Source organism: Chthonomonas sp., assembly GCA_016788115.1.
Classification (GTDB): domain Bacteria; phylum Armatimonadota; class Fimbriimonadia; order Fimbriimonadales; family Fimbriimonadaceae; genus UBA2391.
In genome coordinates this window covers 1-44,093 of sequence record JAEURR010000004.1, presented here as the reverse complement: position 1 = coordinate 44,093, position 44,093 = coordinate 1, and the positions used below count along the sequence as shown (strand labels likewise).

The 44,093-nt window shown below is 59.2% G+C and carries 38 protein-coding genes; 14 read left to right on the top strand and 24 right to left on the bottom strand.

Annotation, left to right across the window (positions count from 1 at the left end; translation table 11 throughout):
* Positions 1-1,075 (top strand): RHS repeat-associated core domain-containing protein (locus JNM85_02620; protein MBL8086949.1); only part of this gene is annotated, 1,075 nt, incomplete at its 5' end.
* A 474-nt stretch (positions 1,076-1,549) separates the two neighbouring features.
* Positions 1,550-1,882 carry a hypothetical protein gene (locus JNM85_02615; GenBank protein MBL8086948.1) on the top strand — a complete coding sequence of 111 codons (333 nt, stop codon included), beginning with the start codon at positions 1,550-1,552 and terminating at the stop codon, positions 1,880-1,882.
* A gap of 134 nt (positions 1,883-2,016) precedes the next feature.
* On the opposite strand, the gene JNM85_02610 is transcribed toward JNM85_02615, so the two are convergent.
* The gene (locus JNM85_02610; GenBank protein ID MBL8086947.1) at positions 2,017-2,346 is read right to left on the bottom strand and encodes a hypothetical protein; all 330 of its coding nucleotides are present in this window, start codon (positions 2,344-2,346) and stop codon (positions 2,017-2,019) included.
* Positions 2,347-2,540: 194 nt separating this feature from the next.
* On the opposite strand from JNM85_02610, the gene JNM85_02605 reads away from it, so the two are divergent.
* Positions 2,541-4,046 carry a NapC/NirT family cytochrome c gene (locus JNM85_02605; GenBank protein MBL8086946.1) on the top strand — a complete coding sequence of 502 codons (1,506 nt, stop codon included), beginning with the start codon at positions 2,541-2,543 and terminating at the stop codon, positions 4,044-4,046.
* Between the two features lie 74 nt (positions 4,047-4,120).
* Here JNM85_02605 and JNM85_02600 read toward each other — a convergent pair whose 3' ends face one another.
* The gene (locus tag JNM85_02600) at positions 4,121-5,935 is read right to left on the bottom strand and encodes a cytochrome b/b6 domain-containing protein (GenBank protein MBL8086945.1); all 1,815 of its coding nucleotides are present in this window, start codon (positions 5,933-5,935) and stop codon (positions 4,121-4,123) included.
* 140 nt (positions 5,936-6,075) lie between these two features.
* Between JNM85_02600 and JNM85_02595 the strand changes: the two genes are divergently transcribed.
* Genes JNM85_02595 through ccsA (JNM85_02585) form a run of 3 tightly spaced genes read left to right on the top strand, consistent with a single transcriptional unit; the run spans position 6,076 to position 8,043 of the window.
* Positions 6,076-6,654 carry an ABC transporter ATP-binding protein gene (locus JNM85_02595; protein ID MBL8086944.1) on the top strand — a complete coding sequence of 193 codons (579 nt, stop codon included), beginning with the start codon at positions 6,076-6,078 and terminating at the stop codon, positions 6,652-6,654.
* Positions 6,632-7,309, top strand: coding sequence for a heme exporter protein CcmB (locus JNM85_02590; GenBank protein MBL8086943.1), 678 nt, complete (start codon positions 6,632-6,634; stop codon positions 7,307-7,309). The genes JNM85_02595 and JNM85_02590 overlap by 23 nt, the downstream gene beginning before the upstream one ends.
* Positions 7,306-8,043, top strand: a complete 738-nt coding sequence (ccsA, locus tag JNM85_02585) for a cytochrome c biogenesis protein CcsA (GenBank protein ID MBL8086942.1) — start codon at positions 7,306-7,308, stop codon at positions 8,041-8,043. The genes JNM85_02590 and ccsA (JNM85_02585) overlap by 4 nt, the downstream gene beginning before the upstream one ends.
* A gap of 91 nt (positions 8,044-8,134) precedes the next feature.
* Here ccsA (JNM85_02585) and JNM85_02580 read toward each other — a convergent pair whose 3' ends face one another.
* From JNM85_02580 to JNM85_02555, 6 genes are read right to left on the bottom strand one after another with little or no spacing between them, the layout of a single operon-like run.
* On the bottom strand, positions 8,135-8,506 hold the full coding sequence (locus JNM85_02580; GenBank protein ID MBL8086941.1) for a cytochrome c maturation protein CcmE: 372 nt from the start codon (positions 8,504-8,506) through the stop codon (positions 8,135-8,137).
* 57 nt (positions 8,507-8,563) lie between these two features.
* Complete coding sequence (locus JNM85_02575) at positions 8,564-8,887, bottom strand: hypothetical protein (protein MBL8086940.1); 324 nt, start codon at positions 8,885-8,887, stop codon at positions 8,564-8,566.
* Entirely contained in the window at positions 8,884-11,295 is a 2,412-nt protein-coding gene (gene ccsA, locus JNM85_02570; GenBank protein ID MBL8086939.1) for a cytochrome c biogenesis protein CcsA, read from the bottom strand. The genes JNM85_02575 and ccsA (JNM85_02570) overlap by 4 nt, the downstream gene beginning before the upstream one ends.
* 52 nt (positions 11,296-11,347) lie before the next feature.
* Positions 11,348-12,784: a cytochrome c3 family protein gene (locus JNM85_02565; protein ID MBL8086938.1), complete on the bottom strand. Its 1,437-nt coding sequence runs from the start codon at positions 12,782-12,784 to the stop codon at positions 11,348-11,350.
* Between the two features lie 47 nt (positions 12,785-12,831).
* A complete protein-coding gene (locus tag JNM85_02560; protein MBL8086937.1) occupies positions 12,832-14,463 on the bottom strand; it encodes a hypothetical protein in 1,632 nt (543 codons plus the stop codon).
* Positions 14,464-14,476: 13 nt separating this feature from the next.
* Entirely contained in the window at positions 14,477-15,355 is an 879-nt protein-coding gene (locus JNM85_02555) for a hypothetical protein (protein MBL8086936.1), read from the bottom strand.
* Between the two features lie 592 nt (positions 15,356-15,947).
* On the opposite strand from JNM85_02555, the gene JNM85_02550 reads away from it, so the two are divergent.
* Entirely contained in the window at positions 15,948-16,958 is a 1,011-nt protein-coding gene (locus tag JNM85_02550; protein ID MBL8086935.1) for a hypothetical protein, read from the top strand.
* Between the two features lie 77 nt (positions 16,959-17,035).
* Positions 17,036-17,632 carry a hypothetical protein gene (locus JNM85_02545; protein ID MBL8086934.1) on the top strand — a complete coding sequence of 199 codons (597 nt, stop codon included), beginning with the start codon at positions 17,036-17,038 and terminating at the stop codon, positions 17,630-17,632.
* On the opposite strand, the gene JNM85_02540 is transcribed toward JNM85_02545, so the two are convergent.
* From JNM85_02540 to fumC, 13 genes are all read right to left on the bottom strand, one after another.
* Positions 17,610-18,776 carry an alpha/beta hydrolase gene (locus JNM85_02540; protein MBL8086933.1) on the bottom strand — a complete coding sequence of 389 codons (1,167 nt, stop codon included), beginning with the start codon at positions 18,774-18,776 and terminating at the stop codon, positions 17,610-17,612. The genes JNM85_02545 and JNM85_02540 overlap by 23 nt on opposite strands.
* Entirely contained in the window at positions 18,766-19,839 is a 1,074-nt protein-coding gene (gene meaB / locus JNM85_02535; protein ID MBL8086932.1) for a methylmalonyl Co-A mutase-associated GTPase MeaB, read from the bottom strand. The genes JNM85_02540 and meaB overlap by 11 nt, the downstream gene beginning before the upstream one ends.
* On the bottom strand, positions 19,836-21,965 hold the full coding sequence (scpA, locus tag JNM85_02530; GenBank protein ID MBL8086931.1) for a methylmalonyl-CoA mutase: 2,130 nt from the start codon (positions 21,963-21,965) through the stop codon (positions 19,836-19,838). The genes meaB and scpA overlap by 4 nt, the downstream gene beginning before the upstream one ends.
* Positions 21,962-23,836: a hypothetical protein gene (locus JNM85_02525; GenBank protein MBL8086930.1), complete on the bottom strand. Its 1,875-nt coding sequence runs from the start codon at positions 23,834-23,836 to the stop codon at positions 21,962-21,964. Before JNM85_02525 ends, scpA begins: the two co-directional genes overlap by 4 nt.
* Before the next feature lie 8 nt (positions 23,837-23,844).
* Positions 23,845-24,315 (bottom strand): VOC family protein, encoded by a 471-nt coding sequence (locus tag JNM85_02520; protein MBL8086929.1) that lies wholly within the window; start codon positions 24,313-24,315, stop codon positions 23,845-23,847.
* Positions 24,316-24,324: 9 nt separating this feature from the next.
* Positions 24,325-24,714: an acetyl-CoA carboxylase biotin carboxyl carrier protein subunit gene (locus tag JNM85_02515; GenBank protein MBL8086928.1), complete on the bottom strand. Its 390-nt coding sequence runs from the start codon at positions 24,712-24,714 to the stop codon at positions 24,325-24,327.
* 9 nt (positions 24,715-24,723) lie between these two features.
* Positions 24,724-26,283: a methylmalonyl-CoA carboxyltransferase gene (locus tag JNM85_02510; protein ID MBL8086927.1), complete on the bottom strand. Its 1,560-nt coding sequence runs from the start codon at positions 26,281-26,283 to the stop codon at positions 24,724-24,726.
* The gene (locus tag JNM85_02505) at positions 26,280-27,605 is read right to left on the bottom strand and encodes an acetyl-CoA hydrolase/transferase family protein (protein MBL8086926.1); all 1,326 of its coding nucleotides are present in this window, start codon (positions 27,603-27,605) and stop codon (positions 26,280-26,282) included. Before JNM85_02505 ends, JNM85_02510 begins: the two co-directional genes overlap by 4 nt.
* A 23-nt stretch (positions 27,606-27,628) precedes the next feature.
* On the bottom strand, positions 27,629-27,949 hold the full coding sequence (locus JNM85_02500) for a hypothetical protein (protein MBL8086925.1): 321 nt from the start codon (positions 27,947-27,949) through the stop codon (positions 27,629-27,631).
* Positions 27,950-27,974: 25 nt separating this feature from the next.
* Positions 27,975-28,256, bottom strand: coding sequence for a hypothetical protein (locus JNM85_02495; protein MBL8086924.1), 282 nt, complete (start codon positions 28,254-28,256; stop codon positions 27,975-27,977).
* Positions 28,253-29,743, bottom strand: a complete 1,491-nt coding sequence (locus JNM85_02490) for a methylmalonyl-CoA carboxytransferase subunit 5S (GenBank protein ID MBL8086923.1) — start codon at positions 29,741-29,743, stop codon at positions 28,253-28,255. Before JNM85_02490 ends, JNM85_02495 begins: the two co-directional genes overlap by 4 nt.
* A 114-nt stretch (positions 29,744-29,857) precedes the next feature.
* A complete protein-coding gene (locus JNM85_02485; GenBank protein MBL8086922.1) occupies positions 29,858-30,958 on the bottom strand; it encodes a Nif3-like dinuclear metal center hexameric protein in 1,101 nt (366 codons plus the stop codon).
* Positions 30,959-30,976: 18 nt separating this feature from the next.
* Complete coding sequence (gene fumC, locus JNM85_02480) at positions 30,977-32,374, bottom strand: class II fumarate hydratase (GenBank protein ID MBL8086921.1); 1,398 nt, start codon at positions 32,372-32,374, stop codon at positions 30,977-30,979.
* Positions 32,375-32,534: 160 nt separating this feature from the next.
* On the opposite strand from fumC, the gene JNM85_02475 reads away from it, so the two are divergent.
* The 3 genes from JNM85_02475 to dnaK all read left to right on the top strand — a co-directional run bounded on the left by JNM85_02475 (position 32,535) and on the right by dnaK (position 39,068).
* Positions 32,535-36,011 carry a hypothetical protein gene (locus JNM85_02475; GenBank protein ID MBL8086920.1) on the top strand — a complete coding sequence of 1,159 codons (3,477 nt, stop codon included), beginning with the start codon at positions 32,535-32,537 and terminating at the stop codon, positions 36,009-36,011.
* 23 nt (positions 36,012-36,034) lie between these two features.
* On the top strand, positions 36,035-37,054 hold the full coding sequence (locus JNM85_02470; GenBank protein MBL8086919.1) for a glycosyltransferase family 9 protein: 1,020 nt from the start codon (positions 36,035-36,037) through the stop codon (positions 37,052-37,054).
* 109 nt (positions 37,055-37,163) lie between these two features.
* On the top strand, positions 37,164-39,068 hold the full coding sequence (dnaK, locus tag JNM85_02465; protein ID MBL8086918.1) for a molecular chaperone DnaK: 1,905 nt from the start codon (positions 37,164-37,166) through the stop codon (positions 39,066-39,068).
* Between the two features lie 53 nt (positions 39,069-39,121).
* On the opposite strand, the gene JNM85_02460 is transcribed toward dnaK, so the two are convergent.
* The 3 genes from JNM85_02460 to hppD form a co-directional block, all read right to left on the bottom strand.
* The gene (locus JNM85_02460; protein ID MBL8086917.1) at positions 39,122-39,262 is read right to left on the bottom strand and encodes a hypothetical protein; all 141 of its coding nucleotides are present in this window, start codon (positions 39,260-39,262) and stop codon (positions 39,122-39,124) included.
* 53 nt (positions 39,263-39,315) lie between these two features.
* A complete protein-coding gene (locus JNM85_02455) occupies positions 39,316-39,789 on the bottom strand; it encodes a DinB family protein (protein MBL8086916.1) in 474 nt (157 codons plus the stop codon).
* A 91-nt stretch (positions 39,790-39,880) separates the two neighbouring features.
* Positions 39,881-40,969: a 4-hydroxyphenylpyruvate dioxygenase gene (hppD, locus tag JNM85_02450; GenBank protein ID MBL8086915.1), complete on the bottom strand. Its 1,089-nt coding sequence runs from the start codon at positions 40,967-40,969 to the stop codon at positions 39,881-39,883.
* Positions 40,970-41,095: 126 nt separating this feature from the next.
* Between hppD and JNM85_02445 the strand changes: the two genes are divergently transcribed.
* The 3 genes from JNM85_02445 (at position 41,096) to JNM85_02435 (ending at position 43,975) form a co-directional block, all read left to right on the top strand.
* Positions 41,096-41,554 carry a VOC family protein gene (locus JNM85_02445; GenBank protein MBL8086914.1) on the top strand — a complete coding sequence of 153 codons (459 nt, stop codon included), beginning with the start codon at positions 41,096-41,098 and terminating at the stop codon, positions 41,552-41,554.
* A gap of 283 nt (positions 41,555-41,837) precedes the next feature.
* Complete coding sequence (locus JNM85_02440) at positions 41,838-42,848, top strand: PEP-CTERM sorting domain-containing protein (GenBank protein MBL8086913.1); 1,011 nt, start codon at positions 41,838-41,840, stop codon at positions 42,846-42,848.
* A gap of 128 nt (positions 42,849-42,976) precedes the next feature.
* Positions 42,977-43,975, top strand: coding sequence for a PEP-CTERM sorting domain-containing protein (locus JNM85_02435; protein ID MBL8086912.1), 999 nt, complete (start codon positions 42,977-42,979; stop codon positions 43,973-43,975).
* The last annotated feature ends 118 nt before the right edge of the window (positions 43,976-44,093 follow it).

Sequence of the window (44,093 nt, the reverse complement as noted above, 5' to 3'; positions counted from 1 at the left end):
CCCGACGACCTATTCGAGCGGTAGCGCCAGTTACGATGAGGAGAACCGTCTTACGGCGTTCCCAGCAGGGGCTCAGGTCTGGGGTGCGGGTTACCGGGCCGATGGATTGCGCGCCTGGACGCGCAAGACCGCGACGGGTGCCAAGACGTTTTGTTACTACGATCAAGGCAACGCGGTTCTGGAGACCAAGGCTGATGGGACGATGGTGGGGATGAATATCTTTGCGCCGGATGGCTTGGTGACTCGCTGGAGCAAGCTTTCGGGCACGATCCCGGTCGTTGGGGATTACCAGTTCGACTGGCAAGGCAACGCGGTTCATTGTCTGTTCTCGGGGGCACGGTACGCCGATGAACCGCTGATCCATTCGGCGTATAACGCTTGGGGCCAGCGAAACTTTGTGTACTCTAATGGTGCAAGCTCTGCTGCAGATCTGCTGAGGTTCGGTTACAATGCTCGTTGGGGGTACAAGCTCGATACTGAAACAGGGTTGTACTACTGCCAACACCGATACTACGACCCCGCGAACGGTAGGTGGGTTACCAGGGATCCGATTGGATTCAGGGGAGGTTTCAATCACTACGGCTATTGTTCTAATGATTCTGTTCAAGGAGTAGACCCCCAAGGACTCTGGAACTTCGATCGTTGGTTGTTAACTGGAGACGGGGACGCAAGCGACGAGGTCTATGAAGCTGCTCTAAACGCGGTAAACGACGGCCTGGAAACCGCCGGTCATGCACTACGGAACGGTTCAAAGTTCGGAATTGGTGATGACGGGTCGCATGACGATGAACCGGGCTATACGGAAGCAAAGCATCTTACCGAAGTGGCTATGGTGTGTCTGATAGCTGCGGGCGCAATGAAAGGCGGAGGGGTGAATGGAGAGTTTCAAGGTCCGTACAAGAACACTGGGGGTGGCGGGCTGAAGGTAACTCGGAATGGTGACCCCTGGTTTCGCGTTGAGGTTCACCCTTGGAGAGGGCAACCCTGGTACAAATGGCCACACTGGCATAGGGACTTCCCACCAGGACCACGTCCTCCCGGGGGAGGAGCTGACAGACATCTTCCATGGGAATGATCGACGCACAAATAGAATGGCCCGTGCTGGTGTACGTGAAGCCGCATCTCTCAGAGGTACGTTATGAGTGCCCGAATGTCCTTGAGCTCGTCCGTTACGTTGAGTACTGCAATACGCCAAAATGGACGTCTGACTACTGGTACTTGACGGATCGCAATGGCAAGGAGTTGTTCGCTGTGATAGAGGAGCTTGTTGTAAAGGAACTAACGTATGCAACAGATCTTGAGTGACGTCGGAAACGATGCCCGGCAATACCGAAGCGAAGCATCTTACCGAAGTTGCGATGGGTTGCCTCGTAGCAGCAGGCATTATGAAATCTGGTGGTATCAACCGGTCATTTCAAGGACCGTACAAGAATACCGGGGGAGGAGGCTTGCAGTTTACTTGCAACGGTGAAACGTGGTTTCGTTTCGACATTCAGCCGTGGCTGCAAAAGGGTTCAAGTAACGGCCACCGTCGAGTTCCGGCACCGCCGTGGAAGTTGCCACATCTTCATCTCACGAACAATCCAGGACATTGGCCATGGCAATAGTCCCTCCAGAGCAAGCAATTCACTGGCCTTTGATGGGTGTCGATATCAAGTCAAAGGTTATAGAGACCTACGAGTCGGAGCGCATCCTCTGTATGACCCGTGAGGACGTGGAACTGGATGACGAGACCGAGCCACTCTTCGATGCGAGAGGCATTCGGATCAGAATCAAGTGCACACCCTGGGACGGCATCACGCAGGTCATCGAGGACCATGAGTTCCCCGATTTCGAGAGCTTTCACACTGTCGTAGGAGCAGTCTTCCCGCCAGAGAACTGAGCGGGATCCGCTCGTATTCGAAATCGAACACCGAACTACACGGGAACTGTTATTAATAGATGCACGATCTGCGGATGAGCAGAGCGTAAGGGTCGCAGTTGCGTGTCTATATAGCTCCCTAGGGCACCCGGTTGTCACTCGTCCGTGCCGACGGTCAAAACGTTCGTGTCCCAACCGTACGACACCGGTCGCCACGTGGAGATGGTGAGAAGTTCGCGCGGTTGGCCCGGCGTTGCCTCGGGAGCCTGCACTTGGTGCACGGACTCGACGATCCAACTCACAGTCTCGCCGTCGGCGTTCGAGTACGCCGTGACCACGTCGCCCACCTGCGCGGGTTCGGTCGGATCACCCATCAGCAAGCTCGTATGCCGATGATCGCCCTCCCCGGGGCTCCCAACAATGCATCGCTCGGTGACGAGCCAGAAGGTCGAAACTGGATCTTGAAACTTTACAAAAGCTGACATTATGGACTCTCGTTAGTGATTAACCACGCTCTCGAGAAAGTGCGACCTAGATTACACCCCATATTTCGCTGGTTCACTGAGAAAGTGACCCGGTTTTCGCTAGATCCAGGTTCAGTGTGGCCATAATTCGACTAAGGACTCTGCGCGGCCAGGTTATGGGTATCGACTAGACAGATCGCGTGGACTACAACACGATGAAACGTCGACTACCTGCAATTTTCTATAATGCGACCACCCTGTTCGGGATGACCTTCGCCACGGTGATGTTCATCCTCGCGGTGATTCTCATCTGCTTCGACCTATTCGGCGGCTTTGCCAACTCGTACAGCGGCCTGGTGACCTACATCGCCCTGCCGGGCATGATGTTCTTTGGGCTGTTCATTGCCGCCATCGGCCTTTGGCGCGCACGCCGGAGACAGAAGCGCGGGGAACTCCCCGCTGAGTTGCCCGTCATCGACCTGAACCAGCCGCGGCACCGATTCATCGCGACTTCGGTGGCGTTGGGCGGATTGGTGCTCACCGCGCTCTCAGGGTTCGGGAGTTACAAGGGTTACGAGTACACCGAGTCGGTCCAGTTCTGCGGAACCACGTGCCACAGCGTCATGGAGCCTGAGTACACGGCGTACCAAGGCTCGCCTCACGCTCGTGTCACGTGCGCGGGCTGCCACATCGGGGAAGGTGTGGACTGGTACGTGAAATCCAAGCTCTCCGGCTCATACCAGGTCTACTCCACGATCTTCAACAAGTACGAGCGGCCGATCAAAACCCCCATCGCCAACCTTCGCCCCGCGAAGGAGACTTGCGAGCAGTGCCACTGGCCCAAGCACTTCTTCACGCAAAAGGTGCGGACCCACGACTACTTCCTTTCCGATGAGGAGAACACCGAGCACACTACGAGCATGCTCGTGAAGATCGGCGGCGGGGAAGGGGCGCAGGCGCAGGGAATTCATGCCCACATGTACTTGGACAGCACCATCTCGTACATCGCCACGGATCGCGAGCGGCAAATCATTCCCTACGTGGAGATGAAGGACAAGAGCGGCGCAGTGACAATCTATCGCGACGCGACCGCCAAATTGACCGAAGCACAGGTGAAGAGTGGTCAGCGCCGCGTCGTGGACTGCATTGATTGCCACAACCGGCCGACCCACATCTTCCACCCGGCCAGCCAGTCAGTTGATACTGCCCTCTCGACGGGGTTGATAGACAAGACCGTTCCTGAGATCAAGGCCAAGGCAGTCGAGGTCCTCGACGCCAAGTATGCGACTAAGCCCGAAGCTCTAACCAAGATCGCGACGGAACTCCGGGCGTACTACAAGGAAACGTACGCCGACTTCATGGCCACCGGCGCATCGAAGCTCGAGGCGGCCATTGTCTCGATCCAAGCGATCTACAAGCAGAACTACTTCCCGGAGATGCGCACGGACTGGCGGTCGCATAACGACAACCTGGATCACCTGCGTGGAAACGGGTGCTTCCGTTGCCACAACGGTAAGTTGACCAGTGACAAAGGGAAGGTCATCAGCAAGGACTGCAACACGTGCCACACCTTCGTCTCGCAGGGCAAGCCAGGACAGACCAAGACGAATTTCGCGGGCATGGAGTTCGAACACCCGGTGGATATCGGCGACGAATGGAAGAACACGCCGTGCAAGGAGTGCCACGGCCACGAAGAAGAGGAAGAAGAGCCGGCCAAGTAGCCGGCGGCAAAAAGAGACGGGGCCCGCTTCGATTAGGAAGCGGGCCCCGTCTTTTGGCTTACTTAGGATTCGAGTCACTCCTCGGGAGGCTCAGGAGCTGTGTCGCTGGGGCTCTCCGTATCTGGCGTCTCTGCTCCATTCTGCAGTACCGACCGGATCTCCAACGGGTGCTTGTGGTGCATGTCGTCGTGCGAGAGCAGGCCGATGTTCCACGGCTGACTCAGCGCGAAGTGGTTGGGGTTAAAGTAGCTATTGTAAAGGTGCCAGGTCAGGATGGCGATGAATGCCAGGACCGCTTCGTACGAATGCGCGATGAAGGCGATAGGGATCGCGATCGGCGGCAGCACGTTTCCGAAGTACACCGGGAACCACAGGATGAGCCCCGTGATCGCCATCAGCGGAATGCCCCAGTACTCAGCGAAGTAGTCCAGCTTCTCGCGGAAGTGGAAGCGCCCGTAAGTCGGGACCTCCCCTTGTCCGCCCATGTACGACTTGGATTCGGCGATGAAGTCCGCCACATCTTGCCGCGTGGGAAGCATTGTCCATGCGCTCCACTTGTACCCGCTACCTTTCCACTTCCACAGGAGTTCCAGCACGTGGAAGACGAAGACGCCGATTAGGATCACCCCTGCGGCTCGGTGGATCACCCGGCCAACTTCAAGTCCCCCAATGCTCAAGTAGATCCGCCGCAGCATCTCGGTTTGCGGATTACGCACCGGCATCCCGGTGATGATGAGCAGCGTGAAGCTGATCACGAGCAGCATGTGTTGCACGCGAATGGAAGTGTGGAATCGGTCGAACACCTCTTTGGGGGCTGTATCGGCTTTCCGATTCTGCCACCGGAATATCAGGACCGATGCAAGCAGCAACGAGGCCCCCACCAGGGTCGTGATTGTGCCGCCTCGTATCCCAAATGTAGCCTGCGCGATGGCCCCAACAATGCTCAGAAATCCAAGTGAGACGACCGTGCTGACGACTCGCCCGGCGCGGGGAGGTGTCTTCCCAAACAGTGAACGCTTGAGATCGAGCAGTACACCGATCATGAGGAACGTCGCCATCGCCGTGACGAGCACCTTGAAGAAGACCAGGACGGCGTTGAGAACCGGCTCACGGTGGATCGTGAGGTTCATGTGGTTTGAACCAGAGACCGAGAAATTGGGACCCGCACCCTCGTGGCATTTGCCGCAGGTTGTCGCGACCGCGCTGGTGTGGGTGCTTGATTTCGGGTCCGTATGCGAGAGGACTGCATGGCTCCCGTGACAGTCGATACAAATGGCTGTCTTCTGGCTGCCGTACTTCAGCAGGGCGCGCCCATGGAAGCTCTGCTCATACGAGCTGACGGCTTCGACATTCGGGCCATACCGCGCCATCCGCTCTATATCGCGGTGACAGGTGCTGCAGACGTTGACCTTGTCGGCGCGGCTCCAAGTGGCATACAGTCGCACCGAATGCGGATCGCCGTGACCGTGACAGGTCTTGCACGTCGGGTGGTCCCCGGCGACCTTGTCGGGTCGGGCGTGAACGCTCGTCGCGTAGCCCTGCGATTCGTCTGGGTGACAATCCGCGCATGCGGGTTTTTCAGCGAGCATCTCCTCGGTGTGCGGTGCCTCCGTGATGCTGGAGTGGCACGATTTGCATCCGAGCGAAGCGTGGGGCGACGCCATAAGATGGTTGACATCGACCGCAGGTCCGGACTCGGCGTCAGAGGCATGGCAACCCATACAATCGTCGATTTCGGTCTGGGTTTCTGCGTCGGGTTTGGACGCCTGCGCGTGCGCTTCGGGTGGGGTGGTGATGGACTGCGCTCTGGCAAATCCGAAAAATAGCGGTAGGCTTGCAACCGCAAGCAAGATGGCGTAGATCCCTACGCGTCTCAGCGATCGTCGCATACTCATAGTTTCGACATTTAGGTTCCTGGGACCTGCTTTTCGCACCGCATTTGCGCATAAATCGTCATCGTTTGAGTCATGTCATCAGCGCATGGGGCAATTCGCTTCACAGAGCCTATCGATGCTGGTAACCTTCGTGCGTGATCCGCTGCGAGCGTCTGGGCAAGAGGTACGGCCGACGTTGGCTCTTCAGGCATGTGGATCTGGAGTTGGAGCCCGGTGACACTCTCGTTGTGCTGGGTGCGAACGGCTCCGGCAAGAGCACTCTGCTTAAGGTGATGGCTGGTGTGATCCCAGCCACGGAAGGCACCTGTGACCGCGGCGAAGACCGCCGCACGTCCTTGGGCTATGCGGCCCTCGACCAATCGGTGTATCCGGTTCTGACGGTCGCCGAACACCTCGAACTCGCAGCAAAGTTACGCGGCTGTGACCCTCGCGTGGATGAACTCCTTGAAGAAGTCGAGCTTCGTTATGCGGCTGGCGTCGCGGGTCGCCACCTTTCGACGGGCATGCGCGCACGCCTCAAGTTTGCCTTGGCGTTCCAGGCGGAGCCACCCGCGATACTGCTCGATGAGCCGAGCGCTGGCCTGGATGAGCGCGGCCGCGATGTGATCGCCCGGATGATCGATGCGCGTCGCAACCGAGCCGCCTTCGTCATCGCTACGAACGACCCGCTAGAAAGGAGGTTTGCGACTCATGAGCTCAGCCTGGAAATCTGAGATCGGTGCAGTCCTGCGCAAGGAGCTCCAATCGGAGCTGCGCAACAAGAGCGCGACCTACACTGCGTTCATGCTGAGCGGGGTGACGGTCTTCACACTCGCATTTGCCTTCTATGGACGTGAGTTGACGGCCGAAGCGGCAGCCGGAATGCTGTGGGCGGCGCTGCTGTTTGCGGGGGTCGGCACGCTCACAAGGGTCTTTGTGGCCGAAGAAGAGCAGGGGACAGGCGATCTGCTACGCATGTGGGCTCGCCCTCATGCAGTCTACTGGGGAAAGATGCTATTCGCCGCGCTACAAATGACGGCGACGGCAGGGGTGGTGGCCGGGCTTTTCCTGGTGCTCACCGGAGTCAGCGTTGCTCACTATGGGTTGTTGATCGCCACATTGGTCGGGGGCTCGGCCGCACTCGCGGGAATGGTCACCCTGGTCTCGGCGTTGATATCGCGCGGAAACAACCGGGGCACGTTGGCAGGCGTGGTCGCCATGCCACTTTTGGTGCCGCTCGTTGCGCTCGGGGTTTCGGCCGCGCGGAATGCGATTGATGGGGTTGCTTTGAGTTCAGGTTGGCTTAGTTGCGCAGGGGTCTGGGAGTATACTGTCGTCGTGTTAGCACTGGCCCCGTACCAGTTCGCAGCTGTTTGGAGTGAGCAATGAGATGGATTGGATTTGCGGCAATGGCCGTCCTGACCTTCTTCGCTTACCAGGTTCCGCCCGCGAAGAATTTCCCAGACCCGGAATTGGCACGGATGATCTTCTTCCACCTGCCGTGCGCATTCGCAACCGTCGGGTTCATTCTATTCGCCTCGTACTGTTCATTCTCGTACTTGCGCACCCGCGAGTGGATCTGGGAGTACCGTAGCCTAGCCGCAACCGAGGTCTCGATCGGCATGGCAGCGGCCACAATGATCACCGGGATCCTATTCTCTCGCGTCCAGTGGGGCGCGTGGTGGCACTGGGACCCGCGACAGACCTCGTTCCTTATCGTGTTGATGTTGCTCGGGGCGTACTTCGCGGTCCGAATGGCCTTCGATGACGAGGTTGCGCGTGCTCGAGCAGCCGCGGTGTACTCGTCGCTCACGCTGCTTCCGGTGCTGTTCCTGGTATTTGTGTTTCCGCGACTGCCACAAGTGGTGAAGAATTCGCTTCACCCGAGCACTACCGTCCAATCGGGCGGATTCTCCAAGGACTACTGGACGGTGGTCTTGGGCGTCTTCATCGTTTTGCTTGGCACGTGCATGTGGCTGTATCGTTTGCACGTCCAAGTCTCGCTCCTCGAACAAAGATTGCGTGATCGTGATGGAAACTTGGAAAGTTCTGGCAACCGTACCACCGCTCGTCGTGTGGATCGTCCTGTATCTGTACCTGAATCGGATAGACACCCGAGTTAAGGCCATGGAGCGCGAGCTCGACGAGAAAAAGTAAAGGCCCGCAAGACTGTTCGTCTTGCGGACCTCTTTGTGCGTGGCCGCCGAGAGCGGCTTAGCTGGTCTTCGCTTCGCTTTCGTACTTCGAGGGACACTTCACCAGCATCTGGTCGGCGTGGAACACACCCTCGTCTAGCTTGCCAACCACGACCACTTGGGTCGCGGATTCGAGGTTGGGCTGAGGCGGACCCACGTACTTCACGGCCATAGCGCCGGTCTCGTCTTTGAGATTGAACCGGACTTCGCCTGCCAAAGTATTGCGCTTCAGTGTGTCGGGGACGATTTTGCCCACGACGTGTACGCGCTGAGGGTGCCCAGAAGCGTCCTGAATCGTCACATATGGCGATGAATTGCTCACGAACACGGTGGTGAGACCACCGGCTGCGGCGAGGCCAACGACGATCGAGACGAGTACTCCGAGTTTCATGATGTCAATTCCTTAAAGTAGCAGCGATGCAATTCTTGAGACCTTGCTGCGCCGGTGCTAGCCTCCTGGGAGGCTGTCAGCCTTAATCTCAGCGATGTTGGACTTGCCGTCCTTGTCCGAATCCAAGCCTTCAACCTTCGACAAGATGGCCGGCGTCAGCTTCTTGCTTCCCGCGGCCTTCATCGCAGCGGCGATGTCCTTGCCGTAGGGGTTCAGTGCTCCGCCTTTCTTCTTTACATGGCATGCGGCGCAGTCGGCCTTTCCAATGTTCGAAGTGGGCTTGATGTCGTACTTGTCGTGGAATACCTTGTTGAAGGTGGTCATGGCCATTGCAGATGCAAACAGGCCTACAACGGCACAAGAGTAGAGTAGTCGTTTCATGGTTTATCTCCTAGCATTGCGGGTGCCCGCTTCGGCTTTGCTCCAAGCGGAGCGACCTGAGGCGACTCCGGGGCGGTTACGGGCCTGCGGGCGCGTCTGTAAAAAGCGGAAAGGAAGCCACCAAGGGTCATGACCCCAGTCCCAAGCCAGACGAGGCTGGTCAACGGCTTGTGGTAGATCTCGACCGGATAGAGCGGGGTGGTGAGCTGGATGCGTAGCCGGACGGATTTGTCGGCTGCGTCCATGCCAGCCATAACGAGCTCCATGTTGTCGGCGATCTTCACCGGGTGGTCGACCATGCCCTGGTCGCCCCCCAACTCCATCTCGGGGTTTACCGTCGCGACCTGGCCCATGCTCTCGACGGTCACTTCGGCACCGAACTTCGTTCCTAACTGGCCCGGCTCTCCCTGGCGGGTCATTTTCTTGTAGGTCAGCATCATTTCGCCGAAACGGACTGTTTCGCCTTGCTTCAAGGTCAGGTCTTGACTGGCGTTGTTCTGCGGTTGACCGAGGGAAACGTACGTATCCATGAGCCAGTTGCGCTCAATGTGCGGCCACACCATGGTGTTCTCTTGGCCATCAGCCATCTGCACCCGGTACAGCCCTGGGTAGGCGATGAACAACGGGTCACCTTGCTTATGCGGATCGTAAATCGCCAGTTTGAGTTTGTTATTGCGGTCCATCTCATTAGACGTCATCCCGGCGTATCGAACTTCGTAGTTCATGAGTCGCCCGGGATAGTCTTGCATCACCATCGTTTGGGCTTTGCGTTCGAAACCACGGGAGACGATCAGACCCATCATCAAGAGCCCAAGACCCACGTGGGTCATGAATGGGGCAATACCGAGTTTGCTTCGCTTCATCAGCCCAGACGCGCACCACACATTGCCGATGAGCGCAAAGAGGCAGATTCCGACTAAGACGGTCAACCACGCGAGGCCGGGCACTTGGTAGCGCCCCAGCATTGTGACGACCGGCGCGATCTCTATGCGACGCGCGAACGGTGTGACGACGGTCAGGAAGAGCAGCAGTCCCGTGACTCCCACGGTGATGCACAAGATCGTGTACATTCGGGCGGCCAAATCGCGCGCCCGCATGCCGCGCCATGCGACAAATGGCGTGATCGCCAGCAACAGCATGATCGGTACGAAGATCCAAACGAGCACCTGGTGGTACACCGCCTCCTCTACAATTCGGGGTTTCTCGCCGCGCAGAGCCTGAACCAGCGGAACGCTCATGCCAATGGCGGTGGCGATGCCCATAACCAGCAGGAGCGTGATCCCGACCATGTAGAACCCTTCGCGCTGGAGACCGGTAGGGGCTTCACTTGCTTCGGCTTGGACCTTGCGTTGCTGCCAAGTTCGCACCCCCCATAGCCCGAGGAATCCGAGCGTGCTGACCCCCATGACGATGGTAAGCAGTTTTAGCGCGGAGCGATCCATCTCGGCAAAGCTATGCACGCTCGCGTCGCTCAGCAATCCCGATCGGGTGAGGAAGGTGCCGTAAACGAACACGAGGAAGGGCAGTGCACCGAGCAGAAGGTTTGTCATCTGCCACTTCTTCTTGGTGGCCTGCACGAGTACGCCATGCAAGAGCGCTGCCGCGAAGCACCATGGGACAAAGCTCACGTTCTCGACAGGATCCCACATCCAGAAGCCGCCCCAGCCGAGCGTCTCGTACGCCCAGAAACCGCCCATGCACAGGCCGACACCCACGAGGGTGGTGGCGACGATTGCCCAGGGGCGCACAATCGGTATCCAGCGCTCGTAGTCTCGCGTGCAGAGTGCGGCGACCGCCAGAGCGAAGAGGCAGGTTAGCGATCCAAACCCGAGGAAGATGGTGGGCGGGTGGATGATGACCCAGTAATTCTGTAGGGAAGGTGCGAGTCCAAGTCCATCGGCGGGGACGAACGGCTTCGACCCAACCATGTTGAGGTTAAAGGGAGACTCGAACGCGAGAATGCTGGCGATGCCTCCCAGGAAGAAGGAGAAGACGATCGTGTACCAGCGGCGGTAGTGCTCCGTGCGACCGACGGTGAAGAGGCCGAAGATTGCCGAGCACGTCGCCCAAAGCAAGAAACTCCCCTCTTGGCCGGACCAGATCCCGGCAATGCGGTATGCCAAGGCGTTCGCAAGATCTGAGTGACCGTAGACGTACTCATACTCGAATCGGTGATTGGCGAAGAGCACGCCGAGGCTGACGAACGAACCGGCCAGCGCAGCGCAGCCAGCAAAAAATGCACCCTTGCCCAGTCGTGCGCCGTTCGGCCACCGAGGTTGTACGAACCACGATATGCCAGCCAGGGCGAAGAACCCGGCTGCCCCCAAAATCAAGAATCGGCCTATGACTCCGAGAGTCAGAGACCAACTTGGTGGGTCCATGAGGCTTGTGGCATTGATATCGTTCATCGGCAAAGAAATCCTTGGGCTGGGATTCTCTCGAACCCCAGCCCGGGGCTGGTTACTCGGGAAACTCGAGCTCAGCCTTCATCGCCCGCTGCTTATCGCGTTCGATGATCTGCAGTTTGTCATCGTTTCCGAGCCGCGAGCTTGGCGCTCCTGCCACTCCTATCGAGGTCAGGTTGGTATTCGCGACCGAGAGGAGATGCTTAGCGTACGGGGCGTTGTGGACGCCGTAGTCGCCGGAGCGGATGACGAAGTAGTAGTTGTGGCGTGCCCGCTTGACTTCGATCGGCACTTGCGACTGAGTCGGCGGGGTGCCGCCGTCGGCGGTGATGATACTGGTGTAGTCCCAGTAGTCAGCATTGCCGAATTTGCCTTGTGCCCATGTCTCCATACGGGTCCGGAGGGCAACGAGCAAGCTCAGCGTTTCCGACTTGATCGAGGTGGCGCGTGCCGCCGCATCTGCTGCCGTGTGACACGGCGCGCAGCCGTTGTCGAAGCTCACCGTAAAGGTGTGCCTCGAATCCGGCATGTGGCACTTGGAGCACTGGCCGGGCGCCTGAGCGTGGGCCGTGTTTCGTTCCACCGGTCCCGAACCTTCGACGCCGCCGAAGCCCATCAGCATTTGCATCTGATTGCTGTCGTGCATGCTCGGTCGAGCCGTGCCGGAAGTCAGCTTCGCGTCGGTTGGGTCCGTACCACGTCCGTTGTGGCACTGGCCGCAGACGTGATCGTAGTTCGTGAAGGAGGCAGCCGTCGTTCCCCGATCGATCGCAGTGATGTCGAGGTTGAACGTCTTCTTGTTCAGCTGGACTTCCTTACCAGCGTCCGTGAGGTTGCCAGTTTGTCGGTGCGGGCTGTGGCAAGTGGTGCAGGTGGCCGAATGTGGCACATGCTGCAACGTGTTCTCCGAGATCTCTCGGATTTCAGCATCCGAAAGGGCACCCAGGTCCTCGCCTTTCTCCAGAATCTCCGCGCGGACCAGGCCGCTGTGACAGGCGATACAGCGCGAGTTGCGACCGTATTGCGCCGGGTTCACGATGGCCTCTTCCACCGGGTCAGAGACAAGCTTGCTGTGCTGCGACACGTTGTATTGATCCACGATTGGACCGTGGCACTGCCCGCATACGACCGGCGAAGTGATCTTCGGGTAGGTCAGCATGTTTGACTTGGTCGGGTTTGCCTTGTGGGCGCTTCCCGGGCCGTGGCAGCTCTCGCAAGTCACACCCTTTGCGAAGTGGGCTGTTTCCTTCCAGTGTGCATAGATCGGTTCATCCGGATTACGGCCACCGTGGCAGTCAGCGCATTCTTCAGGGGTAATCGACGTTGCTGTGCGCTGCTCATCGCTGAGCAATGCCAAGAACGAAGCGCTTACCGATCCCTGGCCACCATTATTTGTGGTCGGTCCGCCAACGCCACCACAGCTCTGGATTGCCAGAACCGCGGCCACAACAGGGATGGACGCGATGAGTGTAATGAACCATCGGTTCTTCATATTCGTCCTCCGCTCGTTTTTGTTTCTCTCCGATTGCATTTCAGTCATCAAAACTTCACCGTGTACCGCGCCGATAGCATCGTCGTTCGGTATCCCGAGATTCCGTAAAGCCGGTCGGTTTGCCGCCAAGGAGCAACCATGAACTCAAAGTCATGGTCTGCGCTTAGCTGCTTGCGCAGCGTCAGCGTGAGCTGGCTCCCGCGGATGTCGCCCGATTCATAAAGGTTCAAACTTGCCGAGCCTGACAGCCCGGGTGACTTCGTCCAGCTGAGCCCCAGTGCCGCGGTGCGGCTGTTGGGGAAGAAGAAGTCCAGCGCGGTGCTTCCTTCGCTGCGCGCGCTGAAGCTGTCGTTCGACACTTCTGCATAAGCCTGCACCCAAGGGTTGAACACGTAGCTGCCGCCGAGCACCAGGTTGTTCCACTTGATATCGACGCCACGCTGCTTGTTCTGCTGGAAGCGGTAGGTGTACACACCGTAAGCGAGAAAAGTCTCGTTACCACCGTCCACCTTGGCTTGGAATGTCGCTCGATCGTCCCACAGCATTTGCCGCTTGTCTAAGGTCGTCATGATCGCGGACGTTCTCAGATCTTCCCAGGACCCCTTGAGGGTGACACGGGCAGTCCCAATGCGTCCGCTCAGCCGAGCGTCATAGTCGTTCAGCTTCGGCACGTCGACAAACGTCCGGTCCCCTCGGATTCGTTCCGTCTCGCGGTGTCGGTATCCGAACTGGAACGACCATTTGTTGGAAATGTGCACCAGCCGGAGCCCCGAAATCGTTCGCTTGCGGATCGAAGGGGTTTGGTTGGTGTTGAAATCGTAGTCGGTGCGCCCAAGGTTGAACTGGAGTCCGGTCGATGGACCGAGGTCCAGTACCCCTGCGAAGCCGACGTTCTTCACGTTGCTTGCCGGGAGTCCAGCCTGTTCGATGCGCGAGAAGCCGACGGTCCCTTCCAAGTTCAGATGGCTGCCGAAGTCCCGCGAGTAGGTTGCGTCCGCTCGGCGCTGCATCGTTGTGGGCAAGGCTCCGTTGACGTCTCGTGTCCGGCGGCTGGCAAGGGTGGCGTCAAATTGACCACCCAAGACTTGCCCCACCACACCAGCGGCGACCACTTCGTTGCGGGTGTGATCCGTCGCCCGCGGCGCCGGGTATCCGGTGGACTGCTCGAACGATCGGTAGCTGAGGAACATCCCCAGTGATTGAGTCAGGACCTGATCCACCGTATACTCGACTTGCTTGCGATTGCTCATGGGCTTGGCACGCCAGTCCATGACATAACTTCCGGACTCAGTTCGGCGAGCCTTGATCGTGGTGTGGCCGTGATTAAAGGTGATCATCCCTTCGATCGCGTTATCTCGCTCGGGCATCCCAGTGACCAGGAGCTTGCCGTAAGCGGGCCCTTCGCCATACGGGGAAGAGAAGCGAAGTCGATGCAGCGTCAGGCCCTGTGGCGGGCGTCCGTAGCGGCGGAGCGCGTCGTTGAACTTGATCGAGTCGATTCCGATCGTGATCTCCCGGCGTCTTACCGGCGCTTCAGGTGTGCTCGCTTCAGTCGATTCTTCGGTAGGGGCGACGGTTGGATCCGTCTCAGCGGGGTCTGCGGTCTGACCGAAGGCGCATGCGCCAGCCAGTACGAAGAGCGCTGTCATTCCTGTCGAAAGCCATCTGTGTTGTTTCATTAGATTGACTCCGTCACGGTTTCAAGAAGCGGCGATCCGCATTGCTGCCGTGTGTTGCAACATGGCATCCCGCTGACCAGCAGGTCTGACCCGGGTAGTGCCCTGCCATCTTGTCGGTGTGGCATTGGGCGCAGAGACCGCGGGTGACCGAGTTCAAGAGTTTCGGATTGTTGGTGCCGTGAGGTCGGTGACACTCCTGGCATCCATTGCCGCTGAAACCAGCGACTGGGTCGTGTTCGAAGATGAATGGACCGCCCTTCTCGGTGTGACAGGTTACGCACTTGCCCTTGACCGTGTCGGTGTTGATCCGCGAGTTCTTGGACGCGTGAGGCGTATGGCAATCGCTGCACACGATCTTGCCTTCGGGCATCGGATGATGGGAGGCTCCGCGAAACTCAGCGACGGTCGCCGAGTGGCACGACCCACACAGAGTTGCTTCATCGGCCTTCAACATCGCCTTAGGGTCTGTCCGCGCGATGAACACTGCTGCTCGCGGATCCTTCTTGAGGGCTCCGTGGCCCAAGCCATTGTCGGTGTCCGTGTGAATCTGATGGCATGAGACGCATCCGACGTCTGCACGTGCATGCACGGAACTCTTCCAGTGGCTCGGCGACATTGTCTTCTCGTGACAGCGCATACAGGCGGCGGTGGATTCCTGAACGCTGAGCTTTGTGTAGGAGATGACCTCAGCATTCTCCTCCGCCTGGTGGATGCGGCCCGGACCGTGGCACCCCTGACAGCCTTGGCGATCCAAAGGAGCCTTGGTGTCGGAGACGAGCGCCGCATGAGCCGAAGCGGGATAGTTCTTAACGATCTGCTCATGGCACTCGCCGCACGCTTCCTCGTTCATGTAATCGTCGGGAGTCGCTCGGGCGAAGAGCTTTTCCGCCATTGATGCTCCCTGGGGTTTCGTAACATTTGTGAAACCTAGAGAGAGCATTGCGACACCTGCAACAAGCATTAAGAGTTGGTATCTCACCGCTTTATCCTTCAGTCCTTGTGCTCCGTCCGGGGAACTGGTTCCCTGCCTGAGCCTCGTCTTAGTATAGTCACGCACTTCGAGCTTGTAGCGTAATTTTCGGCCTGTTTTTTCAGTTTTCTCCCGCCCGAGTTCAAAAGAAACCAGCGTTCACCGCCGTCAAGCCAGACGAGAAACCATTATCAGAGTCATCTATACATTTACGTAAAGTTACGGATGCCAAATGAGGTCATTAATGAGTCATTGTTTATGAGGGCCAGTTAACTTGTAATGAGCCTGCGATGGGATTGAGTGCGTCACGCTTCGAGACCCGGGTGCGGGGCTTTCGACGCCACATGCAAGGGTTCGACAAACTTGCATCTAGTGCCGCCAAACTGGCTCATAAACGCATGCATCATGGCGCGGAAACTGTTGGGCTGGTGTAGTGCCAGAATGAAACCTAAAACGTTGCCCCATTTGGTTTTGTAGTTACCGTCCAACCGAGAACAGGACCCCTGAAACCGCCATGCTAGGACTGTTGATGCTTCTATCCGCTCCGATCGTACGTTCTGATGCAGAGACTGCCTACGCTGCGCTGGAGAGCCAGTTCCGCATTGCGCAGACTGGCTTCTTGCGGGAAAGCAGCGATCAGGCCCAGCCGACCTTCAACTGGGGCCTGGGTGTTGCGCTCTCGGCCTCCAACGCGCTCGCAGTCAACAACCCGAAGTTCATCGCCAAGCTGAAGGGGGACCTCGCGATGGTCGAGAAGTACTGGAACCAGCCCGGGTTCGACGTACAGCCTGGGCCTCCCTTCCCGGACGACAAGTACTACGACGACAACGCGTGGATGGTCCTGGCATTGGTTGAGTCGTTCGAACTCCTCAAGGACCCTGCGCTCCTCGAACGGGCACAGGCGGCACTTGACTTCTGCCTGAGCGGGCACGACCAAACCCTGGGTGGAGGTGTTTGGTGGCGACAAAGGGAGCACAGTTCCAAGAACACTTGCTCGACCGCCCCGACCGCGGCGGCGTGCCTCGCAATATACGCCCACGCAAAGGAAGAGCGATACCTGGCGCAGGCAACGCAACTGTATGAGTGGACGAGACAGAAGCTGATGGATCCGAAGGACCACCTAATGTGGGATCACATCACCACGGACGGGACCGTAGAGCGCACCAAGTGGTCCTACAACACGGCCCTCATGATCCGCACCGCGCGCGAGCTCGCGAGGATCACCAAAGAGCCGCGTTATGGTACCGAGCAGCGCCAAATGGAGCGTGCGGCCATCAAGCACTGGATCAAGCAGGACGGTTCGATCGGCGACGAAATGCCGTTTGCCCACCTGCTCTTCGAGAATCTCAAGCTCACTCGGGTGCAGCAGGCGTCAGCGGTTCGAGCTCTCCTCCGCGGACGGAACGGCGACTGGATGTTCGGCAAGATGTGGGGCGAAGCGCCCACCTCGGGTCCGTATCGTCTGCTCTACCAGGCCAGTGCGGTACGCGCCCTCGCGGTCTATGAGCGGAAAAGAACTCAGTAGGATCGCAACTCTGAGTCTACAAAAACTACCTGCCAAGCACGAATTCCATTGTAGGATATTCGGTGGAGGACATGTTCATGCGACTGTTTACTTTGCTTTGCTCTATTGCTGCTTTCGGATTGACCACTTCGAGCCACGCGCTCATCCTTTGGAAGGAATCTGTGAATGGAGACCTTTCTAACAATCGACTTAGCCCCACCGCACTGACCCTGGCTGGAGGAGTGAACGTAATCCAAGCCACGACGTCGAACGGCGACCGAGAGTATTTTTCGCTCAAGGTACCGGTGGGATGCCAACTGGACAAACTGATACTGTCGGACTATGTGTCGAATGATATGCGCGCGTTCATCGGATTCCAGAAAGGCACGACGATGACTGTTGATCCGAACGCGCCCGATCCGTCGGCGCTATTGGGCTACGCGCACTTCGGCCCTGGAGGGGTCTCAGTGGGGAACGACCTCCTGCCAGCCATGGCGACGGGATTTGGGGCGATTGGATTTACCACGCCGCTCCCAGCGGGTGACTACACATACTGGGTCAATCAGTTGGGCGCATCCACGAATTGGGAGATGCAGTGGCATGTCTCGGCGGTCCCAGAGCCAGCGGCGATCATACCGCTGACGATGGGTGTGCTTGCGATCGCAGTGCGGCTCAGGCGTCCAAGAACGCGTTGATCTGCGCCGCCGCTTCGGGGTCGCTCAGCAGATCGTTGTGAGCAGCCCCCGGCAAGTGGACATATTGTGCCGACTCGACTTGGACGCCCGAGTCGGCGATGTTCTGCTGAGGAGTGAATCCGTCCATCTCGCCGGTTCGCACGAGCACGGGGCAGTGGATCTCAAGCGGCCCCCGAAATGTGTCTCCCAGATCGCACTGACCCCAGGCAAGGCGAATCGCTGGGTACGGGAAGTTCAGCACCTCACCAACCAACGAACATTCGGCCTCGCGGGCGATTTGTTGCAGGCGCGCTCCGGACGCTCCGCTTGCCGCATCACAAAGATAGTAAACCGGGGAGCGGTGATTGAGCATCTTGATGAATCCCGCTGTTGCTCTGTCGATGGGGCCGAGATCCTGGTTCAAGATAGCCTCGCATAGCGGCAATAGATACGGATAGCGATCCGACAGTCCGAACCAGCTGCTTGCAATCCACCTGAGCCCCCAATCGCTGAGCCCCGAGCACGGTTGGCGGGAGAGCTGTGCGCACGCTGCGGCGAATTTCTCGAGCAGTCCACCGTCGATGCGGGCAAGCTGATGGTCGAACTGGCTGGGGAGCTTGTAAGTTTGATCCGGCCCTTCGAAACCGCAGAGGACCAGTTTCCGGATGGTCTCGGGTCGCGCCCGAACCGTCGCCATCGCCAGGTGGGTCCCGTACGAGTAGGCGATCACATCGACCTGCTCAACCCCCAGAGTCCGCGCGACGATGGGAACGTCCAGCGCGCTTTGCCAAGGTGTGATGGCGTGGGGATCGATCCCAGTGGCGAGCGTGGCCCGGGCCTGCTTGACAAGGGCTGTCATCGCAGCCTCGGGGGCCAGCAGGAGATCGTGGCTGGCATTGAGGGGAGCGATCGAGAGGCTGACCCCTCGTTGATCAAGCAGTACGACCCGGCGCGTTTGCGCCAAATGATCAATGACCACTCGGAAAGGTTCGTAGGCCCGCGCATGAGTGGCGGGGATACCGGGTCCGCCGGTGAGGAATACGACGGGTGGGCGTTTTTGGCAGGTCCCCACGAGATCCGCCTGCAGCAGCATCGGCGCGGAGGCCCGATCATGGCGTGACGGGACCTCGATCTGGACGCGCTCGATCTGCGGTTCAGTGCTCATGCCGGAGGGCTTGGAGGATCTCATCGGCGGCTCGTCGCGCGCTCAGGATACCGCTTGAGACTTGCGGTGCCAGGGTGTCGCGCAGCGCGAGGATGCGGGGATCGAGTAGGGCAGTGCGCACAACTTGCTCTACCACGAGCTCCTCCATCCACTCCAAGGCTTGGTGAGCGCGACGGCGCGCAAACCAACCGGTCCTCTCCTCATGAGAAAGGAATTCGCTGATAGAGTTGGCAAGATTCCCGACCGTCCCAGGGGCTTCCGAGCTCACGCATTGGGCGGTGGGGGACCATCCGCTTGGCGTCGGTGCAAGATAGTGGAGAGCGTTTTGAATCTGGCTGCACGCGAGCTGCGCACGCGCAACGTTCTCGTGATCGGACTTCGTGACCGCAACGACGTCGGCCATCTCCATGATTCCGCGCTTCAGGCCTTGGAGTTCATCGCCCGCTCCGGGGAGCATCAGGAGCAGGAAACAATCCACCATTGCGTGCACCGCCACCTCGCTCTGGCCCACGCCGATGGTTTCGATGGCTATGATGTCGTAACCGGCGGCTTCGCAAAGCAAGGCCGCTTCGCGGGTCTTGTGCGCCACCCCGCCGAGCGACTGTCCGCCCGGGCTTGGTCGTACGAAAGCTTGCGGGCTCACGGCGAGCCCCGGCATGCGACCCTTGTCACCGAGGATGCTCCCCCGGGAAGCCACGCTGCTGGGGTCCACCGCGAGCACCGCGACTCGGTGCCCTTGTGCGATCCAGTGCAGCCCAATCTGGTTGATCAGCGTGCTCTTGCCGACCCCAGGTACCCCGGTGAAGCCGATCCTTCGGCTTGCACGGGCTTGCGAGAGCGCCAGGTCGATCAGCTCACGGGCTGCGTCATGGTGAGTTGGCTGCTCGCTCTCGATGAGGGTGATCGCCTGGGCAAGCGCTGCACGGTCACCGGCCCGCAAGCGGGCATCCAATTCGACGGGTGACACATCAGGGGGTGGGATCCGGCGCAGTTGGAGGTTAACCGAGGGCGGAGCGCTCACCCCCGGTCGAACTTCCAAAGCGCTGGATTCCGGTTCGTTCACGCGGGTGTCGGGGACCCTGCCATCACGCGCAAGATCTCTTGCGCGGCGAGCGGAAGTACCGTGCCCGGCCCAAAGATCGCCGCGACGCCGTGCGCATAGAGCCCCTCGTAGTCTTGGGGCGGGATGACGCCACCCACGACCACGAGAATGTCCTCTCGGCCACGCGACCGGAGTTCGGTGATCAGCGCGGGTAGGAGCGTGTTGTGTCCGGCAGCCAGTGAACTTACGCCGACGACATGGACGTCGTTCTCGATGGCCTGGTCGGCGACCTCGCGGGGGACCTGGAAGAGTGCGCCAACGTCCACATCCCAGCCAAGATCGGCGAACGCGCTCGCAACCGCCTTCTCACCGCGATCGTGCCCATCTTGTCCCATCTTGGCGACGAGGATTCGGGGTCGGCGGCCTTCGGCGCTAGCAAACTGGTCCGCCAGGGTGCGGGCGGCCTGGACACTTTCGTCCGAGCCTGCCTCGGGACCATAGACTCCGCTCGAAGCGGTCGCTTCGGCTCGGTATCGTCCCCAAATCTTCTCCATCGCCATGCTGATCTCTCCTAGGGTCGCCCGCTTGCGAGCTGCTTCGACACACAGCGCGAGTAGATTGCCCTCACCGGTTTTGGCACTCTCGGAGATCGCATCCAGGCTCGCTTGAACCGAAGCTGCGTCCCGCGCCGCTCGGACTGATTCCAAGCGGGTGACTTGCTGCCGGCGCACCGTTTCGTTATCGATGCTCAGAATATCCAGCGGTCGCTCTCGGTCGAGCCGATAGCGGTTGACACCTACGATGATATCTCTCCCGGTGTCGATCCGCGCCTGTTTTCGGGCGGCGGCTTCCTCGATCCGTCGCTTCGGCACGCCAGTTTCGATGGCTTTGGCCATGCCGCCCAGCTCTTCGATCTCTTCGATGAGCTTCCAAGCCCGGTGAGCGAGCTCGTGGGTTAGCGACTCGACGTAGAATGAGCCGCCGTACGGGTCCACAAATTGGCATATGCCGGACTCCTCACGGATTACCAATTGAGTGTTTCGAGCGATCCTAGCCGAGAACTCCGTCGGGAGTGCGATCGCCTCATCGAGCGCATTGGTATGGAGACTCTGCGTGTGCCCGATAGCGGCCGTCATCGCCTCGATGCACGTCCGCATGACGTTGTTGAACGGGTCTTGCTCGGTAAGGGACCACCCACTAGTCTGACTGTGGGTTCGGAGCGCCATAGACTTGGGGTTCTTCGGGTTGAAGGAGCGAACGATTTTGGCCCAGAGAAGTCTCGCCGCTCGCATCTTCGCCACCTCCATGAAGTGGTTCATGCCGATGTCCCAAAAGAAACTGATTCGGGGCGCGAAGTCATCGACCGAAAGGCCCGCGTTGACTCCGGTGCGCAGGTATTCCAGGCCGTCGGCGAGTGTGTAGGCGAGTTCCAGGTCACTCGTCGCCCCCGCTTCTTGCATGTGGTACCCACTCACGCTGATGCAGTTGAACTTGGGCATCCGCTCGGCGCAGTACTGAAATATGTCGCCGATAATCCGCATGCTCGGGAGCGGCGGATAGATGTACGTGTTGCGGACCATGAACTCTTTCAGAATGTCGTTCTGGATGGTTCCGCTGAGCCGTTCGGTCCCGACTCCCTGCTCTTCGGCGGCGACGATATAGAACGCCATGACGGGCAGCACTGCTCCGTTCATCGTCATGCTCACGCTCATTTCGCCGAGGGGAATTCCGTCGAAAAGGACCTTCATGTCCTCGACCGAATCGATCGCCACCCCCGCCTTGCCCACATCGCCGAGGACGCGCTCGTGGTCCGAGTCGTAGCCACGGTGAGTCGGCAGGTCAAACGCCACGCTGAGACCCTTCTGTCCCGCTGCGAGGTTGGCCCGGTAGAAGGCGTTCGATTCTTCGGCGGTGCTGAAGCCCGCGTATTGACGGATCGTCCACGGTTGCAGGGCGTACATCGAGGAATACGGCCCTCGCAGGTACGGAGGAACGCCCGCGGCGTAGCCAAGGTGCTCCAGATGTTCTAGGTCTCGGGCCGAGTAGCGCGGCTTGACGGGGATGTTCTCGGGAGAATTCCAAGCAGTACCGGTGGTTTCCACCGGGGTGGTCTTGGGTCGTAACTCGGAAGGGAAGTTGACTTTCATGAATTCGTCTCCTCCGGGAGCAACGCGATGCCGAATCGGTGATGGAGCTTGTTGAGGGTCGCCAGGTGACTCAGCCGGACGTGAATGAAGTCGGTCACCCCCAGTGCGCGCAACGATTCGACGGACTCTTCGGGAAATCCGGCGACCCACACCTCGCACTTGGTGCCGCTGGGCTTGATGCTCGCGGCGATGCCGGCGTACTCAGGGTCGGAGCTACATAGAACAACCATGTCATATCCGTCTGCTGATGCCTGACTCAGAGCCTCCTGTGCGTTGTCAGCGCTCCGTTGCTGGACATCGTAGCCCCCAGCCGCCAAGAAGCTCTGGCAGAATTCTGCGCGAGCGGCACGCATCTTTGCGTCGCCCAAGAGCATGAGCAGGATCTTGGGCAAGCGACCGCCCGCGGCCACGTGACGCTCAAGTCTGATTCGGAGGTGCTCGAAGGGCCAACTCGGTCGGAACGGATCGAACGGCGAGCTCGGTACCTTAGCGTCTGTGAGCCAAGCCCCAAGATCGGGTCGATCTTTGTCGTCCCACGGACGGGCTTGCATCGCCGCCGGGCTAGACTGGATGTCCTGGAGCCGGCGCTCAGAAGTATTCGAAAAGATCGTCGTCCCGACGATCATGCGTCGGCGTCGGTCGACTTGCTCGGATCGCTCGTTCCGGACTCGCTCTAACTCTTCGCGGATCTGCGGCATTGCTGCGAGCACGCCGCCTGCATTCTGGATGCGTAGGAAGAGTTCCCAGGCCGCGTCGGCGTAGTCAGCCGTGAGTCGCTCGACCGTGTAGCTCCCACCTAATGGATCGTCCACACGGCAACAGTGGCCCTCGTCGACGATCAGGTCTAAAGTGTTGCGGCTGAGGTGCTCGCTGAATTCATCCGGCGTGTGATAGCCCTGGTCGTACGCCGCCGTCGAGATGGAGTCCGCTCCGCCGATGACGGCGGACATCGACTCAATCGTGGCGCGCAGCAAATTGTTGTGGGCATCGTAGAGCGTCTTGTTGCTGCTCGTGGTGATCACGTGCAACTTCGGAATTGCGCCGGTTACCCCAAACGCTTGGCAAACTTCGCCCAGAACGAGACGGGCAGCGCGGAGTTTGGCGATTTCCAAGACGTAGTTTGTGCCCACGCCGTACCGCACCTCGCTGCGGTGAACCAATTCGGTTACGTCGCATCCCGCTTCTTGGGCTGCGCCGAGACTATCAGCCATGAGTGCGGCAGTCACGGCAAGCTCTTGCCCGATGCTCGCGCCCGCCTTCTCGATGAATGCACCGCGGATACCGAACAAACCAAACCGAGGCATCGGCCCCTCGACTTGCTGCAGATACCGGGTGACGTCTTGGGTCCATGAAGCTCCGTCAGCCTGAGTCCACCGAGCGGCACGATCCATGATCGGATCAAAGTCGCACGAACCCAAAACCTTGGTCGGGTCGATCTGCTTTTCGCCCAGATAGCGGCTCAGCAGCCCCATGAATGGGAGGGCCAAGGGACCAACGTTCCAGTGGATCGCAACGCTGGTAAGGTCCACACCCTCCAGGAGCGTCCGAAGGTCTTGATGCGTAGAAACCGCGGCACCACCCGGATACAGCGAAATCGAAAACTGCACGATGCCGCGCTTGACCGCGCGCGCGAGGTGTGCATTTGCCTCGCGTAGGTCCGGTTCGCGAATCTCTTCTCGACTGATGATAGGGCTGGATCGACCGAGCATCGGCAATGTGTTCGGAAGATCTTCAGCGCGGTAGAACGGGCGTAACTGGACCCCGTCCAAGGTCTTCTTCACGAGCCGCTTATTGAAGTCCGCGCCCTTTAGATCCCGTTCAATCGCTGCCATCCACTCGTCGGTCGTGGTGGCAGGGAATTCGGAAAACAATTGTTCCATTACGCCTCCGAGTTCGGCACTTCAACGAATTCGTACAGCACCCCGAGCGATCCTTCCGCGTGGCTCTTGGGGTGCATGAAGAAAACGGTCGTGCCCCGCGAACCTGGCCGGGGTGCTGGGTCGATCAAGTTGTATCCTTCGGCTTTGAGCCCAGCATGCGCCGATTGGGCGTCCTCCACCCGGAAGGCGACGTGGGCGAGACCGCCCCGGCCACCCTGACGCTCGATCTGCTTTGCGACGGGCGAATCCTCATTGAGGGGCTCCAAAAGTTGAATCAGGTTCTCGCTCTCGCCGACCCGCAGTAGCGCCTCACGAACTTGGTCGCCTCCGTACACTTCTTCGCGATGAACGAGGGTGAAGCCCATCTTTTCGTACAGAACGATGTGTTGGTCAAGCGTGCCAAGCGGCACCGCGATGGCGACGTGGTCCACGCTGCGAACCCCGATCTTAGTGAATTCTGTGGTTTCCAATGGCTCCCCCTATTCGAACTCCATCAAGAGTTGGCCCTGCTTGACGGGATCCGTCTGCGCGACTTCGATGTTCTTGACCTTGCCAGCAACGGGTGACGTGATCGTCGTGAACATCTTCATGGCTTCCAGCACGATGACGGGCTGGTCTACGGTGACGGTGTCGCCAACGGCGACGCTGATCTCGGAGACGACGCCCGCGAGCGGCGAACGTACGGCGCGACCTTCATCGTCCGGTTGTCTCGCGTCAGAGCTCGGCGCGGCGTGGTTCATTGTGGGAGCCGAACGCGGTGCTGCAGATCCGCCACCACCGATGTAGCGCACGGCGGTGGCGGGTTGCTCTTCCGCAACTTCGACTTCGACTTCGTATGCCTTGTTTTCGATCGTGATCTTCAGTTTCATTTCGATTCCTCAGAGCGGGATCAGGCCGTGCTTCTTCGAAGGACGCAGTTCGCGCTTCGTGTGCAGGCTCTCCAGGGCGCGGGCAATGGCGATGCGGGTTTGGCTTGGTTCGATGATGTCATCGACCATTCGTCGTGCACCCGCGACGTAGGGAGTGCTGAACTTGGCCCGATATGCCTCGGTGAACTGAACGCGCGCGGCCGCCTTATCCTCCGCTTGCTCGATCTCGCGTTTGAACACGATCTCGGCTGCACCTTCGGCCCCCATAACGGCGATCTCGGCGGTAGGCCAGGCAAAGACTCGGTCGGCACCGAGGTCCCGGGCGCACATCGCAACGTACGCGCCGCCGTAGGCCTTGCGCATGATGACGCTCACCTTCGGCACGGTCGTCGCCGAGTAAGCGAAAAGCACCTTTGCGCCGTGGCGGATGATGCCGCCGTACTCCTGGCTGACGCCAGGAAGGAACCCTGGAGTGTCCACGAGGGTCACGAGCGGGATGTTGAAGGCGTTGCAGAACCGGATGAACCGGGCCGCCTTGTCGCTGGAATTAATGTCGAGCACGCCGGCGAACACTTTGGGTTGGTTCCCGATCAAACCGACTGTGCGACCCGCGACGCGCCCAAACCCGACGACGATGTTGTCCGCGAAGGTCTCCTGGATCTCCATGAAGTCGCCGTAGTCCACGATCTTGGTGATGACGTCGCGCACGTCGTACGGCTTCTTGGGATCATCCGGGATGACGTCGTTCAGAGTTGGGTCAGGCTCAAGCACGTATTCGCCAGGGAGCAACGGTGGGTCTTCCAAGTTGTTGCTCGGCAAGAAGCTCAGCAGACGCCGACAGATTCCCATCGCATGATCATCGTCGTCCGCGACGAAGTGGACCACGCCCGAGTAGTGCATCTGAGCTTCCGCGCCGCCGAGTTCCTCGGCGCTCACGGTTTCGCCGGTGACCTGCTTGATCACCGAGGGCCCGGTGATGAACATCTGCGCCTTGCGAGTCTGAATAATGAAGTCCGTGAGGGCAGGGGAGTAAGCCGCGCCACCGGCGCACGGACCGCAGATCAGCGAAACCTGTGGGACAACGCCGCTCAGTTCGGTGTTTGCGTAGAACACCTTGGCGTATCCGCTCAGCGAGTCGATCCCCTCTTGGATGCGCGCGCCACCTGAGTCGTTGATGAACACGAACGGCGTCCCCGTCCGGAGAGCAGCTCGCATCGATTCGACGACCTTCTCGCTGTGGACTTCGCCGGCCGAGCCGCCATAGACGGTGAAGTCTTGGCTAGCCAGGTGGATGAACCGACCGTCCACCGTTCCCGTCCCGGTCACGACGCCATCGGCCGGGGCCTTCTTGCCCGCCATGCCGAAGTTCGTGCATCGGTGCTCGGCGAAAACGGAGAACTCCTGGAATGTGTTCGTGTCCAGCAGAGTGTCGATGCGTTCGCGGGCGGTCATCTTGCCGCCTTCGTGTTGCTTGTCGATACGGTCTTGACCGCCTCCAAGCAGCAATTCCTGTTTTTTGGACCTGAGTTCGGCGATTCGGTCAGGGGCAGTAATTCCGGTAGTACTCATGAGATGGTGTCGCTCCTCTTGAAGCGTTCATACGCCGCGCGCTCCAGTTCCTCGCGGTGATCGGGGTGCGCGATCTTGATGAGTTCGGTCGCCCTCTGGCGCAAGTTCTTTCCGTACAGGTTGGCGATGCCGAATTCGGTGACGACGTAGTGGACGTGGGCTCGGGTCGTTACGACCCCCGCGCCGGGCTTGAGCATCGGAGTAATCCGCGAGATGCCCTTGTTTGTGGTGCTCGGTAAGGCGAAGATCGGCTTGCCTCCCTCGGAGAGGCTTGCACCCCGGACAAAGTCCATTTGGCCTCCCACTCCGCTGAACATCCGCGTCCCGATCGAGTCGGCACAGATCTGTCCGGTAAGGTCGATTTCAACGGCGCTGTTGATCGCGGTCATCTTGTCGAGCCGACGGATGTTGCTTGTGTCGTTCACAAACGAAATGTCCAGTAGCTTGACGAACGGGTTGTCGTCGATGAAGTCGTACAGACGCCTTGAGCCGCTGACAAATCCGGAGACAATATTGCCCGGGTAGATCGACTTTTCTTCGCCGGTGATGACTCCTCGCTCCACGAGTTCCACCACCCCGTCGCTGAACATTTCCGTGTGGATACCAAGTCGCTTGTGATTGGTAAGGGCGGCAAGCACAGCATTGGGAATGCCGCCGATACCCATCTGCAGGCAAGCGCCGTCGTCCACGAGCGTCGCAATGAGCTCGCCGATTTTGCCCTCAACCGTCCCGATCTCGGTCGGCTCGTGTGCGGGTAGCGGATCGTCCGTGAAAACGACGGCATCGAACGCACTGATGTGGATGTTGCCGTCTCCATGCGTCCTCGGCATGTTCGGATTGATCTGGGCAATGCGCGTCGTTGCGCTCTGCGCTGCTGCAAGCGAGATATCGACTGAGACGCCGAGCGAGCAAAAACCGTGCTTGTCGGGTGGCGACACGCTCAGCAGCGCCACGTCAAGCGGCATGATCCTTCGTCGGAAGAGCGCCGGGATCTCGCTCAGAAACACCGGAACGTAGTCCGCACGCCCTTCGTCCACTGCTGTCCGTAGGTTGCCACCGATGAACAGATTGTTCACGAAGAACGAATCCTGCATCGAAGGATCGGCATAGGGCACTTCGCCCTCGACGTGCAGATGGATGATCTCGACATTTCGGAGTTCGTCCGCGCGTCCAACCATGGCGTGAGCCAGCCGGGATGGGTACGCACCCATCCCGTGGATGAACACGGAGTCGCCCGACTTGATCAGCTTGACGGCTTCTTCGGCGCTTACAGTCTTGAGCCTTGTTGCAGAACGGGTGAGGGGGTCAGAAAGCGTCTCCATGATCGTGCCTCCCAACCGCGAGGTCAGCCTCGCGGTTGGTCTTCCAAAGCCTCCCTTTCTAGGGTCTCGATGCGGTACTGCGCCTTACTCGGCGTCAGGACGCGAAGTGCCTGAACTGCATCCGCTGGAACCCAGTAAATGTGATCCTTGCGGTGCTCGCCGTCGATGGCGTCGTAGAGCAACTCGACGCAAAGCATCGGGCCTTCCAAACCGCGCACGACGTACACGCACTTCTCACACTGTCGCTTGGCCATGCGGTTGGTCGAGTTCCAACTGATCTCGCATAGTGTGCCCACGAGTGGTAGCGCTGTTTTCTCAATTTCTTCAAGTTTGTAGCTAATCATAATGTCTCCCATTGCGGTCGTTGGTTCACCAACCCCTCATCTGAGGTGCGTGATGACTTCCGTAAATCTTCGTGCGTCCTTGAGTCGCCCAGCCGCCGACCTCGTCTTGGTTCACTCGGCGGATGACCCGGATCCTCGCGCGTTTGCCCAGGTAAGCAGCGACTGCCGCGGCGATGACCCCGACTGTCTCTTCGTCCAAATCCGGCGCAGGTGCGCTGATGCGTAGGGCGGCAAGTTCGGCTCGCAGCGCAAAGACTTCCTTTGCCAGTTCTTCGAACTCTTCTCGTGAGACCTGGACGTCGGTCATACCGGGGCCACCGTTACGCGCTGGCGCTTTTGGTTGATGGTTACCTCGTATTCGATCGGAGCCTTCAAGAAGCCCGCATGAGATTCATCGACCTTGGCGATGGCCAAGGACGGATCTCTGCCCACGTTCAGAGGGCCATTGGCTCGTTCCTTGAAGAACTTGGGCGCGACCTGCGGAAACATCGCATAGGTCAGCACGTCTTCAACCGAACCATTATTGCCCTCAAGCTTTTCCGCTTCGGATTGCAGTTTCTCCCACTCGGGCTTCAGAAGGTCCGCCGGGCGGCATTCGATCGGCTCTTTCTTGCCGAACTCTTTGGCTTTCTCGACCACCGCAGGATCTTTCTCTGCGTCGGTCGCGCCATAGTAGCCCAGCATTAGGTCGCTGAATTCGCCGGTCATGACCTTGTACTCACCCATCATCACGTTGAACACGGCTTGCGTGCCCACGATCTGGGATGAAGGTGTGACCAGCGGCGGGAACCCGGCGGCCGCACGGACGCGCGGAACTTCTTCCAGCACTTCTTTCATGCGCTCGCCTTGGCCTTGCTGCTTCAGCTGGCTTTCCATGTTGCTGAGCATGCCGCCCGGAATCTGGCTCTTGAAAATCTCGGTTTCGACGCCGGTGTAGTCGGTCAGGTACTCCGCGTATCGGGGGCGGACCGTCGCGAAGTGATCGCGCGCCTTATAGATCTCCTCGAGATCGAGACGCGTGTCGTACCCGGTGCCTTCCAGCATTTCAACCAGGCTCTCGGTTGGGTTGTGACCTGGTCCCAAACTGAGCGAACTCACACTTGTGTCTACGATGTCCGCGCCAGCTTCGATTGCCTTCATCAAGCTCACGAGCGTGACGCCGGTCGTGCTATGGACGTGGACGTGAACCAACGTGTCGGCTCCACAAGCTTCCTTGATGCCCTTGACGATGTCGTAGGCGGGTTGAGGCTTGAGCAAAGCGGCCATGTCCTTGACGCAGATCGAATCCACGCCGATCTCCTTCAGGCGAAGCGCCATATCCACAAACTTGTCGACGGTGTGGACAGGAGAAATCGTGTAGCAGATCGTCCCCTGGGCATGTTTGCCAGTTCGCTTCACCGCTTCGATGGAAGTCCGGAGGTTGCGAACGTCGTTGAGCGCGTCGAACACCCGGAAGACGTCCATTCCGTTCTCGGCAGCCTTCTCCACAAACTTACAAACCACGCTGTCTTCGTAGTGGCGATAACCGAGGAGGTTTTGCCCGCGAAGAAGCATCTGGGTGCGGGTGTTTGGCAGCAATCGTTTGAACTCGCGGAGTCGCACCCATGGGTCTTCGTTCAGGAATCGGATACAGGAATCGAAGGTGGCTCCGCCCCAACACTCTAGGCTCCAGTAGCCCGCTTTGTCGAGCGCTTCGCAGGCAGGAACCATATCCTCCATGGCCATGCGGGTGGCCATCAAACTTTGGTGTGCGTCTCGCAGCATGACGTCGGTAACTTCTACAGTACGTGTCATATTTCCTTATCCCAATCGTACCGCGCGCAGGTTCAAACAGGTTGGGACAGGGGGTGGTCATTTCCTAGGACGCCAACGCGCGGACCACGAAATGACCTGTGAAGATCGCGGTGATCAGTAAGGCCGCCCAGCGCTTCCGGCTGGGGGGACAAAGAGCTCCCACTTAACCGCAGGCATCTCGGCCTCAAGCTTTGCCCGCAGCCGTTCGCAGGAAGGGTGCTCAGTCGCGTAATGGCCAGCTGCGGCAATGGCGAACTCAGATTCGGAAGCGGCAAGCGCTACGTGCTGCTTGACTTCTCCGGTAACCAAGATGTCGGCACCCGCCGCTTGGGCCGCCAGCCACTCGTCGTCGGCCGCACCGCCAACGACCGCCACTGTTTGGATGGGCTTGGTGGTCGATCCCCACACCATTGCGCGGGTGTGGAGCTTGGTGTCGAGCAGCGCACGGAATTCGAGCAGGCCCAGTGGTTGAGGTAGCCGGCCGGTGCGTCCGATGGGCTGGACCGAAGTGCAGGCGAGCGGTATGAACTCGTAAGCGGGCGTCTCGTAAGAGTGCGCCGCTAGCAGCGCGGCTTCCACTTTCGCCCTTGCCGCCACGGGAAGCATCATTTCCAATCGGCTCTCAGCCACGGACTCACGGTGGCCGACCTTGCCGATGGTCGGGTTCGCGCCCGCGAGCGGCCGAAACATGCCAGTCCCTTCGACGCTGAATGCGCACTGATCGTAGCGCCCCATCGTGCCCGCACCCGCGGCGGCGAGCGCCGTGAGCATGCCGTCAGACTCGGCAGTAGGCACGAAAACAACGACTTTCAGGTGGGTGGCTTCTGCCGAAGAGCCGAACGAGCGCACATCCTGCAGGCCGATCTGCTCAGCCAGGAAGTCGTTCAGCCCTCCCGGGCAAGAATCCCAGTTGGTGTGCGCGGCGATGCTGGACAAGCCGCTTCGTGCGAGTTCCCAGACGCGCGCGTTGGGTCCAGTTGCGAGCACGTTTCTCAGCGGCTCCCAGATCACCGGGTGGTGGCTGACGAGTACTTGCGCGCCGACCGCTTTCGCGTGCCGAATGGCGGCCATGCTGGCATCCATCGTCACAACGCCTAGTGTGACCGTCTGCGAGGGATCGCCGACTTGTAGCCCGATCCGGTCAAACCCAAACGCCATCTCGCTCGGAGCGATAAGTTGGAGCGCGCGCAGGACGTCACCGACCGTGTTGGACATAGCGCCAGTGTAGCGAAGTTACTCGCTCGGGTGCGTCATATCGAGCGGCACGACCCAAGCATCGAACTGCTCTTCGCTCAGCAGGCCAGTCGCCAACGCTGCGGCCTTGAGCGTCGTGCCTTCCTTGTGCGCCTTCTTCGCAATCATCGCGGCATTGTCGTATCCGATGTGGCGATTCAACGCGGTGACAACCATCAGGTTCTGGTCCAAGTTGCTCTGGATACGCGCCAGGTTCGGCTCTATTCCGACCGCGCACTGATCGTTGAAACTCAGGCACGCATCACTCAGCAGCGCGATGGACTCCAGCACGTTGTGCACCATGACCGGCTTGTAGACGTTTAGCTGGAAGTTGCCTTGTGAACCGGCAATGGCCACTGCGGCATCGTTGCCGAAGACCTGAACGGCGACCATGGTTAGCGCCTCACATTGGGTGGGGTTGACCTTGCCGGGCATGATGCTGCTGCCAGGCTCGTTCTCGGGAATGTTGATCTCCCCGATCCCGTCGCGCGGGCCGCTGGCAAGCCAGCGAACGTCATTTGCCATCTTGAGGAGCGCACCCGCAAGCGTCCTTAGGGCCGCGCTGGTCTGTACGAGCGCATCGTGGGCCGAGAGGGAAGCAAACTTGTTCTCGGCGGAGGTGAAGGCGTGGCCGGTCTCCTTGGCCATGTAGCTGGCGGCCAGGTCCCCGAATTTTGGATGGGCGTTCAACCCGGTGCCGACGGCGGTGCCGCCAATGGCCAATTCGAGCAGTCCCTGCTTGGCGTGCTGAACCTCGCGCAAACAATAGTCGATTTGAGCGACCCATCCGCCGATTTCCTGACCCAACGTGATGGGCGTTGCATCTTGTAGGTGGGTCCGGCCGACTTTGACGAGATTCTGGTACTGCGAGGCCTTGCGGGCCAACGTGTCGCGCAAGGTGGTCACTCCGGGGGTCAGGCGTTCGGCGATGTCAAGAACCACTGCGATGTGCATCGCGGTGGGGAATGTGTCGTTCGAGCTTTGTCCGTGGTTGACGTGGTCGTTGGGATGCACCGGCGACTTCGAGCCCATTTCCCCGCCTGAGAGTTCGATCGCGCGGTTGGAGATCACCTCATTCGAGTTCATGTTGCTCTGGGTGCCGCTACCGGTCTGCCACACAACGAGCGGGAAGTGCTCATCGAGCTTGCCCGAGATCACTTCGTCGGCCGCAAGAACAATGCGCGAGGCGATTTCTTCGGGCAGACGTCCGAGGTCTCGATTCGCCAGCGCGGCGCACTTCTTGAGGATGCCCAGTGACCGGATGATCGTTCGGCCCCAGATGAAGCGGTCGCGGCCGATCGGGAAGTTCTCGATGGATCGCTGGGTCTGCGCACCCCAGTACCGAGTCGATTCGACCTCGATTTTCCCCATGCTGTCAGACTCAATGCGGACTCCCATGAACCCATTATGAAGCTGAACCGTCTCTTCTTGCAGGGGAAACAACCCTGAATAGTGGAACGCTGTGGGGGCATGAACAGCGTAGAAAGAAGTGAATGTTCGTTGAAAAGGTGGGTCGAAACTTCCTTTAAGGCCCTATACTTTTAACAGAGAACAAGCTATGACTGGGGTAGGCACAAGGACGATCGCGCTCTTGGCTGCTCTTGCCGTGTATTCGGTGAGCGTGGCTGAGGTCGTCGCGCCTGCTCCATCCTCTGCCATTCGCACTTCCGTTGACCGGATTTCGGTGACCCCCGGCTCCCCTTCCGTACCTTTGCGTCACGCAGCTGTCGTGCCTGGAAGCGAGACGATCATTGTTGACGGTAAGACGCTGCGCCGTGACCAGGACTACGTCATCGATGCCGCGGCGGGCATTGTTTACTTGTCGAAGATGCCAGCGCGGAACCAGTCGATCCAGGCGACCTACCGCTACGACCCCAATGCCAAACCCGAGGCGACGAAGAGCAGCCTGATGGGGATGGGTATGGTCGGCGGCCTCGGGCTGAACATGCTCGGGGGTTCGCAGCGGATGATTCTCGGGTTCGGACAAGCCGACCGGCTCGACGATGGCACCGTCCTGCGCTCGAACATCGTTGGGATGCAGACCAAGTTTGGCTTGCGAGGCGGGGGCGGACTGAACGGGGTCGTCATCGTCAGCGATCAATCCAAGGTCCAGACCTCGTCACTCCTCGATACCGAAGTGCAGACAGCTTCTCCGGACGCAGGCAAGGGGCAAGCCATCATGCAAGGATTGGAACTCCGGGCAGGTACGGGCTCAATCCGCGCGAGCTACCAGAACATTTCCAAGAAGTTTTCTTCCGCCCAGAGCCTGCGCGAGGCGGGTCTCTCGAATGACCAAGTGGCGGCGCTCATGAAAGAGCGCGGGCTTTCGCGGGTTGGATACGGTTTACAGCAAGTAGGCTCCAAGTCTGCGAATCTATCGGCGAACTACGACGCCGTGCGCGATGGCAAAGAGTCCATAGAAAGCCGCGGCTACGGCGCACAACTGGGCGGCCTCAAGCTCAACTGGTCGAGCGAGCACACCACCGGTGGTTTCAAGCGCTTCAACGACCTCAGCAACGTCAATCGTGGTCAGCTAGCCAAGGAAGCTGGCATGACCCGCGAGCAGATGCAGCTCAACTACGCCGCGGGCCGCAACTCCATTGGCTTCGAAACCAACCGCATTAACTCGGGCGAAGGGTCCGATCTCTTCCGTCGCAAAGCAAATCTCGCGTTGGGAATCGTGAACTTCGGATTCTTGGACCAGCGAGTTGAGAAAGGATTCACTCGGTTCGACGGCACACGCCTCGCCGATGCAGGGCAACTCTCTCGGGAGCAGGGTCTTCGCCGCCAAGCGTGGAACGTCGGAGCCCAAATGGGTGGGAACCCGTGGAGCTACTCAACGTCCTGGATACGCGAGGACCAGCAGGATTCGGCGCGGTTGGGCGCCACGGACGTCCAAGCTAGTGGTCGCGGTTGGGACATCTCGCGCACGACCCGGGGCTCCGACCACGACTTCAACGCTTCGGCGGCGCTGAGCGATGCCGAGGTGCGCGGGCATGTCGATGCGATCGGCAAGATGTACCAGGCGAACCCCTTCGATAAGCGCGGCGAAGAGGGGCAGCTCTTCCGGCAACTGAACGGTATCTCGCGCGAAGGGACTCGACTTCGGTTGACTCCGGCAAAGAATCTTTCGCTGACCGCCGAAGACCTCTCGCTCAAGGATGCCACCGACCGGACAAAAGTCCAAACCTTGTCGCTCGCAGGCAATTTCGGTTCGATCCGCTACCGAAACCAGTCGATTGGTACCGGCTTCGAGGCTCTCAGCTCACTGCTGATCTTCGAGCGCGAACGACTTGGCAGCCTGAGCGGATTACGTCGCACCGATCTTGACGGTGGGCTGAACCTTGGTGGGGCGAAGACCTTCGAATTCTCACAGACCCTGGCTCGCAAGGCCGCCGAAGGCGAACTCGATCGCATGAAGCTACGCTATGCGGACAAGGGGCTCGAACTCCGCTACGCAAACCGGGCGATCGGCGAAGGGTTTGAGTCTATTGGCTCGATGGCCGACCCCGAACGAGAGTTTCTAAACCAGTATCGTGGGTTCCATCAGTCGGAATTTGCGCTGAAATGGAACCTGATGCGCGGATTGCAGCTAGAGACCCAGCGCTCGACCGCCGACCGTGGCGCGACCGGCGAGAGTCGCGATATCGAGTCGTCTTCGGTCGTTTATGATCTTGACGCACGCACCCAACTCTCGATGCTTCGGTTCCGAGCGCGGTCCAACATGCCAGAGGATCTGCTCTACGCCAACGGGCTAGAACGATGGAGCGTCGCCCGGGACATGGGCTCCGCGGGCAGGGTCAAGCTGGAGACCGAGAAGGTCGACTATGACGGTTCCACGACCGATTTGCCGGACTCCAAACGGCAGACCGTTGCCTACGAGACTAAAATCAACGCCGCGACCTCGCTGGGCGCGCAGCACACGAGCGTTACCTACAGCGATGGCGACAGGGAAACACAGCAATCACGCACGCTCACGACGACCTTGAGCCCGCGAACGGGCGTGAGCGTCACGGACAGCGAAGTCAAGCGGACCGGCGACCACGCCAGCGAGCGTCAACGAAAGTACGGTTTCTGGTGGGACTTTGGCGGCGGCATGCGATTCAGCTACAACTACGGCCGTCAGACGAACACACGTGCGCTCGGCCAGGAGCAGTCGAGCTTCGAACTGACGCCAGGCCAAGTCGCGGGTATCGCGGTCGGCAAGGCGGTGTACTCGGAGAACGTTTGGGACCGCCAGCGAACCCAATCTTCCGGCAATTTCCAGCTCTCGACGGTTCGGCCATTGCAACTGGGTGCGTTGAGCGATTTGACTCTGCGCTACGGCGCAGATACGATGCGCGATAACAACGCATGGGCACGGGAGAACCGCTCGATGGGCGCAGGATTCCGCGTGGGCCAAGTGAGCTTGGGCTGGGACTACCTCTCGCAAGTGGCTGCGGGCGATGCGCTCGCCATCGACCGCACATTCCGGCTCTCGACCGATCCGGCGGAGAAGAATCCGCTACGCCTCAACGTGTCCTACAAGTTGCGCACGATGCCCGATGGTTCGCGCACGATGATCCGCAACTATGCGCTGACCGCGCGGCTCAACCGCTCTTGGGAACTGGTTCACCAACTTCAGACCAACCCCGAAGTCGCCCGCGGAGATGTCATTCTCGGTTCGCTGCCGCAGGCCACGAGGGCGAACAAGTGGCAATTGAACCAGCGCACCGACGGAAACTTCGCTGCCGGGCTATCGTGGGAAGAACTGCGCAACGATCAGCAGAAGACCCGCAGCCGGGTTGGCGGGGTCAATTTGACTCTCAACGCGAAGAACCCGTCTCCCGTATTTTTGTTCTATGGAGTTGAGCAAAACGATCGCCAGGGCAAACGCTCGACTGTGCATCGCTACTCGCTGCGGTACGATCAGCAGCCGGGTCCGAACCAGCAACTCAGCCTGTTCCTCGGGAACGTGAGCTGGCAGCATTCGCGCCCAGGGGACCAGCGGTTGCAGAACTGGACGATGCGCATGGAATACCAGCTGCGCTTCTAGCGGATCGGGTTCAATGAACTCAGATGATCCGTCGATTCGTTGGTCAAGAGCTTCCTGCTAAGGCGCGCATCGGCGTCATCTCCAACGATGCGATCGGCAACTTTGTGATTGCCACGCCTCTCTTGCAGATGCTTCGGGCGAAGTACCCGCACGCTACGCTGGACTACTTTGCCGGCAATCGCGTCTCCGAACTGGCGCACGCATCGGACCTCTTCGATAGTTGGTACCCGCTCCATGGAGCGCACCCGACGGACACGGTCCGCATCCTGAGCGATCGAAGCGGAGCGTACGAACTGGTGGTGAACTTGGAGAGCACGATGGCGGCGAAGTTCGCCACGGCGGCACTAGTGGGGCGTCACGGTTTTGCCGCGGGACCGTGTCTCGATGGCGAAGCGCGGAAAGACCTGCCCCACGCCGACGACCCCCGGGGCGACCTCTGGCGCGACATGGAGTGGATCAGCCCAACGCTGACCCAAAAGTATCCGTTCTTGTCCAGCGGATTTATCGCCGAGATCTTCTGCCGATTGGCTTATCTGGAGGGCACGGTGCCCGCGTATCGAGTACCCAGCGATGACCCGGGGCGTGCCGTGCCCGACGTGCTCATCGCAACCAGCGCAAGCCTGCCGGAAAAACTGTGGCCCGCCGAGAAGTGGAGTGAGGCGCTCAGTGCTTTGAAGCACGAAGGAGTCTCGGTGGGATTGCTTGGCGCGCCGCCAAGCTCGCAGTCGAAGTACTGGCAAGGCAACGACCTTGAGACCCAGTTGGTCGCAGATGAGCTTGTTGAGGACCTGCGCGGCAAACTCACCATGCCCCAGGTCGTCGGGGCACTTGCGGTCGCACGCGCGGTCCTCACCCTGGACAACGGCATCCTCCACCTGGCCGCGGCGACGGGAACTCCGACGGTTGGATTGTTCCGGTATGGCATTCACCGGCTCTGGGCACCGCCCGTCCCAAGTCTGACCGTTCTTCACCCGGCAGAGAACGAATCGGTCGGCGAGATTCCGGTCGATGCGACCATGCAGGCCCTAAAGTCCTGTCTCTAAGAAATCGTTCCAAAACCCGGAACGGATGGGGTACCTTTGACGTTAGAATTGTCATGTGAGCCTATAAGACTCAAGTGTCTTTAGGCGATAAGACTTAAGGAGCAACACGATGGGACGAACAGTAGGCATTGATTTGGGGACCACGAACTCGGTGGTCGCAGTAATGGAAGGCGGCGAGCCGATCGTCATCGCGACGGCAGAAGGCACGCGGACGCTTCCAAGCGTCGTCGCGTTCAAGGCCAATGGTGAAAGGCTGGTCGGCGTGACCGCGAAGCGACAAGCGGTGGTCAACCCGGAAAACACGGTCGCTTCGATCAAGCGATTTGTCGGCCACAAGTACTCGGAAGTGAAGGAGGAGGCGAGCCGCGTGGCTTACCAGATCAAGGAAGCCAAGAATGGCATGATCGTGGCGCACATCCCGGCGGTGGACAAGGACTTCACTCCCGAGGAGATTAGCGCGATGATCCTCCAGAAGCTCAAGGCAGACGCGGAGGCGTACCTGGGTACGGCCGTGGACCAGGCGGTCATCACGGTTCCGGCTTACTTCAACGACGCCCAGCGAACTGCGACCAAGAACGCGGGCGAGATCGCGGGCCTGAAGGTGTTGCGCATCATCAACGAGCCGACGGCGGCATCGCTGGCCTACCACTTGGACAAGGACAAGAACGAAACGGTTCTCGTTTTCGACTTGGGCGGCGGCACGTTCGACGTTTCGGTACTCGATGTCGGCGACGGCGTCATTGAAGTCAAGGCGACTCACGGCGACAGCCACTTGGGCGGCGATGACTTCGACCAGAAGATTGTCGAATGGATTGCTAGCGAGTTCAAGAAGGAGCAGGGCATTGATTTGCTCGCTCAGCGCGATGCGCTCCAGCGATTGCGCGAAGCGGCGGAGAAGGCGAAGATCGAGCTCAGTAGCCAGGTCACGACGAACATCAATTTGCCGTACATCACGGCCATCGACAATCAGCCGAAGCACCTTGATTTGAACCTGAGCCGTGCAAAGTTCGAGGAACTGTGCTCGGATCTGCTCGAACGGATTCGCAGACCGCTGGATCAGGCTCTGGAAGATGCCGGAATGGGGGCGACCGAACTGGACGAGGTCATTCTCGTAGGTGGTTCTTCCCGCATCCCGATGGTCCAGGCGCTTGTGAAGGAGTACACGAAGAAAGATCCGAATCGAAGCGTGAATCCGGACGAGGTCGTGGCGATCGGTGCGGCGATTCAGGCTGGCGTTCTCGGTGGCGAAGTGAAGGACATCTTGCTCCTGGACGTCACTCCGCTTTCGCTGGGTGTGGAAACGCAGGGCGGCATCTTCGATAAGGTGATCGACCGGAATACCACGATCCCGACAAAGAAGAGCCGCGTTTACACCACTGCGGTCGACAACCAGCCGGAGGTTGAGATTCATGTTCTCCAGGGCGAACGACCGCTTGCACGAGAAAACAAGAGCCTCGGGCGGTTCCACTTGGCAGGAATCCCTGCGGCACCGGCTCGTGTGCCCCAGATCGAGGTGACGTTCGATATCGATGCCAACGGAATCCTTCAGGTCAATGCAAAGGACCTGGGAACTGGGAACCAGCAGCGAATCACCATCACGGGTTCGGGCAATTTGAACCGGGACGAGATCGACAGAATGGTCCGCGAAGCGGAAGCGAACGCAGAAACGGATCGCAAGGTCCAAGAAGTGGCCGAGTTGAAGAACAAGGCGGATGCGTTGGCTTACAACACGGAGAAGACCGTGCGCGAGCACGGAGCGAACTTGACGGAAGCAGAGAAGTCTTCACTGGAAGAGAAGATTGCAAACCTCCGCAAAGCCATCGCTGCCGATAACGAGGACGAGATCCGAGCGGCGTTCACCGAACTCGAGACGGAATCCCATTCGCTCGCGGAGAAGCTGTACCAGAGTGCGCAGCAACCGCAGGAGAATGAGGGAGAGAAGGTTGGTGCAGGCGTCGGCGCGGCGAAAGAGGACGGCGACGTCATCGACGCAGACTTCAAAGACGAGAAGTAAGCGCGAGCGAAAGCGAACAGCGGCCTAGTTCAATTGAACTAGGCCGCTGTTGTTTATGCGGACCGGCGGTTGCGGCCGACGAACCGCCACACGACGGCTAGAAGAAAGACCAAAGGAACCACGACGAGCAAGAATTCGGCTGCCCCCGTCCTTCCGTCAAGCTGCAGGCCGGTGGTTTTCTCGATCCAATCCATCCCGAAACGTTACCAGACCCGCGCGCCGCCCACGAGGCCGAAAGAGCAGCAAATCAGAACCAATGCATTTCGGTGTCGCCGTGGAACGATTGGATGTAATTGAGTTGCGCGTCGTGGTAATTAATGTGCGTCGCGCACAGGTGCGCAAGCGCATACAGCGACATCGACATTCCCCACGGCATCATAACTTCCCGTGCCAACGTCTCGTCCGAAGCTGCGGCGAAAGCGGCGCCTGCTTCCTTCGCCGCGTCCTTCACTGCCTGCGCGGCGGCTTCTGGCGTGCTCAATTCCTCCATCAGCGAGGCAAACTTCGCGGGATCTCGCCCCGGAATCTCCCCTCCTTCGAGCACGTCTTTAGCCACGCGGGTCATCAGCACGATTTCCGTGGAAATGTTCTGAGCGGTGCGGCACGCGCCGCCGATCGACGTCGTGTACGCGCCTTCTGGCAGGGCCGCGAGGTCCTTTGCGTAGTTCGAAGCGAGCAGTTCAATCCAGAAACCGTAGTGTGCGCGGATATCAATAGCCATAGGTCAAAGCTACCCGATGCGCCAAAACGAAAAGAGGCTGATCCTTGCATGGCCAGAGATCAGCCTCGTTCAAGAAATTCGAGCCGCGAGTTTACAGCGTGCCGCGCAAGGCCTGTTCTCGCTCGATACTCTCGAAGAGCGCCTTGAAGTTGCCCTTTCCGAAGCTCTTCGCCCCCTTGCGGTGGATGATTTCGTAGAACAAAGTCGGCCTATCGGTCACGGGCTTGGTAAAGATCTGCAGTAGATACCCTTCATCGTCCCGATCCACAAGGATTCCCAGGTCGGCGAGCACGGCGATGTCTTCTTCGATCGCGCCAACGCGCTCGGGAAGCATATCGTAGTACGAACGGGGCACGCTGAGGAACTCAATTCCTCGGGCGCGAAGCCGGCTGACCGTGTAAACGATGTCGTCTGTACGCAAGGCCACGTGCTGAACGCCTGCGCCGCCAAAGAACTCCAGATACTCGTCGATCTGACTCTTCTTGCGGCCCTCGGCGGGTTCGTTGATCGGGAATTTCACCCTTCCATTGCCACTCGCCATCACCTTGGACATGAGCGCAGTGAATTCCGTGGAGATGTCCTTGTCATCGAAGCTGATCAGGTTCGCAAAACCGAGGACGTCTTCGTACCATTTCACCCAGCGGTTCATTTGTCCCAGTTCAACATTGCCAACGCAATGGTCAACTTCCATGATTCCGATGCCGTCTCCCGGTTGATTCTCGGCGCGGAAGCCTGGCATAAATGGGCCCGTGTAGTTGTCCCGGTTCAGGAACGTGTGAATCGTGTTGCCATAGATCTTGATGCCTGCCTGGCGGATGGTTCCGTGGGTGTCCTCCAGGGTCATGGGTTCGTAGGCCGACTCCGCGCCTCGCGAGACGGCGGTGTTGTACGCCCAATCGACATCGTCGACTTCAAACGCGATGTCCTGGACGAAGTCTCCGTGGGTCGAAATCTTTTCCGCCATGGGATGACCTGGACGAAGCGGGGCCGAGAAGACAAGCCGGAGATCGTTCTGTTGCAGGGCATAGTCGACCTGATCGCGCGAGCCAGTTTCCAGGCCGCGGAACGCGACGATGTCAAAGCCAAACGTGTGTTGGTAGAAGAATGCCGACTGACGGGCATTGTTTACGTAATGTCGAATGTGATCGACGCGGCGAATGGGGAAGGTGTCGGAGCTCATCGTTGAAGTGCCTCTTGTTTGGAATGTTTCGATCCAGATTGCAACCCCCAATTTCCCATTCGAGAGAATACGGTCGCTGCTGCAACTCTAAGCCTTGGGCATATTATAGATCATGCATAATCGGGCATGAAAGATTTGTCGTCTCAGCATGTGTTCCCGACGCTCACGCCCTACATCGTGGTGAGTAACGCCCAAGAAGCGATCGCTTTCTACCAAGAGGCGCTCGGCGCCGTCGCGCGGAACGTGGCGCTCACGCCGGACGGGAGCAAAGTGATGAATGCCCAACTCGTCATTGGCGACAGCGTGCTCATGATCAACGATGAGTTTCCGGAGTACGGGAGTTTCGGGCCGCAGCCCGGCGACAAGATCTTCGTGACGATCCACATCCAGTCAAAGGACATCGACGCCGACTGGGCTCGCGCCGAGAAGGCGGGAGTGCAAGTGACGATGCCGCTCGCCGACATGTTCTGGGGCGATCGCTACGGCCAGTTCACGTGCAGATATGGCTACAAATGGTCGATGGGCCAGCGCATCCACGAGCCTTCTGTAGAAGAAATGGAAGCCGGCGCAAAAGAGTTCTTCTGAACTGTACGCGTGTGGCTTGAGTTTGTAGAATAGCCCGCGAGAACTCCTTTCTTCGCGCCGCTGTTCGTACCGTTCTCTCGAGGATCTGTACGCAGGGAGGCTAGAGTTGGACGAAAGTTGAGGGCTTTCGTCCATTGCTTGCGATGACTTGTCGTATGCCAGACGAATCTTGTACATTTCCTCACAGTTTTTGGCCGCAATGAGCGAGGATTTGAACTTGGGCCATTGGGCTCCATCGAAAACTCAGGGGTAGATTCAGCAAAGTTGCGATACACTGAATCGTATGAGAGTCGGACAGCTTTCAGTAGTTTTGTTTTGCTTGGCAGGTTCGGTGGTCGCGCGGGCCAGCTACGAGATGGTGATCTTCACGACCACTACGGATCGGAACTTCTACCGATTTGACCCGGTGAACAGGGTGCAGTTGGGCTCATTCGGCGCAGGTGTAGTCGGGACTTACTCGGGCGCGTCCGTTAGCCTCGATTCCGGCCGTCCTGGTCAAATTGTTTCGCTGAATGGGGACGCGGGAATCCGCTGGGCGAACTATTCGACGGGCTTGCAGACGGGGCAGAAGTTCTTGAGCGAAGGGCAAATCTACGGAAATGGGCCCTACAGCGTCACTCCTCTCTCAAACGGAAGCTACGTGGTCAATGCCTACTACGGGAGCCCGACCATTCAGCAGCGTTCGCGAGTCTATAACGCCGCCTTTTCTTCGTTTACCGAGATGAGCCCGTTCGGCTCAGGCTACGAACCCCTTGGCTCGGCTCAGGGTTCGGATGGACGAATTTACACGCTCAACCGTTTCAACCTGGGAAGCGGAAACTTCGCATTCGTTACGTTCGGATTCACTACCGCGGGCACGTATCTTGGCTACAATAGCTTGGGATCGTACGCGGACGCTTATGCCTTCGGTTCGATCCTGGCATCGGGCGGCAGAATTTACGCGGGTCCGGGCACGCAGACAACGAATCCAAGGATCGCTTGGCATCCGGCAGGCGTTTCCCAGACTGCCACGGCCAGCATCGCCACCTCTTACTATTCGACGACGGGATGGTCAAACCTTGTTGCAGGACATGATGGCAAAGTCCACATGATTCAGTCCTACTACAATGGGACTGACTACACGAACCAATGGTACACGTACGAGCCGGAGAGTAACAGGTTTGCCGTTATGTATGCAATGCCGTACAACATGACCATTTCGCGTGCGACGATGGTGGCTGCGCCTGAACCGGCGACTTGGGCGGCCATCGGGCTCGGCCTATTGGCCATCGTGCGCAGAAAGCGAACTCGCTGACGGCCCATTTCGCGCAGAGAGTGAAGGGCGACCGGGAGCGGCCGCCCTTTATGCTGTGCGCCGGTTGAACTTCGCGCCAGTTTTTCGTGCGATTTCTGGTGATCTGTCATAGAATGAAAGTCATGCAGATGAGACAGCTCTCGGTTTTGTTCGTTCTTGGGTCAATGTCAACGGGTGCTCTGGCGAGCTACGAACTTGCCATGTACACGACGTCCAATGGTGCGATCGCCCGGTATGACCCAGTGAACCGGGTTTCGCTCGGGACGTTTGGGTCGGGTCTTACGGGATGGTACTCGAACAATTTCGTCACAAAGGACGCGAGCCGTCCGGGCGAAGTTGCAGTTCTTAACGCCGATGGTTTCAATCGCTGGATCAACTACAGCACTGGCGTCCTGAAGGGCCAGTTCGACACCCGCGAGACCCCGTACTACGGAAACGGTCCGATGAATCACACGGCGCTCTCGAACGGAAACTACCTGATCACGGGTTACGGTGGAGCGGTGCCGTCCCAAAAGACGCGATTGATGACGAATACAGGTGTCGTCCTCTCGACTCTCAGCCCATTTGGGGCGACATACGTTCCGCTCTCGGCGACTCAGGGAACGGACGGGAACATCTATCAGCTAATACGAAGAGACAACGGAGGCGGCTTCTTCAATTTCTATAGCTTTGTGTACAATTCGATCGGAACCTACCTCGGGTTCAACGACTTGGGCGTTGAATCTGACCAGTACGCGTACGGGAACGTGGTGGCCACGAACGGCAGGGTCTACTACAGTTCGAGTGCCAACACGTCGACGCTTTATTTTAAGAGCCAGGCGAACGGGACTGCGCAATCCATGACAGGCCTGACTAACTACTCGTACACGGTTACGACGGGTTGGACGAATATGGCGGTAGGGCACAATGGAAACCTCCACCTGATCCAGTCGTATTGGAACGGTACGAACTACACAAACAAGTGGTATACGTACGATCGGCTTGCAAACGTCATGGCTCCGACGCACAACCTGCCGACCACTGACTACGCGGGTTCTTTGACCATGGTCATCGCGCCCGAACCGGGCACATGGGGCGCACTTGCCCTCGGCTCGCTGGTTCTCATGCGTCGCCGACGTCGCGCCTGAGACTGGGTCGCTCTTTCTGGATCGCCGAGGCGACGCGACGCGGACCGCCTCGGTTTTCTTCAGCTCTTGACGGTAGAACTTGACACAGGGGTGAGATACTCATTGAAAATTTCTCTGC

Coding starts and splice junctions, on each gene's coding strand:
- JNM85_02610 (MBL8086947.1), bottom strand. CDS start 2,346: ATGTCAGCTTTTGTAAAGTTTCAAGATCCAGTTTCGACCTTCTGGCTC.
- JNM85_02605 (MBL8086946.1), top strand. CDS start 2,541: ATGAAACGTCGACTACCTGCAATTTTCTATAATGCGACCACCCTGTTC.
- JNM85_02600 (MBL8086945.1), bottom strand. CDS start 5,935: ATGCGACGATCGCTGAGACGCGTAGGGATCTACGCCATCTTGCTTGCG.
- JNM85_02590 (MBL8086943.1), top strand. CDS start 6,632: ATGAGCTCAGCCTGGAAATCTGAGATCGGTGCAGTCCTGCGCAAGGAG.
- ccsA (MBL8086942.1), top strand. CDS start 7,306: ATGAGATGGATTGGATTTGCGGCAATGGCCGTCCTGACCTTCTTCGCT.
- JNM85_02580 (MBL8086941.1), bottom strand. CDS start 8,506: ATGAAACTCGGAGTACTCGTCTCGATCGTCGTTGGCCTCGCCGCAGCC.
- JNM85_02575 (MBL8086940.1), bottom strand. CDS start 8,887: ATGAAACGACTACTCTACTCTTGTGCCGTTGTAGGCCTGTTTGCATCT.
- ccsA (MBL8086939.1), bottom strand. CDS start 11,295: ATGAACGATATCAATGCCACAAGCCTCATGGACCCACCAAGTTGGTCT.
- JNM85_02565 (MBL8086938.1), bottom strand. CDS start 12,784: ATGAAGAACCGATGGTTCATTACACTCATCGCGTCCATCCCTGTTGTG.
- JNM85_02560 (MBL8086937.1), bottom strand. CDS start 14,463: ATGAAACAACACAGATGGCTTTCGACAGGAATGACAGCGCTCTTCGTA.
- JNM85_02555 (MBL8086936.1), bottom strand. CDS start 15,355: ATGGCGGAAAAGCTCTTCGCCCGAGCGACTCCCGACGATTACATGAAC.
- JNM85_02550 (MBL8086935.1), top strand. CDS start 15,948: ATGCTAGGACTGTTGATGCTTCTATCCGCTCCGATCGTACGTTCTGAT.
- JNM85_02545 (MBL8086934.1), top strand. CDS start 17,036: ATGCGACTGTTTACTTTGCTTTGCTCTATTGCTGCTTTCGGATTGACC.
- JNM85_02540 (MBL8086933.1), bottom strand. CDS start 18,776: ATGAGCACTGAACCGCAGATCGAGCGCGTCCAGATCGAGGTCCCGTCA.
- scpA (MBL8086931.1), bottom strand. CDS start 21,965: ATGAAAGTCAACTTCCCTTCCGAGTTACGACCCAAGACCACCCCGGTG.
- JNM85_02515 (MBL8086928.1), bottom strand. CDS start 24,714: ATGAAACTGAAGATCACGATCGAAAACAAGGCATACGAAGTCGAAGTC.
- JNM85_02510 (MBL8086927.1), bottom strand. CDS start 26,283: ATGAGTACTACCGGAATTACTGCCCCTGACCGAATCGCCGAACTCAGG.
- JNM85_02505 (MBL8086926.1), bottom strand. CDS start 27,605: ATGGAGACGCTTTCTGACCCCCTCACCCGTTCTGCAACAAGGCTCAAG.
- JNM85_02500 (MBL8086925.1), bottom strand. CDS start 27,949: ATGATTAGCTACAAACTTGAAGAAATTGAGAAAACAGCGCTACCACTC.
- JNM85_02495 (MBL8086924.1), bottom strand. CDS start 28,256: ATGACCGACGTCCAGGTCTCACGAGAAGAGTTCGAAGAACTGGCAAAG.
- JNM85_02490 (MBL8086923.1), bottom strand. CDS start 29,743: ATGACACGTACTGTAGAAGTTACCGACGTCATGCTGCGAGACGCACAC.
- JNM85_02485 (MBL8086922.1), bottom strand. CDS start 30,958: ATGTCCAACACGGTCGGTGACGTCCTGCGCGCGCTCCAACTTATCGCT.
- fumC (MBL8086921.1), bottom strand. CDS start 32,374: ATGGGAGTCCGCATTGAGTCTGACAGCATGGGGAAAATCGAGGTCGAA.
- JNM85_02475 (MBL8086920.1), top strand. CDS start 32,535: ATGACTGGGGTAGGCACAAGGACGATCGCGCTCTTGGCTGCTCTTGCC.
- JNM85_02470 (MBL8086919.1), top strand. CDS start 36,035: ATGATCCGTCGATTCGTTGGTCAAGAGCTTCCTGCTAAGGCGCGCATC.
- dnaK (MBL8086918.1), top strand. CDS start 37,164: ATGGGACGAACAGTAGGCATTGATTTGGGGACCACGAACTCGGTGGTC.
- JNM85_02460 (MBL8086917.1), bottom strand. CDS start 39,262: ATGGATTGGATCGAGAAAACCACCGGCCTGCAGCTTGACGGAAGGACG.
- JNM85_02455 (MBL8086916.1), bottom strand. CDS start 39,789: ATGGCTATTGATATCCGCGCACACTACGGTTTCTGGATTGAACTGCTC.
- hppD (MBL8086915.1), bottom strand. CDS start 40,969: ATGAGCTCCGACACCTTCCCCATTCGCCGCGTCGATCACATTCGACAT.
- JNM85_02445 (MBL8086914.1), top strand. CDS start 41,096: ATGAAAGATTTGTCGTCTCAGCATGTGTTCCCGACGCTCACGCCCTAC.
- JNM85_02440 (MBL8086913.1), top strand. CDS start 41,838: ATGAGAGTCGGACAGCTTTCAGTAGTTTTGTTTTGCTTGGCAGGTTCG.
- JNM85_02435 (MBL8086912.1), top strand. CDS start 42,977: ATGAGACAGCTCTCGGTTTTGTTCGTTCTTGGGTCAATGTCAACGGGT.